48 protein-coding genes (1 of these 48 only partly in view) are annotated in these 57,671 nt (G+C 36.9%); 12 read left to right on the plus strand and 36 right to left on the minus strand.

Annotation, left to right across the window (positions count from 1 at the left end; translation table 11 throughout):
* Window positions 1-175: 175 nt before the first annotated feature.
* Both IPJ83_02035 and IPJ83_02040 read right to left on the minus strand, forming a co-directional pair.
* The gene (locus IPJ83_02035) at window positions 176-646 is read right to left on the minus strand and encodes a porin family protein (GenBank protein MBK7879326.1); all 471 of its coding nucleotides are present in this window, start codon (window positions 644-646) and stop codon (window positions 176-178) included.
* A 120-nt stretch (window positions 647-766) separates the two neighbouring features.
* Window positions 767-2,167, minus strand: coding sequence for a hypothetical protein (locus IPJ83_02040; GenBank protein MBK7879327.1), 1,401 nt, complete (start codon window positions 2,165-2,167; stop codon window positions 767-769).
* A 160-nt stretch (window positions 2,168-2,327) separates the two neighbouring features.
* On the opposite strand from IPJ83_02040, the gene IPJ83_02045 reads away from it, so the two are divergent.
* The gene (locus tag IPJ83_02045; GenBank protein MBK7879328.1) at window positions 2,328-4,505 is read left to right on the plus strand and encodes a T9SS type A sorting domain-containing protein; all 2,178 of its coding nucleotides are present in this window, start codon (window positions 2,328-2,330) and stop codon (window positions 4,503-4,505) included.
* A gap of 407 nt (window positions 4,506-4,912) precedes the next feature.
* Here the strand turns inward: IPJ83_02045 and IPJ83_02050 are convergent, their stop codons facing one another.
* From IPJ83_02050 to IPJ83_02065, 4 genes are all read right to left on the minus strand, one after another.
* Window positions 4,913-5,653, minus strand: coding sequence for a glycosyltransferase family 2 protein (locus IPJ83_02050; GenBank protein ID MBK7879329.1), 741 nt, complete (start codon window positions 5,651-5,653; stop codon window positions 4,913-4,915).
* 6 nt (window positions 5,654-5,659) lie between these two features.
* On the minus strand, window positions 5,660-6,058 hold the full coding sequence (locus tag IPJ83_02055; GenBank protein ID MBK7879330.1) for a hypothetical protein: 399 nt from the start codon (window positions 6,056-6,058) through the stop codon (window positions 5,660-5,662).
* A 12-nt stretch (window positions 6,059-6,070) separates the two neighbouring features.
* The gene (locus IPJ83_02060) at window positions 6,071-8,062 is read right to left on the minus strand and encodes a dehydrogenase E1 component subunit alpha/beta (GenBank protein ID MBK7879331.1); all 1,992 of its coding nucleotides are present in this window, start codon (window positions 8,060-8,062) and stop codon (window positions 6,071-6,073) included.
* 741 nt (window positions 8,063-8,803) lie between these two features.
* Entirely contained in the window at window positions 8,804-9,385 is a 582-nt protein-coding gene (locus IPJ83_02065; GenBank protein ID MBK7879332.1) for a sigma-70 family RNA polymerase sigma factor, read from the minus strand.
* A 503-nt stretch (window positions 9,386-9,888) separates the two neighbouring features.
* Between IPJ83_02065 and uvrA the strand changes: the two genes are divergently transcribed.
* A complete protein-coding gene (uvrA, locus tag IPJ83_02070; GenBank protein MBK7879333.1) occupies window positions 9,889-12,711 on the plus strand; it encodes an excinuclease ABC subunit UvrA in 2,823 nt (940 codons plus the stop codon).
* Window positions 12,712-12,935: 224 nt separating this feature from the next.
* Here uvrA and IPJ83_02075 read toward each other — a convergent pair whose 3' ends face one another.
* The 10 genes from IPJ83_02075 to IPJ83_02120 all read right to left on the minus strand — a co-directional run bounded on the left by IPJ83_02075 (window position 12,936) and on the right by IPJ83_02120 (window position 21,710).
* On the minus strand, window positions 12,936-15,233 hold the full coding sequence (locus IPJ83_02075) for a TonB-dependent receptor (GenBank protein ID MBK7879334.1): 2,298 nt from the start codon (window positions 15,231-15,233) through the stop codon (window positions 12,936-12,938).
* Window positions 15,234-15,238: 5 nt separating this feature from the next.
* Window positions 15,239-15,808 carry a type 1 periplasmic binding fold superfamily protein gene (locus IPJ83_02080; protein MBK7879335.1) on the minus strand — a complete coding sequence of 190 codons (570 nt, stop codon included), beginning with the start codon at window positions 15,806-15,808 and terminating at the stop codon, window positions 15,239-15,241.
* A 101-nt stretch (window positions 15,809-15,909) separates the two neighbouring features.
* Entirely contained in the window at window positions 15,910-16,314 is a 405-nt protein-coding gene (locus tag IPJ83_02085) for a hypothetical protein (GenBank protein ID MBK7879336.1), read from the minus strand.
* 51 nt (window positions 16,315-16,365) lie between these two features.
* Window positions 16,366-16,902: a dCTP deaminase gene (locus IPJ83_02090; protein ID MBK7879337.1), complete on the minus strand. Its 537-nt coding sequence runs from the start codon at window positions 16,900-16,902 to the stop codon at window positions 16,366-16,368.
* Window positions 16,899-17,804, minus strand: coding sequence for a hypothetical protein (locus IPJ83_02095; protein ID MBK7879338.1), 906 nt, complete (start codon window positions 17,802-17,804; stop codon window positions 16,899-16,901). Before IPJ83_02095 ends, IPJ83_02090 begins: the two co-directional genes overlap by 4 nt.
* An 8-nt stretch (window positions 17,805-17,812) precedes the next feature.
* A complete protein-coding gene (locus IPJ83_02100; GenBank protein MBK7879339.1) occupies window positions 17,813-18,478 on the minus strand; it encodes a nitroreductase family protein in 666 nt (221 codons plus the stop codon).
* The gene (locus IPJ83_02105) at window positions 18,478-19,179 is read right to left on the minus strand and encodes an SDR family oxidoreductase (protein MBK7879340.1); all 702 of its coding nucleotides are present in this window, start codon (window positions 19,177-19,179) and stop codon (window positions 18,478-18,480) included. Before IPJ83_02105 ends, IPJ83_02100 begins: the two co-directional genes overlap by 1 nt.
* A 50-nt stretch (window positions 19,180-19,229) precedes the next feature.
* Complete coding sequence (locus tag IPJ83_02110; GenBank protein ID MBK7879341.1) at window positions 19,230-19,529, minus strand: YceI family protein; 300 nt, start codon at window positions 19,527-19,529, stop codon at window positions 19,230-19,232.
* Window positions 19,530-19,617: 88 nt separating this feature from the next.
* Window positions 19,618-19,896, minus strand: coding sequence for a hypothetical protein (locus IPJ83_02115; GenBank protein ID MBK7879342.1), 279 nt, complete (start codon window positions 19,894-19,896; stop codon window positions 19,618-19,620).
* A 29-nt stretch (window positions 19,897-19,925) separates the two neighbouring features.
* The gene (locus IPJ83_02120; protein ID MBK7879343.1) at window positions 19,926-21,710 is read right to left on the minus strand and encodes an aminopeptidase P family protein; all 1,785 of its coding nucleotides are present in this window, start codon (window positions 21,708-21,710) and stop codon (window positions 19,926-19,928) included.
* 130 nt (window positions 21,711-21,840) lie between these two features.
* Between IPJ83_02120 and rpoN the strand changes: the two genes are divergently transcribed.
* Window positions 21,841-23,397 carry an RNA polymerase factor sigma-54 gene (gene rpoN / locus IPJ83_02125; protein ID MBK7879344.1) on the plus strand — a complete coding sequence of 519 codons (1,557 nt, stop codon included), beginning with the start codon at window positions 21,841-21,843 and terminating at the stop codon, window positions 23,395-23,397.
* A gap of 5 nt (window positions 23,398-23,402) precedes the next feature.
* Here the strand turns inward: rpoN and IPJ83_02130 are convergent, their stop codons facing one another.
* The 10 genes from IPJ83_02130 to rsfS form a co-directional block, all read right to left on the minus strand.
* Window positions 23,403-23,732, minus strand: a complete 330-nt coding sequence (locus IPJ83_02130) for a hypothetical protein (protein ID MBK7879345.1) — start codon at window positions 23,730-23,732, stop codon at window positions 23,403-23,405.
* Entirely contained in the window at window positions 23,716-24,102 is a 387-nt protein-coding gene (locus IPJ83_02135; GenBank protein ID MBK7879346.1) for a hypothetical protein, read from the minus strand. The genes IPJ83_02130 and IPJ83_02135 overlap by 17 nt, the downstream gene beginning before the upstream one ends.
* Before the next feature lie 34 nt (window positions 24,103-24,136).
* Entirely contained in the window at window positions 24,137-25,549 is a 1,413-nt protein-coding gene (rlmD, locus tag IPJ83_02140) for a 23S rRNA (uracil(1939)-C(5))-methyltransferase RlmD (GenBank protein ID MBK7879347.1), read from the minus strand.
* Window positions 25,549-27,480 carry a PD40 domain-containing protein gene (locus IPJ83_02145; GenBank protein MBK7879348.1) on the minus strand — a complete coding sequence of 644 codons (1,932 nt, stop codon included), beginning with the start codon at window positions 27,478-27,480 and terminating at the stop codon, window positions 25,549-25,551. Before IPJ83_02145 ends, rlmD begins: the two co-directional genes overlap by 1 nt.
* Window positions 27,481-27,517: 37 nt before the next feature.
* Window positions 27,518-27,766: a hypothetical protein gene (locus IPJ83_02150; GenBank protein MBK7879349.1), complete on the minus strand. Its 249-nt coding sequence runs from the start codon at window positions 27,764-27,766 to the stop codon at window positions 27,518-27,520.
* A gap of 76 nt (window positions 27,767-27,842) precedes the next feature.
* On the minus strand, window positions 27,843-28,448 hold the full coding sequence (locus tag IPJ83_02155) for a hypothetical protein (protein MBK7879350.1): 606 nt from the start codon (window positions 28,446-28,448) through the stop codon (window positions 27,843-27,845).
* A gap of 353 nt (window positions 28,449-28,801) precedes the next feature.
* Window positions 28,802-29,521: a hypothetical protein gene (locus IPJ83_02160; protein ID MBK7879351.1), complete on the minus strand. Its 720-nt coding sequence runs from the start codon at window positions 29,519-29,521 to the stop codon at window positions 28,802-28,804.
* Window positions 29,522-29,697: 176 nt separating this feature from the next.
* Window positions 29,698-30,438, minus strand: coding sequence for an isoprenyl transferase (locus tag IPJ83_02165; GenBank protein MBK7879352.1), 741 nt, complete (start codon window positions 30,436-30,438; stop codon window positions 29,698-29,700).
* Window positions 30,439-30,488: 50 nt separating this feature from the next.
* Complete coding sequence (ftsH, locus tag IPJ83_02170) at window positions 30,489-32,483, minus strand: ATP-dependent zinc metalloprotease FtsH (GenBank protein ID MBK7879353.1); 1,995 nt, start codon at window positions 32,481-32,483, stop codon at window positions 30,489-30,491.
* 62 nt (window positions 32,484-32,545) lie between these two features.
* Window positions 32,546-32,932, minus strand: a complete 387-nt coding sequence (rsfS, locus tag IPJ83_02175; protein MBK7879354.1) for a ribosome silencing factor — start codon at window positions 32,930-32,932, stop codon at window positions 32,546-32,548.
* A gap of 55 nt (window positions 32,933-32,987) precedes the next feature.
* Here rsfS and IPJ83_02180 point away from each other — a divergent pair, with 55 nt between their 5' ends.
* From IPJ83_02180 to IPJ83_02205, 6 genes are all read left to right on the plus strand, one after another.
* A complete protein-coding gene (locus tag IPJ83_02180; protein MBK7879355.1) occupies window positions 32,988-33,752 on the plus strand; it encodes a biotin--[acetyl-CoA-carboxylase] ligase in 765 nt (254 codons plus the stop codon).
* A gap of 17 nt (window positions 33,753-33,769) precedes the next feature.
* The gene (locus tag IPJ83_02185) at window positions 33,770-33,952 is read left to right on the plus strand and encodes a hypothetical protein (GenBank protein ID MBK7879356.1); all 183 of its coding nucleotides are present in this window, start codon (window positions 33,770-33,772) and stop codon (window positions 33,950-33,952) included.
* Between the two features lie 19 nt (window positions 33,953-33,971).
* Window positions 33,972-34,163, plus strand: a complete 192-nt coding sequence (locus IPJ83_02190; GenBank protein MBK7879357.1) for a hypothetical protein — start codon at window positions 33,972-33,974, stop codon at window positions 34,161-34,163.
* 393 nt (window positions 34,164-34,556) lie between these two features.
* Window positions 34,557-36,299, plus strand: a complete 1,743-nt coding sequence (gene aspS, locus IPJ83_02195) for an aspartate--tRNA ligase (protein ID MBK7879358.1) — start codon at window positions 34,557-34,559, stop codon at window positions 36,297-36,299.
* A gap of 213 nt (window positions 36,300-36,512) precedes the next feature.
* Window positions 36,513-39,140, plus strand: coding sequence for a hypothetical protein (locus IPJ83_02200; GenBank protein MBK7879359.1), 2,628 nt, complete (start codon window positions 36,513-36,515; stop codon window positions 39,138-39,140).
* The gene (locus IPJ83_02205) at window positions 39,095-39,724 is read left to right on the plus strand and encodes a gliding motility-associated C-terminal domain-containing protein (protein ID MBK7879360.1); all 630 of its coding nucleotides are present in this window, start codon (window positions 39,095-39,097) and stop codon (window positions 39,722-39,724) included. Before IPJ83_02200 ends, IPJ83_02205 begins: the two co-directional genes overlap by 46 nt.
* A gap of 49 nt (window positions 39,725-39,773) precedes the next feature.
* Here IPJ83_02205 and IPJ83_02210 read toward each other — a convergent pair whose 3' ends face one another.
* Both IPJ83_02210 and IPJ83_02215 read right to left on the minus strand, forming a co-directional pair.
* On the minus strand, window positions 39,774-41,825 hold the full coding sequence (locus IPJ83_02210) for a M13 family metallopeptidase (GenBank protein MBK7879361.1): 2,052 nt from the start codon (window positions 41,823-41,825) through the stop codon (window positions 39,774-39,776).
* A gap of 479 nt (window positions 41,826-42,304) precedes the next feature.
* Window positions 42,305-43,087 (minus strand): alpha/beta fold hydrolase, encoded by a 783-nt coding sequence (locus tag IPJ83_02215; GenBank protein MBK7879362.1) that lies wholly within the window; start codon window positions 43,085-43,087, stop codon window positions 42,305-42,307.
* Window positions 43,088-43,114: 27 nt separating this feature from the next.
* Between IPJ83_02215 and uvrB the strand changes: the two genes are divergently transcribed.
* Complete coding sequence (uvrB, locus tag IPJ83_02220) at window positions 43,115-45,142, plus strand: excinuclease ABC subunit UvrB (GenBank protein ID MBK7879363.1); 2,028 nt, start codon at window positions 43,115-43,117, stop codon at window positions 45,140-45,142.
* On the opposite strand, the gene IPJ83_02225 is transcribed toward uvrB, so the two are convergent.
* From IPJ83_02225 to IPJ83_02260, 8 genes are all read right to left on the minus strand, one after another.
* The gene (locus IPJ83_02225) at window positions 45,139-46,281 is read right to left on the minus strand and encodes a glycosyltransferase (GenBank protein MBK7879364.1); all 1,143 of its coding nucleotides are present in this window, start codon (window positions 46,279-46,281) and stop codon (window positions 45,139-45,141) included. The two genes, uvrB and IPJ83_02225, sit on opposite strands and share 4 nt — an antisense overlap.
* A gap of 9 nt (window positions 46,282-46,290) precedes the next feature.
* The gene (locus tag IPJ83_02230) at window positions 46,291-46,770 is read right to left on the minus strand and encodes a hypothetical protein (protein ID MBK7879365.1); all 480 of its coding nucleotides are present in this window, start codon (window positions 46,768-46,770) and stop codon (window positions 46,291-46,293) included.
* 71 nt (window positions 46,771-46,841) lie between these two features.
* Complete coding sequence (locus IPJ83_02235; protein ID MBK7879366.1) at window positions 46,842-48,596, minus strand: ABC transporter ATP-binding protein; 1,755 nt, start codon at window positions 48,594-48,596, stop codon at window positions 46,842-46,844.
* Between the two features lie 25 nt (window positions 48,597-48,621).
* Entirely contained in the window at window positions 48,622-49,317 is a 696-nt protein-coding gene (gene radC, locus IPJ83_02240) for a DNA repair protein RadC (GenBank protein MBK7879367.1), read from the minus strand.
* A gap of 11 nt (window positions 49,318-49,328) precedes the next feature.
* Window positions 49,329-50,885, minus strand: coding sequence for a T9SS type A sorting domain-containing protein (locus IPJ83_02245; GenBank protein ID MBK7879368.1), 1,557 nt, complete (start codon window positions 50,883-50,885; stop codon window positions 49,329-49,331).
* 25 nt (window positions 50,886-50,910) lie between these two features.
* A complete protein-coding gene (locus IPJ83_02250) occupies window positions 50,911-52,050 on the minus strand; it encodes a cystathionine gamma-synthase (protein ID MBK7879369.1) in 1,140 nt (379 codons plus the stop codon).
* Window positions 52,051-52,094: 44 nt separating this feature from the next.
* Window positions 52,095-53,051 (minus strand): transketolase family protein, encoded by a 957-nt coding sequence (locus IPJ83_02255; protein MBK7879370.1) that lies wholly within the window; start codon window positions 53,049-53,051, stop codon window positions 52,095-52,097.
* A 2-nt stretch (window positions 53,052-53,053) separates the two neighbouring features.
* Window positions 53,054-53,896 (minus strand): transketolase, encoded by an 843-nt coding sequence (locus IPJ83_02260; GenBank protein ID MBK7879371.1) that lies wholly within the window; start codon window positions 53,894-53,896, stop codon window positions 53,054-53,056.
* Between the two features lie 119 nt (window positions 53,897-54,015).
* Between IPJ83_02260 and IPJ83_02265 the strand changes: the two genes are divergently transcribed.
* A complete protein-coding gene (locus tag IPJ83_02265; protein ID MBK7879372.1) occupies window positions 54,016-57,030 on the plus strand; it encodes an amidohydrolase family protein in 3,015 nt (1,004 codons plus the stop codon).
* Window positions 57,023-57,671 carry the 5' end (the start) of an amidohydrolase family protein gene (locus IPJ83_02270; GenBank protein MBK7879373.1) on the plus strand. The gene runs 662 nt beyond the window's last position, so the window shows 649 of its 1,311 coding nt (coding positions 1-649); its start codon is at window positions 57,023-57,025; the stop codon falls past the right edge of the window. The genes IPJ83_02265 and IPJ83_02270 overlap by 8 nt, the downstream gene beginning before the upstream one ends.

Genomic DNA, 57,671 nt, shown 5'->3' on the forward strand with positions numbered 1-57,671 from the left:
GGTTAGAGTACCAACAAAAAATGTTTTTAACAAAAAAGCCTGATGAAGTTATTTTCACCAGGCTTTTTTAATGAAATAGAATTTCTTTATTAAAAATGATACTGAAGTCCAAAATTTAAGGAACTCATTCCTAAATTAATACCAAATTCAGTTGTTTTTACAGCGTCATTACTTCCTACTTTTCACTGTCAGATGTGAATCCAAGGAAACCAAAATGTCCGATGGCAGACCAACGATCGGCAAACTTGTACATTACTCCCGGGCTGATTCCAATACCGAAAACAGAGTTTTTAGTCTCAACGGTACCAATTGTTTCTTTCCCAGTAGAAAAACCAACTCCTAAATCTCCAAAAAGGGTAGCTTTATCTCCAACACTCTTTCCATATCTGAGGAAAGGAGTAGCTCCAAAAATGGTATGATCCTTATGAGGCTGTCTGAAGTTGACTTCAAGACCAATACCCATATTATCACTAAACATATAACCAAGTGTAGGTGCAAGACCGAAAGAAGAAGTTCCATCAGCATCACCCACTTTGTTAGAGTTAAAATTTAAGTCCAATCCGACCCAGAACTTTTCTTGGCTGAAAGCAGTAAACGACACCAGCATAAAGAAAACCAATGTCAAAGTTGAAAAAATTTTGTTCATACGTTTTTGTTTAAAAGGTTAGTAATAAGCAAGATTACACATTTTGTATTTTATAATTCACTTTAATTTAACATATATTTATCAATAATATGTAATAAGCTTATTTACAATGTAATGTTATTATCTATTGAGCCATGGAGTGGAACTTTTCAACCAACCATTTCCTTCCTGTAATTTTTTCTTCAGACTGAATGTCAAGGGCGTATTGCTTAAATTTTTCTTTTCGTTTGGATTTGTTTTTAAAAGTTTCCTCATGTACTTTAGAAAGCTTTTATAGTGATCCGAGTGATAGCCAAGATTTTTCTTTCGTCGAAGAAATAGCTCCATCGACTCTACATGATATTGCGAAAGTTCGGATTCACCCATTTCGTAAAATATTCTAATTCTTTCAAGGCGGGTGCTAAGTTCTATTAATTGATCGTTAAAACTTAGTTGCGTCAAGTAGGCTATAGCTTGATGGTATTTCTTTTGATCGCTTAGTACCCTGGCTTTTTCGAGCAGGTAAAAAGGTTCTCTGTATTGTTTTTCCAATTTTACCTGATACGTCTCTAAAAATTCATTTACCCAATCATATTCCTTCAGATTAATGCCGATTTCGGCAATGTTTCTATAAGTAAACCTGGATAATTTCCCTTGATCCAAAAGGAACTCTTTCTCGAGTCCTCGCATATAAAGATCAAATACAGTTTCATTGAACTGTTCTTTTCCTTCATTAACTTTTCGGATACAATAATTCAGGATATTGACATAAACTTCCCTGCGCTCTTCATTTTCAAAATGATGGTCATAATTTTGGTAAAGTTCTACGCACTTTTTAAAGTAAATGTCTTCTGTTGGATTTAATATTGCCAGGTAGTTATAGTAGTAAAAACCCAATACTGGTATTTCATATAGTTTTTGCTCTTTTACATAATTATTTATTTCTTTAATAAATGGAAAAGGTGATTCAAGTTTGTAAACAGAGTGCACGTGGAGTACACGGCAGCAATGTCTGAGCTTTTTTATGATGTAGCTGACTTCAATAGAATCCGATATTTCTTTCAGGTTAAATTCTCCTTGTCGTTTCTTGGTGACCAAATAGTCATATTTTTCCAGCCTTAAATTGTAGCTATGTTCATAATAACCCTCATTTTTTGGGAGTATCTTATTTTGATCCTGAACAAACTCTTCGTATGTTTGAATGAAATGTTTATCCAATGATTTTTGTCGATAATATTTCAATAATCCGGATTTTGTGCTCTGCTTGTCCCCGTTTTCAATTCTTAAGAAGTCTTCTGCAAATGAAAAAAGCCTGCTCAGTAACAGTCTCATTCTGTTGTCATTAAATGGCTGACCAGGGAAAAGTGCTCTGAAAAGGTTTTTTTTATCGGGAATTTTAGTCTTAATTGAAGGTTCATCCGTTAAAACGATAAGAACCTTTAACATAAGTTCGTCAGAGCATAATAGCGGAGATTGAAGGTACTTTTTAAACCGTGTCAATGTTCTGGCATCAAATGACCTTATTAAATCTACGATTTTCAAATTAATATTATTTTAATATGATGTACAAATATAAACGTAAATATCAGAAAAACAATTAATTATGATATTTTTATTAAATATTTACAGTACAAACATAAAAAAGTGTCTTTGAATTTGGATGAAAACTGTTAAATTTTTGCATTAGAAAAATCCGGTAAGAATGAAAAGTATTCGCTATTCTGTAATTGCCTTAGCTTTTGTGATGTGTGGCTCGTGCATACTTAGGGCTCAGGATTCAATCTATCTAAGCTTAAATGCCAGGATGGAGAACGATACTTTAATTCTAAATGTGCTTCCAGTAAAGTTCTCAAATATTATTTCCTGCAGGTTTGGTATTAGATACCCTTATGCTGATTTAGATTATATAAGGGCAACAGCAAATCCGCTTCTACAAGGAGCTGCTGTTTCAGGTAATCAACAACAGATTGGATTGGGGTGGATAAGTGGTCCACCAAATCCAACTACCATAGCCGACTTTAATTCCATAGCAGAATTCAGATTTTACATTAAAAATAAAGTTTCTTCTTATTGTTTTGATTTTGACGTTCCCGGACTAAAACCGGAAATGACTAATTCTCAAGCTTCCGGAATGCCGGTACGCGGGATAGCACTTTGTCAGAATTTTATTAATGGTACAGTTGTAGGAATTGTGAGACAAGACCAAAATAATAATTGCTTAGCTGAATTGACTGAACCAGGTTTACCTTCCATCAACCTGATTTTCAGTGACGGAAACAATGAGTACTACACTTTAACCAAAGATGATGGAAGCTTTGAGATAGATCTACCTATGGGGGCTTTCAACCTTAAGTTGAAAGACCGAAATGATTTGAGGCAGTTTTGTCAAAACAGCGGTCAAATTAATATAACGACCCCCGGTCAGTTTGTCGAACTTAAAGAAACTGCAAAAGACCTTATCCTATGCTCTGAACTATGGGTTCATTTGACTACTCCCAAAATGAGGCTGTGCAGCGATGTCGAATTCTCGATTGATTACGAGAATCTTGGCACCGTAGATGCGCAAAATGCCTACGTAGATGTGCAGCTGGATCCGCAATTGACTTTTATCAAGGCGGATCTGGCAGGCACTTTGACCACGGCCAATACTTATCGTTTTTTACTAAACACTGTTCCGGCAAATTTTAAAGGTAATTTCAAGCTTGTAGTAAAAACCAAATGTGATCCGCAATTCATTGGTCGTACGATGTGCAGTCAAGCGGTAATTTATCCACGAAATCCATGTAAGACACACACCGCTTACTCTGGCGCAGAATTACAAATTGTTCCAAGATGTGAAAATGATTCTGTTATATTCAGTATTAAAAACATCGGAACCGGTGATATGAAGGCTGATTTATCTTTTACTACAGTGGAAGATGATGTCATGCCTGGTTACAGTGGTAAAATTAATTTACTTCAAAATCAATCTCAGGAAATAAGATTGCCTGCTCTAGGGAAAACAAAACGGATTGTTTTTGATACTATACCTTATCACCCATATAAGGTTCGTCCAACAGCTGCAATGGAAGGTTGTGGTTTACTGCCCAACGGGGACTTTAGTAAGGGATTCATTAATAATTTTAGCTTAGGTGATGAAGCTCCACAGGTATCCGACTTGTGTGCAGAAATAAAATCTTCGTTTGATCCAAATGATAAAATAGCCAGTCCGGAAGGTATGAGCAGCGAGCATTTTGTGCGAAGTGACAATAGATTGAATTACATAATAAGATTTCAAAATACAGGAAATGATACTGCCTTTAGTGTAATTGTGCTAGACAAGATAGATCCAGCATTGGATTTAAATTCTATACAGATTCAGACCTCAAGTCATCCTGTGGTATGGTCTCTTCAATCCGATCGCACAATTAAATTTAAATTCCAGCCAATAAGTTTGCCAGATAGTGTGTCAGACTTATCTGGATCTCAGGGTTACATCAGTTATTCTATCTTGCCAATTAATTCCATAAAAAGGAATCAAATTATCAGAAACTATTCTGACATTTTGTTTGATTTTAATCCTCCTGTTAGAACTAATACATACATTCATACCATTGGGGAGTATACTTTTACCGCTACCAACGACAACCAAAACGATGATATTTTAGTAAAAGTCTATCCAAATCCATTTGCAGAGTCTTTGTCATTTAAAACTGAAAAAAGTACAGAATATTTTTTGGAAATATATGATTTGAAAGGAAATTTAGTTTTTAAAGGATTTAGTAGTGAAGGTAGCATACTGGTAAAGACCGGTGAGTTGAATATAGTTGGCGAATACTTATACAGGATTACAGTTAAAGAAAATCTATTGCAACATGGTAAGATTGTCAAAAATTATTAATCATTTTCATTTCTCCTATTTTGAGATTGAATAAGTGATTGAATAGAGATTAAATGATCCATTTAGATATCAAGATGAATTTTTTTTTGTATAAAATATTAACACAGTATAAATTTCAGTTCATCTGTAGCCATTCAAATAAAGACGAAAAAAAATTATTGCTTTTATAAATCAAAATTATATTAGAATGACCACAACATATTTTCATGCAAAATGGATAAAGACTAAACTCTTTAATATCATCCTTATTGAAATTTGATCATATTTTTTTGTTTGAATAATGTGGTTTATCCGAGAATTCTTAAGAATTCTAATCCCCGACAAAGGTTGGGGATTTTTTTTATTTTGCAAATTGAAATCAGGTAATTCTCATCCTTAGAACGTTGAGAGAAGTAAAAAATAACTTTTTATTCGTAAATTTTAAATTTGAATAAACCAGTCTTTTGTAGAAAGTGTTGACAGGATACACTTAGTACGCCTAAACCATATTTGACGGATCTTTTAAAGTTTATAGAAGAAGCCTCTTCAAAATATTTCGTTGGACAACTTACTTCCGCAATGTCAAAACCTTTGTAAATTATTTGGGAAAGCATTTGATTATCAAATACAAAATCATCAGAATTATTCTTAAATGCAATGGAGTTTAATACATGCCTGTTAAATGCACGATATCCAGTGTGGTATTCTGATAATTTGTATCCTATCAATAAATTTTGACACATGGTCAGTATTCTATTGAAAAAGTATTTGTAAAGAGGCATTCCTCCTTTTAAAGCACCAGTACCCAAAATTCTGGACCCCAATACAACCGGATAGAGATCCTGTGCAATTAGGTTTACCATACTCGGTATTAGTTTCGGAGTGTATTGATAATCTGGATGTAGCATGATGATAATATCAGCGTTGATTGCCAGAGCTTTTGCATACAGTGTTTTTTGATTACCACCGTACCCTTTATTGACTTCATGTCTGATGATATGGTGTATATTTAATTTTTGAGCCAGTTCAAAAGTAAGGTCTTTACTGGCATCGTCACATAGAATCACTTCATCTACAATATCGAAAGGGATCTCTCGGATTGTTTTCTCTAATGTTCTTTCTGCATTATATGCAGGAAGTACGACTACAATTTTTTTATTTTGAAACATCTAATGCTATTCTATTGTATGGCTTATTAGTTGTAGATCGGAAAGTTGGTGAAACCATTTAAGGCATTTCTTCATATCCTTCAAATGAACTCTATAGCGATCATAATCAGGTAATACCTTTTCAAAATACTCTTTAATAATGGAATCTTCGGCACTGACCTGTGGGATTGGGGTATCCACGGCATGTGTGTAAAAAGTTTCATAAACCTCCTTTAGTGGTTTTGTGTCCTCAAGAGTATAGATTCCAATCGATTCAAGGGGAGAAAATTGATAGATTCTGGCAGAATAAAAATTCTGTTTACCATTAGACATGTCTTCAAGTATAAGCCCATTTGGTCTACTGGCAATCATTTTAAATAAACTTGCCTGGCCACTGACAGCAACGAATTTTTCTAAATTGATCATATATTTTTATAATTAATAATTTAATAGTTGGATTAATGAATTTTTTAATCTCGATTTTGCAAGATAATTTTCCTCCAGTCTTTTGGCAAATGGAATTGGCGTGTCCAATGATCCGCATCTAATTACAGGAGCATCTAAATGATTAAATAGCTTTTCCCCTATATGTGCACTTATCTCCCCACCTAATCCGCCAAAAATGTTATCCTCATGCAACACACAGACCCTATTAGTTTTGATCACAGTTTTTTCAATTGCCTCATAATCCAAGGGTACCAAAGTTCTTAGATCAACAATGTCTGCGTTCAAGGACATTTCTTTACAAATTTCCAAAGCCCAATGCACGCCAAGGCCGTAAGTAATGATACTGAGCTGAGTTCCTTCCTGTACCAATACTGCTTTACCAAACGGGATTTTATAATAGGATTCGGGGACAGGTCCCTCAATTGAGCGGTAAAGATATTTATGCTCAAAATACAATACAGGGTTTGGGTCGTCAAAAGATGTTAATAACAAACCTTTGGCATCATAAGGGTTAGATGGATAAACAACTTTGAGTCCTGGAACATGTGCAAACCAAGATTCATTTGTTTGAGAATGAAAGGGTCCGGCTTGTGTTCCGGCACCTGCTGGAAGTCGTACAACAACATCAGCAGGTTCTCCCCATCGGTAATGCAACTTTGCGAGATTATTTACAATCTGATTGAATCCACAGCTCACAAAATCAGCAAACTGCATTTCAATCATAGATTTAAAACCTTTAAGACTAAGACCCAAACCAGCTCCAATTAATGCTGACTCACATATAGGCGTATTGCGAACTCTTTGTTTGCCATATTTTTCCAGCATACCTTCAGTGATTTTAAAAACTCCGCCGTATTCTGCAATATCTTGTCCTATTAGTATAAGGTTATCATGGTGGCCCATGGCCAAATCAATACCATCTTTGATGGCGTCAATAAACCTTACTATTTTTTTGGATTCTGAGGGTTGGGATTCGGTAAAATGATATTCGGCAAATACATCTCTAAGCTCTTCTTCAATACTACAGTCCCCATCAGGCCAATCAAATACCTTTTCAACATCTTCCTGAATTTCTGACTTCAGAGAATTTCTTAAATTTTCTATCTCCCCATCGACTAAAATTTTTTCATTCAGCAACCAATTTTCATAATTCGTGAGGGGATCTTTTTTACTCCATTCTTCAAGTAAATTTTTGGGGACATATTTCACTCCTGATGCTTCTTCATGGCCACGCATTCGAAAAGTGATACATTCCAGCAATATTGGTTCAGGATTTAGTCTAATTTCGGAAGCAATTTTTTTTATGGTTTGGTAAACTTCAAGAATATTGTTTCCATCAATAGTGTAAGATTTCATACCATAGCCCAAACCCCTATCTGCAAGATTGCGGCAAGCATATTGCTCAGTAGTAGGTGTAGATAATCCATAGCCATTATTTTCTATGATAAAGATTACCGGTAGTTTCCATACCGAAGCAAGATTTAAAGCTTCGTGAAAATCTCCTTCACTGGTTCCTCCTTCACCGGTGAAGGCAACTGAAACTTTTCCTTCATGGTTAAGTAGAGAACCAAGTGCAGTTCCATTTGCCAAAGTAAGTTGAGGGCCTAAATGGGATATCATGCCGACTATATGAAAATCTTTCTGACCAAAGTGAAATGACCGATCACGGCCTTTTGAGTAACCTGATTTTTTACCTTGCCATTGAGCAAATAAACGATCAAGTGGCATTTCTCTAGTTGTAAACACACCAAGATTTCGATGAAGAGGAAAGATAAACTCGTCTCTTTCCAAAGCAGCGGTCACTCCCACAGAAATTGCCTCCTGACCTATGCCAGAGAACCATTTTGAAATTCTTCCCTGTCGAAGTAGGTTGAGCATTTTTTCCTCTACCAGTCTTGGATAGAGCATTTTGTGATAAAGGTCAAACAGCACTTTATTACTTATGTCGCCTTTTTGAAATTCAATAAATTGCTTTTTTGACATGGATAGATCTTTCTAAAAGTCCGCAAATATCGGAAGGATTTGTATTGAAAACTTTCTTAAACCCTGGTTTAAAGACATTGGTTTATACCAATTTGGAAAAAAGTTTTATAAAATGATAATTTACTTAATTATATATATTATGAAAAAAAAAATCCAAATAAAATATTTTTCAACCAAGCAATTAAATAAAAAAATTACGTTCTTTGCACATTAGGGTGTTCTCATAGTGTTATTAAGAGGGGACATGGTCGCTCGGCCATGGCCCCTTTTTAAATTTTTTTAATTATTCGATTCACACCCAACTCACCTTTAGTTATGGAAATCTATTTTTTTGGCAAATAATATTTATTTGGATTGTAATAAAATGATTTATCTTTGTGCTTTAGGGTGTTCTCATAGTGTTATTAAGAGGGGACATGGTCGCTCGGCCATGGCCCCTTTTTAGTTATAATACTTTGATTGAAAGTCTTATACATATTCTACGAAAAGAATTTCTCTCTAATATAATTGAACACGAATTAAAAGACAGTTGAATTTAATTGGCTCCCACTTTTAATTAAGAATACCTGATAGTGGGATGAAAAGTTGAATTTAAAATTGGAAAAATGGGTTTTATTCTAAAAAAAATTTAATTTCACACGTTCTTTTGTCTAGGGGAGTAGTCAAAAGAAACCCATTGAAAACGAAGGGCAGCCTCCATCAGGAAAGCTGCCCTTTTTATTTTTATAAATCTAAGGATGATTATTGGAGTACAATTGACTTTTCCTCCATCATTTTTCTAATGTTGATGAGTGCGTATCTCATCCTTCCTAGAGCCGTATTTATGCTTACCCTCGTTAAAGCAGAAATCTCCTTAAAACTCATATCGGCATAATGTCTGAGAATGACCACTTCCCTTTGTTCTGCAGGAAGCATATCCACTAGTTTCCTCAAATGACTGTGGGTTTCACTCATAATTATTTGATCCTCCCTGTTTTCGTCTGGAAGCTCAAGAACATCGAAGATATCAAAATCTTCAGAAGTATTGACTTTAGTCCTTCGTTTGTTCCTCCTGAAATGGTCGACACACATGTTGTATGCAATCCTAGCGGCCCATTGGGAGAATTTACCCTCATGATTATAACTCCCTTTGCGAAGGGTATCAATTATTTTGATAAATACCTCCTGAAATAAGTCCTCGGCTAAGTCCCGATCTTTAACAAAAAGGTAAATTGCAGTGTAAATCTTTTTCTGATGTCGTTCCAACAATTCGCTGAAAGCATTCTCATTACCGCCTAAGTACATTTGGATCAGCTCCTGATCACTAGATTTGGAAACTTGCATACCTCGTTTATTTAATGATTCAATAAAAAAGTAGAAGTTTCAATCAATAGGCGATTTTTTTTAAAAAATTAAGATTCAATTGGTTTGTAGTAGCAAAGATACTTTTAATTCTGATTTCGAAACATCTTCACTATTCCTTTAACATAAATTTAACCCGACGATTACTCTACAAAATTATTCAAAAACAATACCAAATATGGAAATTTAGTAAAATAAGCTAAAATTATAATGAATAATTAAGAAAAGACCAAAGTAAAATAAATTTTTTTCATACTCAAGAGCCTTTATTTTAATTTAGATAAGAATAAACTAATTCTTGGGATGTTATAACAAAGACGAAGGATCATGAGGGCTATCCTAGCCAGGTGATTAGCTTGATGAAAAACAAACTGTAGTTAAATCTTGTTTCAGTGAAATATCTTTACATCCACTTTCGCTACATTCAACTTCTTTTTATCAAAAAAAAGCCGTCACTTTGCGGGTTATTTTATTAAACTCAATACATGGCCAAAGCCAAAGTCCTGAATCAAATTGAAATTAAAGGAGCTCATTCCAATAACCTTCAGCATATTGATGTCATCATTCCAAAAAATCAATTAGTTGTGGTTACAGGTGTTTCCGGATCAGGAAAATCCTCTTTAATTATCGATACCCTTTATGCAGAGGGACAGAGACGATACGTGGAAAGCTTGTCTTCCTATGCAAGACAATTCCTGCACCGAATGAAAAAGCCTGAAGTGGACTATATTAAAGGACTTTGTCCGGCAATAGCAATAGAGCAAAAAGTTATTTCTAGCAATGCTCGTTCTACTGTTGGTTCAATGACAGAGATATATGATTTTCTTCGTTTGCTTTTCGCTAAAATTGGAAAGACATATTCACCTGTCAGTGGGCAGGAGGTGCGTAAGAATGAAGTGAAGGATATTGTCGACTTCATCTTATCGCTTAAAAATGAAGATGTGGTATACCTTGTATTCCCTTTACAAAAACAATACGCAGAGCGCAGCCTTGCGCAGGAATTCGATTTCCTTACACAAAAAGGCTTCACCAGAATTTGGAAAGAGGGAGAATTGCTGGAAATTCAAGAATATACTTCTACTGAAAAGACACTGGATAAATACAAACTTAACAGTCCGGAAGCAGATAAATACAGGGTTGTGGTTGACCGTTTTAAGGTACAATCCAAAGATGTAGAGTTTTCAAAGCGGGTTGCTGATTCGATCCAGACTGTTCTGGCTGAAGGACACGGCTCATGCCATGTCATAATCAATCAAAATGAAGAGAAGGTTTTCAGTACCAGTCTAGAACTGGATGGCATTCGGTTTCTCGAGCCTAGTCCAGCACTTTTCAATTACAATAATTCTTACGGCGCCTGTCCAAAGTGTGAAGGATATGGCAGAATAATAGGCTTGGATGAAAATAAAGTAATCCCAAATCCCTCCAAATCTATTTATAGTGGAGCTATTGCTTGTTGGACCGGAGAAAAATCAGAAGATTGGCTTAAGCCTTTACTAAAAGTAGCTCATCAAATAGATTTTCCAATCCACAAACCTTATCATGATTTATCGAATGCCCAAAAGGATTTGTTATGGGAGGGAAAAGATTCCTTCGCTGGAATAAATGCTTTCTTTAAAGACCTTGAAGAAAAGTCCTATAAGATCCAGAACCGAATTATGTTGGCTCGTTATCGAGGTCGTACAGCATGTACAGTTTGCAAGGGTGGACGACTAAGACCGGAAGCAGGTTTAGTGAAAGTCGACGGAAGAAACTTCAAGGATATGATGTTTGTTCCTGTTGAAGAACTTCTTGATTTTTTTCAAAATATTAAAATCACGGAGAGCGAGCGAGAAATTGCAAAGCGCATACTGGTAGAAATCATCAACAGGCTTTCCGTCTTAAATAATATTGGACTTTCATATCTTACTCTGGATCGATTGGCAAACAGTTTGAGTGGAGGTGAATCACAGCGTATTCATCTTACCAGAACTCTGGGATCCAATCTATGTTCCTCGCTATATATACTTGACGAACCAAGTATTGGACTCCACCCAAAAGACACTGCTAGACTGGTAGAAGTATTATTGAAGTTAAGGGATTTGGGTAATACAGTGATCGTCATAGAACATGAGGAGGAGATCATAAGACAGGCAGATTCGATTGTAGATATTGGGCCAAGGGCAGGTATTCATGGAGGAAATCTGGAATTCAGTGGTAGTTATCAGGATTTTATTACAAAGTCAATGGAAAATCTTACTGCATCTTACCTTACCGGATTCAGACAAATTGAGTTACCCGCAATAAGAAGAAAACAAATAGATTTTCTCAATCTTAGTAATGCTCAAGTTCATAATTTAAAACAAATTGAAGTTAAATTTCCTCTTAACAACATGATTTGTGTTACTGGCGTTTCCGGCTCAGGCAAAACTACTCTGGTTAAACATTTGCTATATCCATTGTTGCAAGGGAAGTTGGAAGATACTATGGCAGAAGAAAATTTAATGGGCGCTGAATTAAACGGCCCTGTTAAGTTGTTGCAACAAGTTGAAATGGTGAGCCAACAGGGAATAGGGCGGTCAACTCGATCTAATCCAGCAACCTATGTAAAAGCTTATGATGACATAAGAGATATTTATAAGAATCAGCAGCTATCCAAGATTAGAGGATATATGCCCAAACACTTCTCCTTCAATGTTGAAGGAGGACGTTGCGAGGCTTGTAAAGGGGATGGAGAAATTGTGGTTGAGATGCAATTTCTGGCTGATGTGACCCTACTGTGTGAAGATTGTAACGGAAAACGATTCAAAAATGAAATTCTTGAAGTCACCTATAAGGAAAAAAATATCAATGAAATACTGAATCTGAGTATTGAGGAAGCCCTTGACTTTTTCCGGGATAAAAAAGACATTGTCAAAAAGCTCAAACCACTTGATGATGTGGGTCTGGGATATCTCAAGTTAGGCCAATCTTCTTCAACCCTTTCTGGAGGAGAAGCGCAAAGATTAAAGCTAGCCTTTTATCTTGGTCTTGAAGATAGCAGCCAGCATATCTTTTTCATTTTTGATGAACCAACTACAGGGCTTCATTTTGACGATATCAGGAAGTTGCTTTTTGCTCTTCATGGGCTAGTAGAAAAAGGACACACCGTTTTAGTAATTGAGCACAATATTGAAGTAATTAAAACAGCTGACTGGCTTATTGATCTGGGGCCGGGGGGTGGAAAACACGGTGGCCAACTTCTCTATCAGGGACCACCTGAGGGCTTAATTAAAGTGAAGAATTCTTATACCGCGCAATACCTCAAGGAAAAAATAGAAAATAAATCTTAATTATTCGTTCCAACATAATGCCCATAAATTTTTTATCTTAATTTTATTAGGCTACATTCTTCTAAATAGGAATGTATTATTAGAAAAATTACAGGAATAAAAATTTATTTCAAAAAATTATTAACAACAAATTACTTCATAATGTAAATGAGCAATGCATTACACACCAAAGTAAAGCTAAACCAACAAAGGAAAAGCTGGATGGAATTAAAGATTTAGTTAGATTATAATTCAAACTTCAGGCTGATGCTCACATTTCTGCCTTGTTCAGTGGCAAAATATCTAAGACGGTTTAGATAGTCTCTATACGTTGTATTAAGTAAATTTTCACACCTTAAAGCACACTTAAAATTGTGGTGCCTTATTGAAAAGTCAGAGGTTAGTTCTGCTCCTAACAGTAAATATCCATCCGGGGTAGGCATGAAGTCCTGATCATCCCTTATATCTGAGCGACGAAATAAATATCTGGTATTAATTTCCGCACTGAGGTAACCAAATGCTGGAATTTTTTTCTGTTGAAATTTTAATGAACTAAAAAGTTGTACTGGAGGCGTATTTACCAAACTTTGATGATTAACAACATCCCTCATTTTAATGTATGAAATTTGTCCTAACCATTGCCAATGTGTATAGAATTCAAATCTGCCGAGTGCATCTACACCATAGATGGTAGCATCGGTTTGATTGTATTTGTATACAGGAAATGCACCTCTGATGGTAAGTCTGTATTCATTCTGCGGTTCTAAATAAATATAGTCATTAATCCTTTGTGAATATATGCTGGTTTCAAAAATTAAATCTTCTCTCAAGTTGAATGTATTGGTAATAATACCTTTGATGCTGAATTCTTTATTAAGATTTGGATTTCCTTCCTCAATTCCTGCAACCGCCTGGTGCAAGCCTGAACTATAAAGTTCATTTACTTCTGGAGACCTGGCAGTATAACCAGCATTCAATCTTGCAGTCCAACCTGTAAATAATTTTTGTTTAATTCCTGTAGCAAAACTTGAATTATGAAATACATGATTTTTTGCCTTTTCGATCAAAGGTACACGAGAGACAAAACTCTTTACACTGAATAGATTAAAATCATATCGGGAACCAAATTCAAAAAGTGTATTTGATAGTTGATAGCTCCACTGAAAAAATGTTCCGGAATTGTTAAGCCAATAATCAGGAATCAAGGGAAATATTCCGGTGCCGGGCTGGTTAAAATTATAGTTAAATTTTTGCTGGATACCAAAAAACAAATTTTGTTTTCCTATTTCTCTTTTTTGCTTGAGTTCAATAAAGTAAGATTGCATCAGTAAATTAAGGGCTGGGGTTTCTGATAGACTTCCTCTTCGTACATCATATTCTCTGCGGTGATTTAGTTGAGCAGAGTATGTCCATTCTGTATATTTTTTACCCGATTGCCACTGATGTGTTCCTTTATAAAAGTAATGACTTACCTTTTGATATGGAGAGGAAATGGTATAAGAAAAATTATCTTTTGTAAAAAAAGGAGTATCTCTACCAATAGCTGCTTTTAGGTCGGTTAAATTGCCAATATGTGCTCCTCTCAGTATCCCAAGTTCTGTATGATATATACTAAAAAATTGTTTAAAATTTTTTGTAGAACTAAGGTCTTTAATAATGAGTATCGAACCGGTGTATTCTCTAGAACCCGTGTTGGTTAAGAAGTATGATGGAGTTTTATGATCACCACTAATTTTATAGCCTCCGGTTATTCGCCAGTCAAATTTCTTTTTAGATTGTTCTATTCGGGTAGATAAAGCAATTTGGTTACCATTGGTTTGGTAAGAGAATAGATTATGACTGTGAAGGTGTGGGTCTTTTCCAATTTTTCCATGTTCAAGTAAAACCAATCCGCCGAGATTGTTTCCGCCGTAGGCCAATGCGTCAACACCTTTAATTACAGTAATGTTGTCTGATGCAAATGGGTCTATTTCGGGTGCATGGTCAGTTCCCCACTGTTGACCAGCAAGGACTATTCCATTATTAAGTATCCCAATTCTATTCCCACTCATTCCATGAATCACTGGTTTAGAGATTGTCGAACCGTTTTTCGTGGAAGAGACGCCAGCAATTTGTTGGACAATTTGAGAGAGCGAACTTCCGGCAAGTCTGGAAATTTCATTGGCGTTAATAGTATTTTGGGTTTGAGAGGCGGAATTTCCTCGATGGCTTTGTACAGTTACAGTTTGTAAAAAATGTTCGTGGTGTTCTAATTCAAAATTTCCTACACTGTCTTTGTTAAGATAAAAAAATACTTTTTTTGCCTCACAACCAAGATGATTGATAATGAGGTGATAAGCACCCGGGCATAAATTTTCAAATAAATAAAAACCGGTCGAATCGGTTTGTGCGTATCGACCGGTTTCTTCAATATAAAGATTTGCAAATTCAAGTCCTGAATTTTCATGAGGATCAGATACTTTTCCAGAAAATTTCAGGATGCAAGTCTGACTTTGCAAATGGTTGTAGACTAGAAATAATAGGATGAATTGAATAAATTTCACTTTAATTATTTTATGTCCACATCAAAACTAACTTCAATATCTGTTTCTCCACCTGCATTAGTGATGTCCCCATTGCTTACCCCTGGAGCACTCTTATTTGGTTCATGTCGTAAAGTAATGACAATTTTTCCTGAGCTTGGACCACCTACAACTATTGCAGAACTGATTCCAACAGGTTTACCAACAGAGTCAGTATCCGTATAACTTGTGTTGATATTCAGAGATCCTGTTTTACTGAAGAAGAACTGGTGGGCTTCATCATCTGCACGAATTTCTTCTGTTATGTCATCAGCGGGAGTTACCGATTCATTGAGAAGCCTTAATGTTGCCTGATAGGCTGAATTGGCCTTAAGAGGACCACTTACACTTATAGTTGGTGGATTTCCTCCATCCCCATCCAAATCCCTAAAGGTCATGATAACCGAATCAGTACTTGGACCAATTTGATTTAAAGAATAAATTAAGGTTGTTATTAGCTCTTGCTCATTATCCGCTCCGCCATTTTTATCGCAGGCATTAATAAAAATAAATAAACCCGTGAGGATAAAATATTTAATCGAAAATAGATTTTTCATGTTCTTAACAAATTTTAGAAAAAGACAACAATATTTAGAATTAAACATAACTCTAAGAATACTGTCAAAAAAAATTTAATAAAATAAAATGATGTACAATTTTACACTACAGGTGGCCCTTTATTCATCAAATCAGGAATAGAAGGAATTCCTGATTTCAACAGAAAAGCATAAGTATCTAATTGATACAGAAAATTAAGGCGAAAATTAGATAAGTTAAGATTGCTTTTATCAAATTGAAGTATTCCATCGCAGAGAGAACACTTTTTAAATAATTTGGTTAAATGGCTTGGGTGATTGCAACCATGACCTAAGTCTCCATGATAAATGGTCCTGTGACATGCATCTTTTTCTATTTCTGCATCATGGCTTACTTCACGAGCGGAATCATGAATATGAAGGTAAGTACCTTCGGACTGTAAAATTGCCAAGAGGTAAGTTAGAATCATCATTAAGACAGCTAAGTCTTTCAACTGATTTCTTCTATTTCTATGACAATGACTCATTTACAATATTACAAACGGTATTCTTACTTTAAAAGTTTTTATTAGCTAGTTTTAAAACTTATTCTTCCACATCATGCTTTCAACAGGTCTGGTTGATCTTTCATTATACTTTGCTCCCGGTTTTCTGTGGTAGAGATTATTGATGTCCCCATCTACCATAAAATAGATAAGTTGGCCTATAGGCATACCATGGTAAACCCGGACCGGAAGGACACAACTGATCTCCAACGTCCAATGGTTACAAAATCCAACATCACCCTTTCCGGCAGTAGCATGAATATCAATACCCAAGCGACCTACACTGGATTTTCCTTCCAGGAAAGGCACTGTATGGTGGGTTTCGGTATATTCTTCTGTTACGCCCAGGTAAAGCACTCCAGGTAGAAGTAAAAATCCATCCTCAGGAATGTCAAAGATAAAAATGGGATTGTGTTTTTTAGCATCAAGCTGAGGGTCTATGTAAGTTGCAAGGGTCTTTCCGAGGTGTACATCATATGAGTTAGTACCCAAGCATTCAGGTCTAAAAGGCTCGATCACAATATCTTTATTTATTATGGCCTCTAGAATTTTTTTATCACTTAATATCATAATTCACTTATTCTCCAGGCTTTTACCAGCCTGTCATCTGAGGCCGAAAGTAAGATATTTTCCTTGCTTAACCAGCATAAATCATTTACTGAATGTAGGTGGGCATTAGGTTTTTCCCTAGATATATCTTTAACCAGTTCTAGCGTATTCCTATCCCATATTCTTATGGATCTGTCGCGACTGGCAGTGGCTATCAAATTTAGTGGTTCAAGACTGCAAATCTTGTTTACAGTAAACCAATGTGCCTGGATCGGCATAATAATTTCTTTTCCAGTTGCCAAGTCAAATCTTCTGATCAAGGCATCCATACCTGTTATTAGTAGTTGATTTTCAGGGAATAATTCAAGAATGGAGAAGATCATTTTTTCGGAAGAGATTTTATGAATAAGTTTAAGCCGACTTTCCTGTACGAAGTAATGGAAAATTTGGCCCTGCTCGTCTGAAAGAAAAAGTTCCCGATCATTTATAGAAGGACAAATGGCCCTGATTTTATTTTTACTTACTCTAATGGCATGAATTAACTTCAGACTTTTTGGATCAAAACATGAAAGTATTCCATCTGCTGAGGCACAGAATATTAATCCCGCTACTTTACAAATTTGATAGATGGAAAATTTGTGAAAAACTATTTTACGAGGGGGAGCTATTTGGTTTAAGTCAAAGCGATAAAAATACCCCTTTTGTGTACCACAAAACAGGCTGTCATTATCCGGATCAAAATATAAACAAAAGATCACATCATCGACCATTGCGAAGGCAACGCCATCGTCTTCTGAATTTGAAGACCACTGCACAATTTTTCTGTCACTGCCCCCGCTTAAAAACTGAAAAGGTTTGTTAAAAGAGGATAGACAATAAACAGATCCTAAATGGCCCTGGTAATCGCGAATCCATTCAGACACGCACATAATCATCTATAGTATACCAGAAATTCCTCTGGTTTTTTTCTCGAAATATCCGGAACCTTGATTTCATCGGCAGGGTATCCGACAGGTATTAAAAGAAATGGTTTTTCATTATCGGGACGTTGTAAAATTTCCTGTAAAAAATTCATGGGACTAGGCGTATGGGTAAGCGACACCAGACCAGCATTATGAATGGCTGCCAATAAAAGTCCACAAGCCAGCCCAACAGACTCCTGAACATAATAATTTTTCTTTTTTACACTTCCTACAAGGTCATAGGATTTTTTAAAAACTACAATAAGACAAGGTGCAATTTCCAGAAAGGCTATATGCCAGTCAGTTCCAAGAGGAGCAAGATCTGACAACCAATCAGCACTCATTCTTCTATTGTAATTTTCGAATTCTTCTTTTTCAGCAGCCTCCCTTATTTTTTTCTTTATTTCGGCATCTGTTACTATACAAAATGTCCAGGGTTGTTTGTTGGCTCCTGAAGGAGCGGTATTTGCTGTTAATAGTATATTTCGAAGGATGGATTCAGAAATGGGTTTTGAGGAAAAATCCCGCACCGTTCTTCTTTGATTCATGAATTGATAAAACTCTAAACTTCTTTTCAACATTTCCTGATCTGAGAAGGAGACAGGATCGTAATGGATAGTTTTGAAAGGTTTCATTATAAATCACCCAATTGAGGTCTCAAAATTATTTCTTCCATTACCGCGGAAGGGCTCATTTTTAGAGAAGATATTATTACCTGAGCTACATCATTTGCCTGCATTAGTCTTTCCATTGGCAAATTCACGCCTTTCCAGGAATCGGACCAAGTGGCTCCAGGGTAGATAGTGGATACTTTTATTCCTGTGGATTTTAATTCTTCTCTAAGGCATCTGCTAAAACCCTGTAAAGCAAATTTGGAAATACAATATAGACTTCCTCCAGGATATGGATCCAGACCAGCTATAGAACACATGTTAAAAATGTATCCTGATTTTTGGCGAATTAGTTTAGGTAAAAGTCCACGTGTCAATCTAAAAATACTGTAAAAATTTGTGTTCATCATCTGCTCCAGAAATCCATCTGGTCCATCAATAATCATTCCTGGTTGATAAATTCCTGCGTTGTTTACAAGAATATCTAGATATAGATTCTTTTGAATGATAAAATCAATAAGATCATCAACCTCATTTGCAACAGAAAGATCAGCTCTGAAAATATCAATATGAAGGTTTGGGTGGAGAGTTAATATTTCAGTTTTGAGTAATTCAAGATCATGAATGCTTCTGCTGTTGATCACAAGGTCAATTCCTTCATTGGCTAATGCTTTTGCAATTGCATTTCCTATTCCTTTACTGGCACCTGTGACTAAAGCAAGCATAATATTATATGTTTAAAAATTTGTTCTTTAAATTAATGCAAGAGCAAAAACTATTTTCTAATAGCAAGAATTTTCATATTTATTTTTATCTCATCATTGATTAAGTTGTCTATTAGGCTACTGAATATTTTCTTTGAATTATAATTAATACCCCATTCTGTTCTATCAATGACAAATTCCGGAACCGTAATGAGCATTGTATTTTCAGCAATATTGACGTGGGCTTTAATTTGAAGAGGTTTGGCAATTGATTTTATGGTTAACTCACCATAAACTAAAGAGTTAGTTAGGGAATCCTGAGAATCTCGGACAGAGTCAATTCTGAACTCAGCTAAAGGAAATGAATCCACCTGAAAAAAATTACCTCCTTTTAAATTTTCTTCAAAATCTTTTTTTCTTCCGGATCCGAAATATCTAAATCAACAAGAGAGTTCATGTCTATGTTAAACACCCCCCTGCAAGTTTTCCTGCTTGATCAATAAAAAATTTACTTTCTTTAAATTTCAAACTGCCATTATGTGATCCTGTTGGACTTGAACCCATCCAATAAATAATACTTTGAGGTGTCATTAACTCGAATCCTGTTCCATAATTCTGGAGTTCAGCAGCCTGTTGGACGGGATTTGTAGATAAACCGCTGTCTTTGTTTTTACAAGCCAAGGTTACCATTAAACCAATAGATAAAGTCGAGAAGATAATTTTAATTTTTTGATTCATACATTGAATTATTTATAACATAAATTAAGCTAAATGGATTGGCACTTTTTATGCAACCATATCTTTTCATCATCATTTAAATATGGGCTTACTCTTCGATAAACTTCTTCATGATACTGATTTAACCAAAGGAGTGAGACCCTGTCCATATCAGGATGGTATATCAAACTTGTATCGATTGGAAATAGCGTCATTGTTTCTAGGGCCAAGAATGGTCCATAATCCCCATTTGAATGAGGTTGGGTAAGCACCAAATTTTCAATCCTAATTCCATGCGACCCACTTTTATAGAATCCTGGTTCATTGCTTGTTAACATTCCTTCTATAAGATCTGTATTGCCTCTTTGATTCCATGCACTCACAAATCCTTGTGGAGGTTCATGCACATTCATAAAAAAACCTACCCCATGACCTGTCCCATGGCCATAATTGAGCCCCATTTGCCAAAGATATTGTCTTGCGAAAGCATCCAGCTGTATACCTTTCGTCCCCCTAGGAAATATTTGCCGACTAAGCGCTATGTTTCCCATCAGCACCGCGGTGTATTCCTTTTTAATTTCTTCGCTGGTTTCTGACAAGGCAATCGTGCGTGTGATGTCTGTAGTCCCATCCAGATATTGTCCGCCAGAATCCAGCAATAAAATACCCTCCGGTTTGATGGTTTTGGAAAGCTTAGGATCAGGCCTGTAGTGTATTATGGCACCATTGGATTGGTATCCTATGATTGCATCAAAACTTTCGTTAACATAAAGTGGCATGGAATTGCGGCAAGACTTTATTTCCATTGCCATTTCATATTCGGTGGGATAGGTTCCGCTTGCCAATTTTTTTTCAAGCCACATAAAAGCTTTAATTAAAGCAACAGCATCCTTCTCCATCACCTTGCGAATATGCTGGATTTCGACTTCATTTTTAATGGCCTTCATGGACATAATGCAGCTCGTTGCTGAAACAATTTTTCCTTCTGGAACCATCAGGGATAACTTTGCATTTAAACTGGCTGGATCCAAAAGCAATTTGCTGTTCCCAAGAGATGAGACAATATTTTTGATCTCATGATAAGGTACTATGCTTATTTCATCCGATTTCAATGAAGCACCTAAAGTTGAATCAACCTTGTCTCCATCAATAAATAGTTTTGCTCCATTCTTGTAAATCATTAAATACGCCACGAAAACGGGGTTACAATGGACATCGCTTCCTCTTAAATTCAACAGGTACGCAATTTCATCCAAAGCAGCCACCAGAAAGCAATCAGCACCACTTTTTTCAAGATATTCTTGCACTTCCGCCAACTTTTCGGCTCTGGATCTTCCACTGTATATTATTTCGTGCTCAAATAATGGCGTTTTAGGTAAGGAAGGTCTGTTCTGCCAAATATTTGTCAAAAGATCGCCACAGTCTTTCAAGTGAATACCCCTGGATCCAAGGACTTTGTTAAAGTGTGCTAATTGTCCAAAAGATAAACACCAAAAATCACATCCGACAGTTTTTCCTGGACCCAGATGGTTAGCCAGCCAATCTAAATATTCTGCCTGAGTTTGTACAAGCATTTTATGTAAGTTAATACCCGTACCTGCCAGTTGTTCTTCAGCTTGAAGGAAGTATCTAACATCAGTCCATAATCCAGCATGCTCCATACTCACTACTACGGTACCTGCAGAGCCGTTAAAACCACTAATCCATTCCCTGGTAGCCCAATATTCGGGTAGATATTCACTTTGATGAGGATCAGAAGACAGGAGGATATAAGCATCAACTCCGGCTTGGGTCATTTGGTCTCTCAGGGCATGCAGCCTGGCAGGAATATTCATAATTTACATTTTATATATTAAAAAATATCTTAATATGAAATAAAAAGTTATACATTTGTCACTGCAATACTACGAATAAGGCTCGAAGAACCAAATATTGCAATTTATTGTTTTACAGAATTAGAAAACTATGCTCAAACAACATTTAAGTCAAAGGCTCCTTCAGAAGCTATCTCCTCAGCAAATTCAACTGATGAAGCTGCTTCAGATTCCTACAGCTATTTTAGATCAACGAATTAAAGAAGAGCTTGAGCAGAACCCGGCTCTGGAAGAAGGGAATGATTATGAAGAAGAGCCTGAGAATTTTGAGACATCAAATGACACACCAGAATCTGATGGGGAATATGATCAGGAAGTAAAGGACTATGATTCTTCAGAGCCTGCCGAAGAAAATCCTACCACAGACTTTGAAGAGTATTTGAACAATTATCTGGAAGACGATACCGCCTCTTATAAATATAAAGCAGATGACTATACCGGTGAAATGGAAGAACAGAAAAGTGTCCCATTTGCTGTTGAAAGTACCTTTCATGATCATTTGGAACGACAGATTGGTTTGCTCAAACTAAAGGGGGAAGACCAGTATAAGATAGCTCTTCAAATTGTGGGGTCTATTGATGATGATGGTTATTTGCGGAGAGAACCATCTGCAATTATTGATGATTTGGTGTTTGCCCAAAATATTGATACCAATGAGAAAGAAATAATTTCCATCCTTCAAATGATTCAGGCATTCGACCCTCCCGGCGTCGGGGCTAGAAATCTACAGGAATGTTTGCTGATTCAAATCAGAGCTAAAATTAAAATTGAAAGTAAGAAAGTCAAACTAAAGATTTTGAAACTTTCAGAAACTGTTTTGCAGAATTATTTTGAAGAATTTACTAAGAAGCATTATACCAAAATGCAACGGTCATTAGGAATTTCAGAATCTCAATTGAAATCTGCTATTGACGAAATTTTAAAACTCAATCCAAAGCCGTCTTCTGGTTACGTGGACCCTATTTCATTTAACTCTGTGATAGGACATTACATCGTTCCTGATTTTACGGTTACTAATCGTGATGGAGAATTGGAACTTACCGTGAATTCAAAAAATGCTCCAGATCTCAAAATAAATGACCATTATCTGGATATGCTTCGAAACTATAACGACCATAAGAAAGTAGGATCTAATGGTAAGAAAGAAAAGGAAGCAGTAATGTTTATTAAACAAAAAATTGAAAGTGCCAAGTGGTTTATTGATGCCATTAGACAAAGACAGGATACTTTATATCGCACTATGTATTCAATCATGCAATTTCAGAAGGAATATTTTCTTACCGGAGACCAGAAGAAGATAAAACCAATGATTCTTAAAGATCTTGCAGACATCACTGGTCTTGACATTTCCACAGTATCCCGTGTCGCCAACAGCAAGTTTGTTCAAACAGAATATGGTACCAAAAGATTGAAAGAGTTTTTCTCAGAATCTTTACAAACAGAAGAGGGGGATGAGGTATCTACATTAGAGGTTAAAAAAATCCTTTCAGAGATGATTACAGGAGAAAGCAAACGCAAGCCTTTAAGTGATGAAAAGCTCAAAGAATTGTTATTGCGCAAAGGTTATAATATTGCCCGTCGCACGATAGCTAAATACAGAGAACAATTAAATATACCGGTCGCAAGATTGAGGAAAGAGTTGGTGTAACTAAATTAATTATTAGCGACAGTTAGGATGATTTGTTTTAATATTTTCTCCAATTGAATTAAATTGGATGAATCAATTAATCGGTTTTTTTGAATATCATCCAAAAGTATTTCGCAGGATTTTATACCTGCATAACAATTCACCATTGAAAAATTTGTTTTCAAAGCATGTAAATTATTGAAAATTATTTTTTGATTTTGTGATTTCACATTAATTTCCAGTTCGGCAATTCTTTTCAGTCCATCTTCCTTCCATGATTCTATCATATCCATTTCAATTTCGAGATTGCCGAAGGAAATTTGCTTAAAATATCTCAGGTCAATTGAGATGTCCATATTCCTGATTTAATATCTCTTCTCTTGGATAGAAGATGAATTGAGCTCCTAATTCTGACAGGACAAACAAACAAAAATGGTGGTCATGACTTTTATACAACCTTTGAAATTCAGGAATTTTATCAGATTGAATTAGATTTTTAACCATAAATTCTTCCATACTTGATGCATGAACAGACCATAGTCCCGTTTTTTCGCCGGCTTCTATGACAGGTATCCCCATTTCTAATTCTTGTTGATGAAGGATAAAAATGGGGTATAAACTTATATCTTCGTTTAGCATGATCTCTTGGGCTTGATTCAATGCTTTTCTGTACCGGCGCAGATCTTCCTCCAGTTGTAAATATTTTTCAATGCTGGGCTTGTTCATACTGCAAAGATAACTAGGAAATTAATATTGATAATTAGCTGTTAGATTTCCATTCCAAAAGGGCTACAGCTTCAACATGGTTGGTATGTGGAAACATGTCAACAGGACGAATTTTTTTCACCCAATAAGCTTCGTTCATGATCGCCATATCTCGGGCCTGTGTTGCAGGATTACAACTTACATAAATAATTCTTTTTGGGGCAAATTTAAGGATGGATTGTACCACCTCAGGATGTAAGCCAACACGCGGAGGGTCGACAATCAATACATCCGGCACACCATATTTTAGTACCATTTCATCGTTGAGTAAAGTACGGGCATCTCCAGTGTGAAAAACAAGGTTATCTAATTGATTTAGTTGGGCATTTTTATGTGCATCTACAATGGCTGCTGGAATTTCTTCAATGCCAATAACTTTGGATGCATGCCTGGCAAGAAATATTCCAATACTGCCCACACCACAATAAACATCATATACGATCTCCCCACCTGAAAGTTGTGCATATTCTTCAATCAATTTATACAAGTTGACTGTCTGAAGAGTATTGGTCTGAAAAAAAGACTTTGGACCAATATTGAAATTGACATGATCCAAGGACTCAGGCAAAGCATCTGTACCAAATATTTTTTTACACTCTAAATCAAACCACGAATCGTTTTTCTTTATATTGATAGCAAGATGAGCAGAAATTATTCTAGGAAATTGAGTCTGTAAATGCTCAAATAAAGGGGATAGTTTTTCGCCATCATTTTCACTAGCAGAAAGTACCAACATTACTTCCCCTTTTAAATTTGTCCGAATGATCATGTTTCTCAACAATCCACTATGTGTTCTGATATCGTAAAAACTTAAGTCTTTTTCCAAGGCATAAGATCGAACTTCATTTCGTATTTGATTTGAGATTTCATCCTGAAGGTAGCAACGGTTTATATCTACTACTTTGTCAAAAGACTCAGGACGGTGAAAACCTAGTGCATTTTTATTTAAATTGGTTTGATCGTCATCTATTTCCTCTCTGGTCAACCATCTATGTGTGGAAAAAGTAAATTCTAATTTATTTCTGTAATGTTTTACATCCGGTGCAGCAAGTATAGGTTCGAAGGAAGTTTGGTCCACCTTAGCAATACGGATTAATGCATCGCGAACCAGAATTTCTTTTTGTCGAAGTTGTTCTACATAATCCAAACTTTGCCAGCTGCAACCACCACAGATTCCAAAATGACTACAAAAAGCGGGGACTTCATGAATACTGGCTTCAAGAATTTCTTCAATACGTCCTTGCCAAACACCTTTTCTCTTTTTACTTAGAGAGACTAGAGCTTTTTGACCTGGAATTCCACCCTTGACAAAAACCACCATTCCTTCAGGAGTCCTTCCAATAGCCATTCCTTTATGACCAACTCCAGTGATGTTTAGTTGAACTGTTTTTATTGATTTTATTGCCATTATTCTGGGATGATCTTGATTTCGGTCCTTCGGTTATTTTGTCTTCCTTCTTCTGTGTTGTTGTCTGCAATAGGTTGACTTTCACCTTGACCTTCGGAAATCAGTCTAGTTGGTTCGATTCCTTTTTGAATCATGGCCTGGACAACTGCTTTGGCCCTGTTTTGGGATAATAATAGGTTATCTTCTTTTTGACCAATATTGTCTGTATGACCAGTTATGATCACTTTAGCAATTTTTTTGTTTTTTAATAACTCAAAAAGTTGGTTGAGTTCAAAATCCGATTCGGATCTCAAGACAGCAGAACCCGATTCAAAGAATATATTTTTCAAAACCATTGGAGCATTGGTATCTTTGATTTTATCCATACTTATAGTTAATCTCAAAGGTCGGTAGGCTGTTCTGATTTCTGTGCAGTTGAACTGTTCCGAATGCATCATGTAATCAGGGTGATACAAATCGATTGCATAAATTTCATTGGTTGGTAAGGAAATCAGACTTTTCCCTTCCTGATTTGTTTTTCCAGTATAAAATTTTTCCTTCTGGCCCAGTTTAAATACTTTTAATTGTGCCTGAACCGGCATATTAGTTTTGCGGTCAGTGACACTGATATAAAGATATGATGAAGGATTCGGTCTGAGTGCTTCCGGCATCGCAAACTCAAAAAGATCAAGGTTTTTCTGAAGATTTTTATTTTTTGGGTCAAGATCTTTAAAGTCTTTGTCGCTGGCAATGTAACCTGTATCCCCTCTGTAATTTAAAATGAATGAAGATTCATCTCCTTTAGAATTCAATGGGTATCCTAAATTTATAGCTGTCTTCCATTTATTTGCACCGACCTTTTCAGAATAAAATACGTCCTTTGCGCCCATGCCGGGATGGCCATCGGAACTAAAATAAAGAGTCAAACCATTTGGGTGGAGAAATGGGCACTCCTCATTGTCGATGGTGTTGATGGCTGGTCCCAAGTTGAGCGGTTTTGCCCAACTCCTGTCTTCCTGGCGATAACTAAACCAAATATCTTTTCCTCCAATTGAACCAGTGCGATTGCTACAAAAGAAGATCAGATTACCATTGTCGCCAAAACACGGTTGCGATTCATAAGCAGGGGTATTTATTTTATCACCCAGGTTAACTGCCTGGCTCCATTTTCCATTTTCTTTTTTAGAAATGAACAGATCACAACCACCATAACTTTCTTTTCTGTCACAGGAAGTAAAGACTAAAGTATTGCCATCTGGAGAAATTGCAGGTGCCCCTTCATTGAAAACCGTATTGATCTCATCCATCGATTCTGGTACAGACCAATTGCCTCCTTCGTCCCTTGTCGAGATAAATAGATCCTCATTCTCATGAAATATTTTCCTGGTAAATACCATGGTATTTCCATCAGCTGTCAAGCTGGGTAAGTACTCTGAAAAATCCGAATTCATCACCTTGAAATTCAGAGGGTGATAATTTATTGGATGAGATACAGCAGAATCTGTAAACTTATAGGTTACATATCGACGCTTTGCTTTCGCAATTAATTCCTGATTTTGGGTTTCCAATGCAAGATATTTACCCATGTTATTTTTTGCTTCTGTAAAATGTTCCAATTCATAATTACACAAAGCCAGGGTGTAAAAAACTTTTACCTGATAAGTCGAGTCTAGTTTAATTGCATCAATAAATGATTTTTCTGCAGAAGAGTATGTTTTTTTTTCAAAGAAAACAGAACCTAATAAGATATGAGCATCAATGAACTTTGGTTCACTTTTTATTATTTTTTCAAACAATTTAATGGCATCATCATATTTATTTTGTCGATATGCTGCAACAGCTTTCTTATAGGCTTTTACCTGCTTTTCCGGTGCAGTTTTAAGGGTGATATAATCCTGGCAGTACGTTAATGTACCCATTAGAACCAAAAACAGCGTGAGAGGAATTTTCATTTCCCTAATTAACGAATTCTATAAGGTAAATTATTACCTAAGATAAGTGCATTTCGGTTAAAAGTTTTGTGGCAGGTTCGTGTCCTAACTCAGATGCTTTTCTAAGGTCAAGAATAAAATCTGATTTTCCTGCAGCTTTACGGGCAAGTCCACGATGCATAAGCATCTCCCCTTTAAATAATTTGTTGTCTGAACCTTCCAGACTTACACTTTTGTCAAAAGCCTCTAAAGCCAAATCAATTTGGCCTAACGCGAAATAGGCTTTACCAAAATTAAACCAAGCCATAGCCAAATGTTTAAAATTGGGGTCTTCCTTGACAAATTGTCTGGATGTAAAAAGCTTATACTCAAATATAGCTTTGTCAAATTCTATTTTTTTTCACCATATGACATCGGCCAACTCCATACCAGGAGGAAGAATTCATAGGATCAAAACTTATGCTTTTTTTGAAATCGTAAAGAGCATCGTCATAATTTTTTAAGACAAAATTCACATAACCTCTTTTTTCATAAGCCTGCGAATGTTTCTCAAATTTTTCTATGGTTTCAGTGAGAACTTTCAAGGCTTCATGCTCTGATCCCAACTCTTCAGATTTTTTCTTACCTTCCTGATAAAGCATGACTGAAGATTTTTCACCAAGAGGTTCAATGTGAAAATGATGTAGGATTTTTCCACTGTCTGTCATCCATGCGTTAATACTGCCGGAGAAAGAAAATTGAGCACAATACTCCAGCAAGCTGATGGTGTTCTTCCATACCTTTTCGGTTATGTTACCGATATAACGGTTAAGAACCATGGTCTTTTCTTCATCAAAAAAGACTAATTCTGGTTGCTTGAAAACAATTTCCTTTTTGTACAGAACTTCTGCTCTTTGTGTGTATAACTGCAGAACTTTCTGATAAGAGCGGTCATTGCCAAAATCGAGTTTCCCCTGGATGATGACCTTATATAGATTCTGCGTAGACATAATTTGTTTGAATTTGTAGCCTGATGAAATCACCCATTTGCATTCAATCAGTCACAACCAAAATTGCAGAAATTAAAATTATCCGAGATTATGAAAGTTAAAACTGAGATTTGAACACACGTATGGTGGCACAAATTTCGTAAAAAAAAATGACAGTTTAATAACATTAAGTGCTGGAAATCAATAAATTATTAATTCTTAATGCATAGTATGTTAAAAATCACACTTTTAGACATTAATTTTTTATTAATTTAAATATAATATCTTGAAGCTTAACCAATTCTATAAAGAGTTTTCCGTTTAAGCTTAAGCCAAACCATCTAAAGCAGTTAAATTACTACAAAGGTTAATATTTATTTGGTATTTTTATTTGCCATGCATTTATCATATTCCTCTATGATGTTTGTCCAGATGTTTATTTTTTTATCTGAAGAGCCGGTAAAAAATGAATAATAGAATCCATCTTCCTTGTTTTTAATCTTTTTTGCCAGTTTGGGGCAGCTGTCAAAAAACTTACTGACTTTTCTTTCCATATCCGGGACTATATCCTCCCCATTAATGTTGTAACATTCATATTTTTCATGAAATGGAAGAGATACATAATATTTAAAATTGTCCTCATTATAACTGCCTGCTCTGGGGCCAAAACCAGAATTAACTGTACTTTGCGTATGGTATTCAAATAACTGAATTTTTGACTCTGACTTGGTGATTCTCTTTAAGAATCTGATTATTTCTCCACCAAAAATTCCGGTATCAATGCTTTTCGGCTGGTAATAATTATTCCTCACATATACTTCGTTGATATCTTCTACCATGATTTTGGTGTTCTTCTTGCGGCCTTTTTCTAAAATTTCCACATAAGATTTACTTCCCCACGAGCCATCGAGTCCAATGGTTATATTGCCTTCCAGAATTGTGTCATTCAGTAGATAAATTTTACCATTAATGTTCCGCATATTATTTACAGTCGTAAAATGCGTGGTATTGCAAGAAACCAATAAGAACAATGCCAAAGATGACGATAAGAAGATATTCAGATTGAATCTTGCTGTGTAAATTCTATTTTCCATAATATTTAAATACAAGCTAAAATTAGGAATTTATTCATTCCAGACACTTATAGAAAGGTTAAATATTACAGCCTTGTGTCATTATTTCTAGATTTAAAATGTTCAGGATAGGAAGACTTTTGTATTTGATACTATCCACAAAAATTACCATGATATTATTGAACAGATCAAATAACTTATAAGAGCTGTTCAGATATCATCCCAAATCGTCGCTCCCGGGATTGGTAATCCAGAATGGCTTTATAGAGTTGTTCTTTTCTAAAATCCGGCCATAAAACATCAGTAAAGTATAATTCTGTATAAGCTAATTGCCACAACAAGAAATTGGATATTCTTTGTTCACCACTTGTCCGTATAAGTAAATCAGGATCAGGAATATCTTTGGTACTCAGTAAGGATGAGAAATAATCTTCATTTATTTCCTTATTAAACTGAGCTGAAAGTGCATCTGATGCAATCTTTTTAGCCGCCTCGAGAATCTCCCATCTTGAGCTGTAATTCAGGGCAAGGTTGAGCTGCATTCTTTTGTTGGAGGAAGTTTCACGGATGCCCGAAAGTAGGGCATTTCTGGTTTTTTCAGGCATCCCATTAAGATCACCAATCGCATTCAGTCGAATATCATTTTTAAGTAATGTCCGGAGTTCAAGTTTGACCGTATCGACCAACAAACTCATTAATCCTGTTACTTCAAGAATTGGTCTGTTCCAATTTTCTGTAGAAAAGGCATATAATGTCAAATGCTTAACTCCAAGTTCAGCACAGGCTTCTGTTATTTCTTTAACGGAGGTTACACCAACTTTGTGGCCATACAATCGAGGCTGACCATTTTTCTTAGCCCATCTTCCATTGCCATCCATTATAATGGCAATATGTTGAGGAATCTTTTGAGGGTCCAAATGTAATTTTATGTCCGACATAAGTATGGACAAAACTACAAATTAATCAGGCTTTACAGAAATACAGCTTTTTAATTACTGTTTTCTTGCTTTTTTTCTTCCTCAATCGGCTTTTCATCTGAAACATGTTGACCTGAAAAAGGAATTGGCTCAGAGAGTTTGTCTTTGTGATAGGGACTTGGGCCAATAAGTCTTTCTACATCTGATTTAAGCAATACTTCCTTTTTTAGCAATTCAGATGCCAGTGTTTCTAATTCATGACGCTTTTCACTTAGAAGTGTTTGGGCTCTTTCGTATTGACCATTAATCAGATTACGCACCTCTTCATCCATTAGTTTAGCAGTTTCTTCACTATAAGGACGTTGGAAAGATTCATTGGCCATGCCATAAAAAGAAACATTTCCTACCTTCTCATTCATTCCAAAGACTGAGATCATACTATATCCCATTTTAGTTACCTGATCAAGGTCAGATTGGGCACCTGTTGAAATTTTGTTGAAGGTAATTTTTTCAGCAGCTCTACCTCCCATAGTCATGCAGATTCGATCAAGCATCGCTTCTGTACGAGTGATGTACTCTTCTTTAGGGAGATACTGGGCATAACCTAATGTTCCAATACCCCTTGGAACAATTGTCACTTTTACCAATGGAGAGGCAAAAGGTAAGTACCACCCACAGATTGCATGACCAGCTTCATGATAAGCTATAACTTCCTTTTCTTCCGGAGAAATCAGTTTGTTCTTTTTTTCCAATCCGCCGATTACCCTATCCAGAGCATAGTTAAAATCATCCAGTTCAATTTCCTTTTTATTTCTTCGTGCCGCAACGAGGGCCGCTTCATTACAAATATTGGCAATATCAGCACCTGCAAATCCCGGAGTCATTTCAGAAAGTATTTCCGGTGTGACCTTATCTGACAATTTTAATTTTTTTAGATGGACCTTAAAGATTTGCGCCCTTCCTTTTAAATCCGGTGGGTCAATGGAGATTTGTCTATCAAAACGACCAGGTCTCAACAATGCTGTATCCAGAATATCCGGTCTATTGGTGGCAGCCATCAGGATGACTCCTTTATCAGTACTGAAGCCATCCATTTCAACCAGGAGCTGATTTAAAGTGTTTTCTCGCTCATCATTTCCACCCTGGAATTGAGTTTTTCCTCTGGCACGACCAACAGCATCAATTTCATCAATGAAAACAATGCAAGGTGCTTTTTCCCTAGCTTGGCGAAACAAATCCCTTACTCTTGAAGCTCCGACACCAACAAACATTTCCACAAAATCAGAACCCGAGATAGTAAAGAAAGGGACACCTGCTTCTCCGGCAACCGCTTTGGCCAAAAGGGTTTTTCCTGTGCCTGGAGGGCCTACTAGGAGTACTCCTTTTGGAATCTTACCTCCTAAGGCAGTATATTTTTTTGGATTTTTTAGAAAGTCCACCACTTCCATAACTTCTTCCTTGGCTTCTTCAAGTCCTGCAACATCTTCAAAAGTGATGTTGGTGTTACTGTTTTTTTCAAAAAGCATGGCTTTGGACTTTCCAATGTTAAAGATCTGGCCACCAGGACCTCCGGATCCACCACCCATTCTTCTCATAAAAAGCATCCAGATGCCAAGAATAATAAGGAATGGCAGCACAAATGAAAGAATTGGTCCCAGCCAATTTTGTTTTTCAACATAATTAATGTCCACTTTAGCCGGAAGCCGTTCGTTTAACTTATCCATTTTAGTGGCGAAATTTTCTGCCGGTCCAATATTAAAATAATAATGGGGTTTTGAGCCCAGTGTGGTCTTTGCAGCATCCTTATAATCTTCTTTTGCAAGAGACTCTTCTTTCAAATAAACAAAGGCATTTTTATTATTGGTAACCTCCACTTTGGAGATGTCACCTTTTACAGCCATATCTTCAAATCTGGTAAAAGTGATTGGATCTTTGCTGGGATTGGCAATGTAAAAGAGATTAATTCCTATAATTGCCAAAAATATTATACCGTAGATCCAATATGAATTAAATCCTCCACCTGAAGGGGTTGGTTTTTTATCCTGGTTGTTTTCTTGAGATTCCATAATTTGTTGTAATTAATTTTAGGTGAACTTACAGTTCTATTAACGTTAAATTCCGGGTATTGTTAAATATTCTGGTATTCTTTAAACTTACCATCACTCCAAAGATCTTCAAGATCATAATAATTTCTTGTGGCCTTATCAAAAACATGAAGCACTACATCAAAGAAATCCACCAGAACCCATTTAGCACCACTTTGTCCTTCGACATGGTTGGCGCGATAGTTGGATTCTTCTTTAACCCTTCTGGCGACATTATTGGCAATAGCCTTTATCTGGGTTGAACTTTCACCCTCACAAATGATAAAGAATCGTGTAGGAGCATCTGGAAGATGTCTTAAATCGATCTGTATGATATTTTTACCTTTGATGTCTTGGATGGCGTCGATGATGAGGTCAAGGAATTCAGACTCTTCATTAAGAAGTGCTTTGGACCTGGCTTTAGATTGTATCAGAAAATTGAATTTAGAGTAATTAATAAGGAATAACGCAAAAATAAACCACAAATTGATTTCCGAATCCCTGAATTTCGAACATATTCATTTATTAACAGTAGATTCAACCAATAGGTTTGCATTTGAATTTATATCAAAAACCAATCCAATAGATGGATTTTGTGTATTTTCTGACGTTCAGACAGCAGGGAGAGGACAATATGGCAGGGAATGGCAAAGTGAATCTGGCAAGAACCTTTTGGCCAGTTTTATTTTTAGGACCCAATTCATTCAATTGGAGGATATTTTTATTTTGCACCAATTGGCTGGTTTATCAGTCTTAACAGCACTTGATTCGTTTGGAGTGACCGAGGCTGAGATAAAATGGCCAAATGATATTATCATTCATGATAAGAAGATTGCGGGCATTCTTATCCAGAATACTATTCGCGCCCACGATCTTCAATATTCAGTAATGGGCATTGGACTAAACGTAAATCAAGTTGATTTTAAAGGACTTCACTCTGCTTGCTCAATGAGAACTGAGGCTCTTCAGGAATTCGATTTAAAGGAAATTCTTTCAGTTCTTCATCAAGAGCTTATGGGCAGATTTGAAGACCTTAAACAAGGCAGGTTCAATCATTGGCTGGCTGCCTACAATGAGAGATTGTACCGTTCTGGACAATTATGCTCATTTCAAAGGCCGGATGGGGAAGTTTTCCACGCTCAAATTGTTGCTGTCAATAAAAAGGGAGAACTAATTCTGGAAAAAGAAAACACACGATTGCATTATGATTTTGGTTCGATAAAAATGGTTTGGCCCTTGAAACAACCATAACTAAACAATTAAACTTAATGCTGAAACAGAAACAAAAATTCAGGGATGCAGAGGAGATAGTTGAGTTTCTTCCTCCGGAGGAAAGAGATATTTTTGTCTGTCTTAGGGAACTTATTTTCAAATGTATTCCTGAGGTCAGGGAAAAGATTAGCAACAATGTTCCGTTCTACTGTTTGAAGAAAAGAATGTTGTTTATTTGACCTTCAAGTATTCCCTGGAGTGGGGGTAAAAAAGGGTGTGACCATTGGATTCTGTTATGGTAATTTGTTGATGGATGAAGACAATTATCTTGAAAAAGAAGATCGCAAACTGGTATACATGAAGACTTTTCAGAAGAAATCCGAAATAAACATACCGGTTTTAAAAAAATTGATCTTTGAGGCGGTGGTGGTTGATGGAGGCGGAATCTAAAATTGATTCTGAATATGACCAGAATTGACATTTTTTGAACCAATCCTATAAAATAATTCAAAATGAAATTGCTCTTGCATGTCATTTAATGATCAAATCCCTATAATTTTATAAAGTTTAAGAAGAAGCATTCCAAAATTTTTTTCTTGGTTGTCAGGTAAAAGTCAATTTATTAACTTAAACTTTTTTATATATGGCTCTTTAAATGTATTAATAAAAGGTGACCTTAATATCTTTTTCTGATTTGTGGTCTGCCAGAATCAAAGGAAATGGTTTTGACATGAAATATCATTACAAACCTTTTAACATCCTCGAAGTAAAAGTTTCTCCATATGTGAAATAATTGTGCTCTGAGTTGCAGTTCGCTTATTTTTGCAGCGCAAAAAGACAAATATGTACAGATCGCATCATTGTGGAGAATTGAGAATGGCTCATGTAGGGCAGGAAGTGATACTTGCCGGATGGGTTCAAATAGCCAGAAATCTTGGCGGGTTGACATTCATTGATCTTAGAGATCGATATGGTATAACGCAGTTGGCGTTTAATATGGAAACTGATGCAGATTTATGTACCCTGGCCCGTAAATCAGGCAGGGAATTTGTTTTGCAAGCAAAGGGTGTTGTCCGTGAACGGAGCAGTAAAAATCCTAATCGACCTACCGGAGAGGTAGAATTGGAAGTCAGGGAATTAAAGATTCTGAATACCTCATTAGTTCCACCATTCACCATTGAAGATGAAAGCGATGGAGGTGAAGAGCTGAGATTGAAATATCGTTATCTCGACATTCGAAGAAATCCCGTAAAGGAAAAATTAATTTTTAGACATAAGATCGCATTGGAGACCAGGAAGTACCTCAGCGAACTTGGATTCCTTGAAATTGAAACTCCCTATCTCATCAAGTCAACACCTGAGGGGGCCCGGGATTTTATAGTGCCGAGTCGTATGAATCCAGGACAATGGTATGCTTTACCTCAGTCTCCGCAAACCTTTAAGCAAATTCTCATGGTGGCCGGTATGGATAAATATTTTCAGATTGTCCGGTGTTTTAGAGATGAAGACCTAAGGGCCGATCGTCAACCCGAATTTACCCAGATTGATTGTGAAATGGCCTTTGTGGAACAAGAAGATATCCTGCAAACTTTTGAAGGATTGATGCGGTCGTTGTTCAAATCTGTTTTGGATTTGGAACTTCCGGTATTCCCAAGAATTAGTTATCAAGAGGCCATGGAATCATATGGCTCGGACAAACCGGATCTTAGATTTGACCTTAAATTTGTAAGTTTGGAATTACTGCGAGGAGCAGGTTTTCAGGTTATAGATGGAGCTCCATTCATCAAGGGGTTTATAGTAAAAGGACTGGAAAGCAAATTCACCAATAAAGAAATAAATGATCTCACCGAATGGGTGAAGCGACCACAAATAGGTGCAAAGGGACTCATGTATGTGAAGTACTCCCCTGAAGGGACTAAATCTTCAATCAGTAAATTTTATACGGAAGAACAATTGCAAAAATTGGCTGCTGAGATAGGCGCTGAAACCCATGATGCAGTTTTTATCCTCACAGGTGAAAAAGATAAAGTGTTAAAACAGCTTGGAGACCTGAGACTTGAAATCGCCAGGAGGATGGACCTAATTCAGCCTGGAGTATTCAGACCTTTGTGGGTATTGGATTTTCCATTGCTGGAATGGGACGATGAAGCGCAAAGATTTTTTGCCATGCACCACCCCTTTACCAGTCCCTTACCGGAGGATATGGAGTTGATGCATTCAACCAATAAAGAAGATTTAAAAGGAGTTCGTGCCGCAGCATATGACATGGTTATCAATGGAGCAGAACTGGGGGGAGGATCCATCAGAATTCACAACCGTGAATTGCAGGCCCGTAATTTTGAAATCCTTGGATTCAGCAAGGAAGAAGCAGAACATCAGTTTGGTTTCCTGATGGGCGCATTTGAACATGGGGCACCACCCCATGGAGGAATTGCATTTGGATTGGACAGGGTCTGTACTATTATGCAAGGCAGTACCTCCATCAGAGATTACATAGCATTTCCAAAAAATAATCAAGGTCGGGACATGATGATTGATGCCCCTTCAGCCATTGACCCAAAACAATTAAAGGAACTGGGGTTGTAAATAATCAAGTGCTTTAGAACTAATTAATAATACCGAAAGTTTAGTATTGGCATTTTGGGGATTATTTAATTATGTGGATAATAAATTTGGGGAAGGTGTTCTATAAATGCGGACAAAAGATATCTATCAGGTCCTGATTATCCTTAACTTTCCAAAATTATAGCATTTAAAAGTCAAGGATTGGGTATTCGTGGAATAAAATGTTTAAAAACATTGGCGGCCATAATTAGTTTGTTGGCTATTTCATGGACGTCTACACTTTATGGTCAGGGAACTTGTTGTTGTGGCACCCCAAAATTGATAGACTTTCAGGGATTGGATTTTGAATTTGATCCTTACCCTGCACCAGCAGGTTATATTCCCTACATTGCAGGAAGTTCATTTGGTCCATGGATTGTTACGCAGGGTGCTGTGGATCATGGAGACAAGGATTATTGTGGCGTTCTCGCTGCAGGAAATCCCAACGGAGCTTCTGCCTTTGTGGATTTGTTTGGTTCGCCATCCACAGGAAGCATTGCAGGAACCATGATTTACCCTTTAACAGGTTTAACACCGGGGTATATTTACACTATAGAATTTTGGTATGCAACCTTCACTTCCAACGGAAGCTTTTCTGCCAATTTAAAAGTAGCCAACGGGGCATGGTTAGATGTCAACTGGACTGCAAATAATCCAGGAAGTGCCGTTTGGCTTAAAAAATCCTATAATTTCACGGCCAACGCAACCAGTGCGACACTTGCACTCAAGGACACTGGTCCAAGTTCGTCCACTTATCAAATAGGGATGTTGATGGATGATATTAAGATTTTTGAATGTGCCGTTGATTTGGAAAAACCTGTGGTAGAAAATCCTCAAGAAGACCTGGAAGTAGCCTGTGAAAAGGATGTTCCTCTAGTTCCAAACTTACTTATCTCTGATAATTGCGACGCTAATCCTCAGGTTACATTTAAGGAATCCAAAGAAAATACGGGCCCATGCAGTAAAAAATTGACCAGAACATGGATGGTTAGAGATGCTTGTGGGAATATAAACGAAGAGATCCAAACCATTGACATTATTGACCGGAATCCACCTCAATTCACGTCCCTTCCTGTCAATTTAAGGGTTCATTGCCATCAAGATGTGCTTAAAGAATTCAATGACTGGATCCGAAACAATGGTCAATCTGCAGCTGCAGATGATTGTGGTAATGTAAGTTGGAAAACTTCATTTGAACGAACACCCCATAAATTTTGTGACAGTGTAAAAGTTGAATTTACAGCGGTAGATGATTGTGGACTGGAAAATTCAGAAACAGGATATTTTATTGTTCAGGATACAATGGCAATTGGCTTTTCAAAAAAACCGGAGAATAAAAATCTCAGCTGTGTTCCTGAAGTCAGGGATTCTCTTTCAAATTGGTTAATAAATTATGGTTTTTCCAGTGCAGCGAAGGGTTGTGATACAGCAATCTGGAGTCATAATTTTAATGGAGATTCAACGAAAAATCCTTTGCATGTTACTTTTTATGTAAGAGATCGTTGTGGGCATGTAGACAGCAGTACGGCAATATTTAGTTACAGAGGTAAGAGTGATACTATCCATCACATCAGTTATTCTTGTGCTTTCCCAAAAAATTCAATAGACACTATCAAATATTCAGTCCTTGCATGTGACAGCATTGTAATTTTAGAAAAGATAAAACTTGAAGCAGATACTGTATTCATTGAAGAAAATACTTGCGATCCTAACCAAAAATTATCTGACACCCTGTGGCTTACAAACATGCATGGATGTGATTCTTTGATTTTTTATCAGTATATTTTGCAACCCACTTCTAAGACGCTCATTAAAAATTATGATTGTTCGTTGCAAAAATATTCAACCGACACAATAAGTTGGTCCGGACAGTATTGTGATTCGCTTGTGATCATAGAAAATATACCTTTAAGGAATGACAGCATATTCATCCAGAACACGAGTTGCGATTCATCAGAAGTAGGGCAGACTATTGAATATTTTAAAAATGAATATGGTTGTGACAGCATCGTTGTTCTTAGTACAACATTCATTGTACAGCAAATTACCCAAATAACAAAAAATGAATGCGGACTTTTAGTGGATTACATAGATACAGTAAGAATTAGTACTGGTCACTGTGACAGCCTTGTAATTACAAGACATCTTGCATTATCTCTGGATAGTATTTTAATTACCAGAAACACATGCGATCCGCTTATGGTAGGTCAGTTTACCCAAAGATTTTCTAATCAATATGGGTGTGATAGTGTAGTGATTGAATTGGTTAATTTAAAGCCAACGGATTCAATTTTTCTGTATGAGAAAACCTGTACATTATCTAATGCTGGAAAGCGCATCATTAAATTTTCTAATCAATTTGGTTGCGACAGTATTGTGCTTGTTGATACCAAGTTTATTCCATCAGATACCTCACGCATCATTCAGCACACCTGTGATCTAAAGAATGCAGGAATGGATACCATTATTTATACAACCACAATATGTGACAGTGTTGTGTTTTTTGAAAGGAGATTCAAAGCTGCGGATACAACGTTTACTGATCAGTTTAGTTGTGATGCATTCAAGATTGGAATAGATACATTTCTGCTGCAGAACCAGACAGGATGTGACAGTATGATTTTTGTCCGTACTATTTACAGATCATTACAACTCAACTATTTGTTGGATTCCATTCAATGTCACAATCAAAGTGATGGAAGGCTTCTACTCACAAATGATTCAACTTTCAGTATGCCGTTCGAATTTTACCTGAATCAAAAAAATTCACAAACCTATTGGAAGTCCAACATCTTGCACCGGGAGATTATGAAGTTTTTTTGAAGGATGGAAAGGGATGCATAACCGATACAGTAAGATTTACTTTATTGAACCCTGAGGCTCTGATTACAGAACTGGGAGCAGATCTCGAAGTAGAAAAAGGAACCATTGTAAAACTTACTTTACAGTCTAATAAGAAACTTACAAACATCTACTGGCAACCCAACAAATACAGTAATTGTACAATATGCGATGAGATTGATTTTGTAGCTGATCAGGACAGCTGGATTTATACGTTAAGCATAGATGAACGAAATTGTAGCAGTTTGGATTCGGTTTTTATTCGTGTTAAAGATATTGAAGAATTTTATGTACCTAGTTTAATTTCACCCAATGGAGATCAAGTAAATGATCATTTTTATATCCTTGGTCCAGATAAAGGCAGGGTTGAAAAATTAGTAATTTATGACCGGTGGGGCACTAAGGTTTTTGAGGTTGTGGACATTCCCGTTAATCAACCTTTACTTGGGTGGAATGGAAACTACCAATTCCAGCCTTTGAATCCGGGTGTTTATGTTTTTTATGCAAGAATAAAAACTGACAATAGGATACTTGAGTTGAGCGGTGATTTTACATTGCTTAGGTGATAAAGGGCTTTCCGTATAATATTTTAGAAATTTATTTCTTCTTAAATAATCACCAGATATTCACCCGAACACTATCCGGCCTCCACATCTTCATACCTTCTTTGATTTGGAAAGCATCATAGAATTCAGGAATATTAGTAAACGGACCGATCACACGTAAGTGTGTGGGTGAATGCACATCTGTGAGTACTCTGGAGGCTATCTCCTCCGGTCTGGTATGACCAAGCCATCCAAGGGCATATCCCAGAAAATATCTTTGTATAGGAAGCAGCCCGTTTAAGGATTGGTTTGATTTATATTGAGCAGTTTTCTTAAATGCATCCAAAGCAAGTACAATTCCACCAAGGTCTGCAATATTCTCTCCCAATGTTGCCTTACCGTTGATGTGGAGACTGTCGAGGACAGTATAATCATTAAATTGATTGATCATTTTTTGTGCATGTTCATTGAAGCGTTCTTCATCTTCAGTGCTCCACCAATTGTTTAAATTTCCAAATTCATCAAATTTTCTTCCTTCATCATCAAATCCATGTGTGATCTCATGTCCAATTGTAGAAGCGCCTGCATATCCATAAACCAGTGCATCATCCAATTCTTCATCTCTATACCCCGGAACAGTAAATATCGCAGCGGGTAACACGATTTCATTATTGGAAGGGTTATAGTAGGCGTTGTAAGTCTGTGGGGTCATGTCCCATTCTGTGCGGTCTACAGGTTTATAAAGTTTTTTGATTTGTTGGGAATACCACCATTTTTTAGCATTCATTACGTTTTCACAGTATGAATTTTTTGCAATCTGCATTGTGCTAAAATCTTTCCATTGGTCAGGATAGCCTACTTTTTTATTCATGGATTGTAGTTTTGTCAAAGCTTTTGCCTTGGTTTCCTGACTCATCCATTCCAGATTTCGGATATGTTCAGCAAAAGAGGTTTTGACTTCTTCTACCATATTTTCATATCTTTTCTTTGCCTGTGGACTAAAATATTCTTTTACAAATTCTCGGCCCAATAATTCGCCAATTGAATTTTCTACTTCATTAAGCGCTCTTTTCCAGCGAGGTTTCTGAACTTCAGCCCCACTCATAAGCTTACCATAGAATAAGAAATTCTGGTCATTTATCTCTTTGGATAGAGTGTGGGCAAAAGTGTTGATCAAATTCCATCGAAGGTAAGCTCTCCAATGATCAAGAGGTAAAGTGGTCAACAATCCATTAAGTGTTTTGAAAAATTCTGGTTGCCCAACGATACAAGAATCCACTTTAATTTCTGCAGTTTCCAACCATTCAGTCCAGTTGATGCCCGGGGTAAGCATCTTAAATTTTGTAATGGAATAAGGATTGTAATTGGCATGTGGATCACGCAGATCTTCCAGTTTTCTAGAGGATTTTGCCAGTGCTGTTTCAAGGGAAAGGATTTGTTCTGCGTCACGAATAGATTGCTCTTGTGTTCTACCAAGAAGTTGGAGCATGACAGAAATATGATGAGGATATTCCTTTCTGATGGTGGAGGTTCGAGTATCTGTGTTGAAATAATAATCCCTATTTGGAAGACCAAGTCCTCCCTGATTCAAATAGAGCGCCATTTGATCACTTTTTTTAAGATCCTGGGTTGCGTATAGACTGAAAGCTGGTTCAGACCCCAACATGTGAAATTCTGCAATCATCTTCAACAATTGCGGCACCGATTGGATGGTATCGATTCTGCCCAGCAAGGGTTTTAGTGGCTTTGTTCCCAGCTCATCTGCCCGTAAAGAATCCATTGCCATGGTCCAGAAATCACCAATCATTTTAGCGTTGTGGTCACTATGAGTACCGGAGGCCGCCTCTTCGCAGATAATTCTCAATCTGGTGTAATTTTCATTAACTACGAGGTTGGCTATACCCCATCGACTTTCCTCAGGAGGGATTGGATTGTTTTTGATCCACGTCCCGTTTGCAAAGGAAAAAATGTCCTCTCCGGGTATTACACTGGTATCCATATTTGAAACGAGAATATCTGGTTTTTGGTAAGTCCTGTGGGTTTCTTGTTTACAGGAATTAAGCAGAAGAATTAAAACCAAGGCTGCTGTAAGAAATTTTAAAAAATTATTTTTATTGAGCATAAATTCAATTATTCCAGATGCAAGGTAAGGATTGAAATTAAAGAATTTAAATTTAATCCAAACATAAAGTTTAGCAGGAAGTCTTAAAACAATTTGGAATTTTATGAATGGCGGTTTAAGGTGCTTCAAATGGAAATGGTATGGAATAAATTTGTTGAGAATAGCATACAATTTTTTATAAAAATTTGCAATTCGCAGAAAAATTGTTAAGAATATTTATTGACAAAGTCGGAAGGAAAAGAATATTATGTTGGATTGCTTTCACAATTTGTAATGGAGCAATTTCAATTACCCATACTTTTTAAATGGATAGAATTGGCTAAACCAATTTCAAAAAAAAATTATAGTAATTGTAGTTTAATATGAAATAAATAAGTCCTTTAAATTTGGAAAATTGAATAGACAATTTTAGAACTAAAAAGAAGTATTCAAGCAATAATACTTGCAGGTATAAAACATTTTAACTTAAAGATGCAAACTTAGTTAAAAAAATTCTTGATCACTTCCACCATTTTAACTGGTTGGTCAGCGTGTATCCAGTGTCCTGCATTTTCAACGGTCACAAATTCTGATTCGGGAAAATATATCTTAATTTCTTTGCAATCTTCTTTGGATACATAGGATGATTTGGAACCGAGTACGAAGCAGACAGGTTTAAAAATTCTGTGATCGGGAAAAAGGGATTCATTGATGGATGCGTAATTTTTATAGATTGCATGGAGATTAAGTTTCCATTCAAATTTTTGATCTTGTTTTCTGTCCAGATTCTTAAGGATAAATTGACGGACACCAAATTCAGGAATGAATGGAAGAAGACCTGCTTCAGCTTCAGATCTTTTGGTGATGTGATCCAGGTCTAGTGAAAACATAGCTTTAAATATTTCTTCGTGCCCCCCATGATAGGCTTTTATTCCAATGTCTACCACCATTGCTTTATGGATGAGGGATTCGCCGATAGTCAGTAATTTCATCAAAACCTTACCGCCCATCGAATGCCCGATCATGTTGACAGTGTGTAATTTATGTTCTTGGATAAACCGGATAAGATCTTCGGCCATTAACTCATAATTCATTTGTGGATGATGTGGGGACTTACCATGATTCCGTAGATCAATAAGGTAGACAGTATAATATTCTACCAAAGAATTGGCCACAGTCTGCCAATTGTCCAAACTGCCGAAAAGGCCATGCAGAATCAACAAGGGAGGTCCACTGCCCAGTTTTTTATAATGTAAAGAAATTGTGTTATTCTCTTTCAGCATGGTATTTTTGCCTTTTACGATCAATTAATGTCCAAATTTATACTTAATTCAAATTATCAGCCAGCCGGAGATCAGCCTGAGGCAATCAAGCAATTGACCGAGGGAGTTCTAAATGAAGAAAAGGCTCAGGTTCTACTTGGTGTGACCGGCTCAGGTAAAACATTTACAATAGCCAATGTAATCGCCAACATTAACAAGCCCACTCTCATTCTATCTCATAACAAAACACTAACGGCACAGCTTTATGGGGAATTCAAAGAATTTTTTCCGGACAATGCAGTGGAGTACTTTGTTTCTTATTATGATTACTATCAGCCTGAAGCTTATGTTTTTGTCACCGACACTTATATAGAAAAGGATCTGGCAATAAATGAGGAGGTAGATAAATTAAGGTTGAAGGCCACTTCTTCTATTCTCTCCGGCAGGAGGGATGTAATTGTGGTTGCAACGGTTTCATGCATTTTTGGTATGGGTAACCCTGAAGATTACAAAGCGGGTATTATCCGAATTCAAAAAGGACAGGTAATTTCAAGGAATGATCTTTTGTATAGGTTGGTGGATAGTTTATACAGCCGTACTGAAGGAGACCTGAATCGAGGGAACTTTCGGGTAAAAGGGGATACAGTAGATATCAATTTGCCATATGTAGATTTTGGTATTCGCATTCATTTTTTTGGAGATCAGATAGAACAAATTGATGAAATAGAGATAACATCCGGGAAGCGGATCACCAGCTTAGATTTTGCAGCCATTTTTCCTGCGAATCTTTACGTGGCGCCAAAGGATAGATTTAAATCCATTCTAAGACACATAGAGGACGAATTGGAACAACAGAAAAAGTATTTCGAATCTGAATTGAAATACAGTGAAGCCAAGCGTATTGAAGAGAGAACTCAGTTTGATCTGGAGATGATGAGGGAACTTGGTTACTGTTCTGGTATTGAAAATTATTCCAGGTTTTTTGACGGAAGAGCCAAGGGTACCAGACCATTTTGTTTGTTGGATTATTTTCCGGATGATTATTTGTTAGTAGTGGATGAAAGTCATGTAACCATTCCACAAATCAGAGGGATGTGGGGAGGTGACCGAGCAAGAAAAATGAATTTAGTGCAGTTTGGATTTAGACTGCCGTCTGCATTGGATAACAGACCTTTAAGTTTTGAAGAATTTGAGCAGCAGATCAATCAGATCATATATGTTAGTGCTACTCCTTCTGATTATGAGTTGGGGCAAACAGAAGGAATGGTTGTAGAACAGGTAGTAAGACCTACGGGTTTGTTGGATCCACCAATTGAAATAAGGCCTTCCATTAATCAAATTGACGATTTGCTGGACGAAATACACAAGCGTAAAGCAAAGAATGAAAGAGTCCTGGTCACTACACTGACTAAAAGAATGTCTGAAGAGCTTGCTAAATACTTTCAAGGGCTCAATCTACTTTGTAAATATATTCACTCAGAGATTGACACGATGGAGCGGGTTGAAATTCTAAGAGATCTTAGGCTCGGTGATTTTGATGTGTTAGTGGGGGTTAACTTACTAAGAGAAGGTCTGGACCTTCCGGAAGTATCCTTGGTAGCCATACTGGATGCGGATAAAGAGGGATTTCTAAGGAGTGACAGATCATTGACTCAAACTGCAGGACGAGCGGCACGGAATGCCAATGGGTTGGTTATTTTTTACGCAGACAAGGTGACAGATTCAATGAGGCGAACCATTGAGGAAACAGAACGGCGACGAGCCAAGCAAATGGCTTACAATGAGGAGCACGGAATTATACCAAGGACTCTGAGTAAAACAAGGGAAGAAATCATGGCTAAGAGTTCTATTTTAGATCTTAGAGGTAAACAAGCCAATATTTATACCGGACCGGAAGAAGGAGTTATTGCTGCAGATCCGGTAGTGGATTATTTGAATCGTACACAAATTGAGAAACTCATAACTGAGACAGAAAAGAAAATGAAACAAGCTGCCAAGGATTTAGATTTTGTAACAGCTGCTCAGCATAGAGATGAAATGAATCTACTTAAAAAGAAACTTCAGGGACTTGGTTAGATCTTCCTGTCTTTCCACTCTAGCTTAATTGGTAACCAGGACAGCAGACCCAATACGAAAAAATAAATGGTATACATAACTTCAATGGGCAGAATCCATTTCAAAATATAACCTCGTTTGAAGAATGAACTGGATTGATGAATAAGGATGAAGTCAAGCAGGAAATGTATAAACAACAATCCAAGTACAGAATAAAAATAGGTGTATTCTTCCAGTACCAAAGTGATCAATGTAAATGTGAGCAATCCTATTCTGAATACCCAAATGAAGGAAGAAACCAACAACATGTTGAAGGATGAAGAATTTTTCAATTTTCCAGCCCATCTCAATCGCTGGGAGAAAAAGCTCCTAACCGATGTCGCTCCGATAGTCTGAACAGTTGCCTCTATTGCTTTTAATGGATAAATTTTACCTGAATACTTTTCCTTGACTTTTTGAATAAGAAAAAGATCATCCCCGGAGGCTATATACTGATTATTGGCATAGGGATCTGTTTCAAGAAAAACCGATTTTTCATAAGCAAGGTTCGCTCCACTACCTAGATAAAATAATCCCGAACGTATTCCTGCCAAATGTACCATGAATGAATTGATAAAATCTGCATCTTGGAACAAATTCAATAATGTTTTTTCTTTTTGAATCAGGACTGGAGCAACTATTAGTTTGGGTTTAAATTCTTGATAACAAGCGACTATTGTCTGAATCCAGTTCTCGCCATGTATACAATCAGCGTCTGTTGTTATCATTAGATCGCCGGAGGCATGGCTGATTCCATATGCAATTGCTTTTTTTTTGGAGCCTGTGATGGTAGTCCTTTTATACACACCCAACCGCATCACTCTTAATCGCTGATCCTTGATGTTTTCCAGGATCTGAGGTGTATTGTCATCAGACTGATCGTCCACGACAATTAACTCAAATAAATGTGTCGGGTAATTCTGTTTTAAAATGGATTCGGTACACTGCTGTAAAGAGTCTTCTTCATTTCTCACTGGAACGATCACACTCACTTTAGTAGTAGGAACAAATGAGGGATCTAAATTAAATTCTTTTTGATTTCGCCAATATACCAAGAAGACGAAGCAAAGGATTAGATAAATAAAAGTAAGGAAAGCAACAGAAATGAAAAATATCAGCACAAGTTAAGTTTATTCAAATAAATCGTCGTAGCCTGACAAAGCTTTTTCCTTTTCAGCTGACTTTTTATTTAAATCCATGGAACCTGAATTCTGGTCCATCACTTCTTCGTAAGCTGTGTATTTTTCTTCGAATGCATGGTCGGAAGATTCCGGTTGCATTACCCCAAAATTCTTATAGGCCCAAGCTTTAAAAATTAATCCAATAGAAACCAGAGGTAGTCCAATGAGTTGAAGTCCAATGTGCAATAAGCCACCAATAAAACTGACTTTAAAGGTCTGGAGTATAATTTTAATGTGGTTACCGACGACACGAGGATAGATAACAACAGCAGCCAACAGGAAAACTGGTGATAGGAAAAACAGTATTCTATAAACGTGATAAAACAAATATAAGAAAACAGCAACAAATGCAAGTAGCACGAGCGTGCCTACAACCCTTTGGTAAAGGTTTTTGTCTGAATTAAATGTATAAGTTTTATTCTGGATCATGTTCGTCAAGCAAATATAGCACAAAATTATGCATTAAAATAATAAATAATATGTTAATATTGAATATTAACTTATTGCGCTTGAATGGGATCAAAATGGGTTAAGTACAATCTTGAAAATAAACCATCGGAATGTGACAAAAGTTCCTGTTGGGTACCTGATTCCAAAATTTTACCTTTCTCGAGAACGAGAATGTGGTCTACATTTTTTATGGTTGAAAGCCGGTGTGCTATAATAATCGAGGTTCTACCTTTGGTAAGTTTGTCAATGGCATTTTGTATGATGGCTTCCGTTTGGTTGTCAATCGAAGAAGTTGCTTCATCTAAAATTAGAATGCTTGGCTGATATATCAGAGCTCGAACAAAGGAGATCAACTGGCGTTGGCCCATAGATAAATTGGAACCCCTTTCGGTGACGAGATAATTATACGCCCCTGGCAAAGCTTGGAAAAAGCCATCAGCGCCAATGGTCTTTGATGCTTCTATGATCTTTTCGTGGCTAATGTTTGGGTTGTTAAGACTGATGTTGTCGTATACCGTGCCATGGAACAAAAAAACATCTTGCAACACTAGTCCAATATTACCTCTTAGAGTTTCCAAATCATATTCTTTGATATCCATTCCGTCTATAGATATCTTTCCTACCTCTATTTCATAAAGTCTGTTGAGTAAGCTAACTATGGTCGATTTACCGGAACCGGTACTTCCTACGATAGCCATTGATTTTCCGGCTTCTAAAGAAAAAGAAATGTCATTGAGTACTTGGTTAGTTCCGTCATAAGAAAAACTTACCTGATCAAAAACAACTTCACCTTTTAGTTTATCCTTATGTATTTTACCTGAATTATAATCCTTTTCCTGGTTGTCCAATGATTGAAAAATTCTTCCACCAGCAATTAAACCCATTTGAAGACTATTGAACTTATCAGCCAGCATTCTTACAGGTTGAAATAAACGGGCTAAAAACATTGGAAAGGCGACCAACTGACCTACTGTGACTTCACCTCCAAGGACACCCTTAGCACCCCACCAAACCATAAATCCAAGAGAAGCAGCAGAAATGATTTCAACTACGGGGAAGAAAACAGCATAATAGAAAATACCATCTAAGTTTGCTCTTGTATAGGATTGGTTGATGTCTTTGAATTTTAATGCAGTTTTCTTTTCAGCTGTAAAAATCTGAACGATTCTCATCCCACTGATGTGTTCCTGAAGGAATGAATTCATCCGGGCAATTTCTGTACGCACTCGCTGATAAGAAATTTTTACTTTTTCTTTAAAAATATAGCTTGCGATCAGCAATAATGGAAAGCTAACCAAGGAAATCAAAGTGAGCTTTACACTAGTATAAAACATCATTCCTATAATGGTCAATAAACCAAGTATGTCTGCCGTAATGGTGATGAGACCTTCTGCAAAAACGATGTTTACGGATTCCAGATCATTAATAGTTCTGGTGGTATTCGTTCCCACCGGAGTTTTGTCAAAGTATGACAACTTCATGCCCAACAGGTGACTAAAGACTTTATTCCGAATGTCCTTAATCACATTTTGTCCCAAAGTATTTGTTAGGGTAGTGAAAAGATATCGTAAACCCGTAGTAATCAACAACACAAAAACAAAGATTAGTGCCATTCTTTGAAGACCGGGAAGATCAGCTTTCATGATGTGGTTGTCCACCATCAGATGCGTGAGATATGGCGTCAAGGCATTTAATGGCGCTAATAAAAAAGCCAACAGACTGGATGTCCAAAGAATCGACCGATATGGTTTGGTGAATCCAAACAAACGGCTAAGAATAGATAAATTGTTTTCGGATTTTGACATTGAACCAACAAAATTACAATTATTCTTACAGCATCCCCTCATCTGCAAAGCTGTAATAGCCTTGATCTGAAATAATGAGATGGTCGAATACTTTAATATCCAGAGCTAGTCCGGCACTCTTTGCTTTTTGCGTCAAATCTATGTCTTGCTGACTCGGTTTTAAGTTACCTGAAGGGTGATTGTGGGATAGAATTAAAGCGGTTGCTTGCAATTCTAGTGCTCTTTTGAAAATGATTCGAACATCTACAACCGTACCGGTTAGTCCTCCTAAACTAATTTTCTCGGCGGATAAAATAAAATTAGCCCTATTGAGAAATACTACCCAACATTCTTCAACTTGTAAGTCTTCCATCCTGGAACGAAGAATCTGATAAGCTTCCTGGCTCGATTTTAAGCCTGTCCTTACCATCGCTTCTGCATGTTGACGTCGCCGAGCCAATTCCATAGCTGCTTCAATAGTAATGGCTTTTACGGATCCGATACCTTTGAATTTTTTGAGTCTAGAGAGGCCCATTTTTCCAAGTTCAAATAAATTGTTTCCCGAGGCATCGAGAATTTTTTTGGAAAGATCAAGGGCAGATTCATTTCTGCTACCTGTTCCTAAAATAATGGAAAGCAGTTCTGCATTACTCAATGTTTCTTTTCCTTTAAGAGCAAGTTTCTCACGGGGACGGTCATCCAATGCCCAGCTTTTAATGCTGTTGCCAATAGGTGTTTTCATAGTTGTGTTATTTATTTTTTGGTGAATATCAGGTTTTTAGATTTTTGTTTGTTATATAATTTCAAAATGTAATTTCCTTGTGGAAGATGGGGAACATCGAGTTTGTAATGTTCCAGACCAGAAGACAAGTATTTAACTTTTATATGCAAGTGTCCGGAGATGTCATATACTTCAATATAATCTGGCTTCCATTCGAGATTGGAAAGAGGAATACAAAGTTCTGTACTCGCAGGAACTGGAAACGCAATTATCTCATTTAGTATTTTAAGATCGCTTGAAGAAGTTGAATTATTGTCTACCTTGTATAGTTCTGAGCCCGTGACATTCGTATATCGGGAAAGAATAATCTGGTTAGGAATAGTATTAAATATTACCGGTCTGAAGCGTCCTCCAAAATCAGTATAACTTTCTGCAATGAGTGTGTCTTGATGAAATCTCCATATCTCTTTTAACAAAGGAATGGTTTCGATGACAAAATATATTCTATTACCCAAAACCTGGATATTAGCATCTGTTGTAACCCCAAAAGCAGAATTTCCAACTTTTAGAGTTCCTTGTTTGGTACCATCTGTTACACATATATAGGTGTCACCATTTGACTCAGCTGCATAGAAATATAATTTGTTTTTATGCACTTTAAATGCACCATAAGGAGCTGCATCTGTAGTTAAAAAAACAGCCTGATTTTTATTGTAATCGTAACTTGAAATATCCTTGTCGTTGTGGATGATATAAGTAGAATTTATATAAAATACATCCAGATAATTTGAGGATTCTTTGGACAAACTTATTTCTTTGGTACCGGCAGGGGTGCCATCTGTGACGATGGTCATTTTTATCGAATTTTTTATGCCTCCAACAAAAAGGAGGGAATCAACTCCATATGCAGTCTGCACATTATCAAAACTAAATAAATTGTTTTTTGAAAGAAATGATTGCACGGTTTGTGTCCCAGTAGAGGAGCCATCTGACATCATGGGCGCCATTTTGGTAGTGTTGGTGCTGTTGTCAAAAAAGACGGCATTTCCCTTAAAGTTTGATGATTTATAAGTGTTTTTGGTTGTTGAATTAATGTCCGCAATTTTTAAGGTGCCATTTACTGTTGCATCACTTACCCAAAGTTGATTTGGATTGGGTTTCAAAGGGTCTGCCTGGACAAATAAGAGTACTTTATTGGTATCTATTTTCAAGATGGCCTCGATGGGGGTCGTTTCAAATCCTTTGACCCCTTTGGTTCCAAGGTCTTTGCCATTACTCACAAAAAGTGTCCTTACGCCCAGGAATCCATCAAAAAATAATTTGGTACCCGTATTCGTAAGATGCCCAAAATTAGTGATGTTTTCCGCTCCTAAAAGTTTACGGGTTCCTGCTTCTGTTCCATCAGATACGAATAAACTTCCGGGACTGAAGTCTGTATCTACACCGTGGTAATATAATTTGTTGTCAAACACAACATTCTGAGAAGACATAACGCCGGATTGGACACCGGGGTAGACATCTTTAATTAGGACTTGGGCATCTAGGCGGATACAAACAAACAGAATAAAAACACCAATTAACTTTTTCATTCTGCAATTCTACAAAAAAAAACTTTTAGGACAAAGCTTGCCGCAGGTCTTCGATTAAATCTTCCACATCTTCAATGCCTACACTTAGGCGCATTAACGAATCAGTAAGGCCTGATTTCAATCTTTCTTCTTTTGGTAAAGAGGCATGAGTCATAGAAGCCGGATGCCCAATAAGGGATTCAACCCCGCCCAGTGATTCGGCACAAGAAAAAAGTTTTGTTCTGGAAAGTACATTCATGGTCACCTCCAGGTCTGTATTTTTCAGATCAAATGAAACCATCGCGCCAAAATCCCGCATTTGACTTCTTGCAACTTCATGCCCTGGGTGGTTGGTGAATCCCGGATATAAAACTCTGTTCACTTTGGGATGTGAAACAAGAAATTCAGCAATTTTTCGTGCATTTTCACAAGCTCTTTGAACCCTGACATGAAGGGTTTTAATTCCTCTGAGGATCAGAAAACAATCCATTGGTCCAGGTACTGCACCACTTGCATTTTGAATGAAATACAATCTCTCCGCTAAGGTTTTATCTTTTGTAATAACCGCTCCATGTACAACATCACTATGACCACCCAAATACTTCGTAGCAGAATGGAGTACTAAATCTGCTCCAAGGTCAAGTGGATTCTGTAGGTATGGGGAAGCAAAGGTATTGTCTACGCAAACCAAAATGTTGCGCTGTTTGGCAATCTGACAAATGGCTTTTATGTCTACTATGTTCAGTAAAGGGTTGGTGGGTGTTTCAACCCAAATCAATTTTGTATTTTCTTCCAATGCAGCTTCTAAATATTTAGGATCCTGCATGGGGACAAGTTTATTGGAAATGCCAAATGGTTTGAAAATTTTTTCCAACAATCTGAAGGAGCCGCCGTACATATCGTTACTGGCAATTACGCCATCTCCGGATTTAAGCAATTTGATTATGGCATCCATCGCAGCAAGTCCACTACCGAAACATACAGCATCTGTGCCATTTTCAAGTGCTGCCAGGTTTTCCTGAAGGGCTGTTCGGGTTGGATTCTGTGTTCTGGCATATTCATACCCTTTGTGATTGCCGGGACCATCTTGTACATAAGTGGAAGTCTGGAAAATAGGGGTCATAATGGCTCCCGTTGAAGGATCCGGATGCACGCCTGCGTGGATAAGCTTAGTTGCAAATTTCATGTTGTTGCTATTTAAGAGAAATAAATTCAGTGCAGGAATAAGAATTACCTGCTCAGGACTTTTCTGATTTTTTCAATTACGTCTTTGATGCCAAGGCCATACTTTTCCATCAGCTCCATGGGTTTACCACTTTCACCAAAAGAATCATTTACTGCAACATATTCCTGAGGTGCCGGAAAGTTCATACTTAATAATTGTGCAATGCTGTCGCCCAAGCCGCCATTGCGTTGATGTTCTTCACAACTTACAACCCTACCGGTCTTTCTAACCGAATTAAGTATTGCTTCATTGTCAAGCGGCTTTATGGTGTGAATATTTAATAATTCACAGTCAATGCCTTCACCTTCAAGTTGTCGTACGGCTTCTAATGCATTCCATAGAAGATGGCCGGTAGCGATAACGGTAACATCCTTACCATCTTTAAGCTTGAGGGCTTTACCTATTTCAAACTTCTCATTTTCCAAAAAAACTGGCCAGTCAGGTCTCCCAAACCTAAGATATACCGGACCTTTATAATCTGCAATAGCTTGGGTAGCGGCTTTGGTTTGGGCATAATCGGCAGGATTGATAACAGTCATACCCGGTAGCATCTTCATCAATCCTATATCTTCCAGAATCTGATGTGTTGCTCCATCCTCTCCTAAGGTAAGTCCGGCATGTGAAGCTGCAATTTTTACATTTTTTTCCGAATAGGCTATAGACTGTCTAATCTGGTCAAATACTCTTCCAGTGGAAAAGTTAGCAAAAGTTCCGGTATAAGGAATCAAACCAGTGGTGGCCAATCCAGCAGCCATACCCATCATGTTTGCTTCTGCAATTCCAACTTGGATAAATCGCTCAGGAAATTCTTTTTCAAACAGATCCATCTTTAAAGATCCGGCAAGGTCAGCGCATAATGCAATCACTTTAGGATTCATTTTTGCAGCTTCAAGTAATCCGTCTCCAAAACCATTTCTGGTGGCTTTTTTTACAATGCTTTGATATTTATCCCAGGTGTTCATAACTAAAAATCTCCTAAAGTTTGAGGTAATTGTGCCAGTGCTTTTTCTGCTTGTTCGTCATTCGGAGCCACACCATGCCATTTATGAGTTCCCATCATAAAATCAACACCAAATCCCATAATGGTTCTCATCAATATGACGACAGGCTTACCTTGATGCAATTTTCTTTTTGCCATCTCCAAAATGTGGACTACATCCTCCATTTGATTGCCTTCCATATGTAATACTTCCCATCCGAATGAGTGCCATTTTCCTTGAAGATCTCCCAGGGAGATGACTTCATCATTTGGACCATCAATCTGCTGACCATTCCAGTCTACAGTTACAATAAGATTATCTATCTTATAATGAGCGGCGCACATAATGGCTTCCCAGTTTTGACCTTCTTGTAATTCTCCGTCACCTGTCAATACATAAACTAGAGAGGAATCCCCATTTAATCTTTTACCTAAGGCAGCACCAAGGGCAACGCTTAATCCTTGACCCAAAGACCCGGTCGCAACCCGAACACCAGGAATATGCTCATGAGTGGCTGGATGCCCCTGTAGTCTGGAATTTAATTTTCTAAATGTATTTAATTCTTCCACTTCAAAATGTCCGGTGCGCGAAAGCACGCTGTATAATAATGGAGAAATATGGCCATTGGAAAGGAAAAACAGATCCTCACCATGTCCCTCCATGCTAAATGGTAGTTTAAAATTTAAGGTATTAAAATAAAGTGCTGTTAAGAAATCCGCACAGCCAAGCGATCCTCCGGGGTGTCCGCTTTTCGCCATCCAGGTCTGCCTGATGATGTCTCGTCTGACTTGTGACGCAATCTGAGTTAGTTCGGCTATCGTCTTCATGGTTAGGTCGCAAAGGTAATGATTGTACTGCGCATGTGCTAAAACTTATAGGAATAAATCATAATATTTGGTTCTTCTGGCTTTTTTTGTGTTTCTTCGATGCCTAATTTAAAATTCTTATGAAGGTCCTCTTTAATCTATGTCTTTTTTTATTTCTGTGGTCTGCAATTCATTTCATCCAGGCACAGGTAAGTTTTCCGGTTAATGGTATCCGTGAACCTGACCAAACTTGCTTTTTACTGAGACAAGCTACTGTCCATCCGGAACCCGGTACTCAGGTGGAGATGACCGATCTGATCATAAGAAATGGCAAAATCGAAGCAATTGGTAAAGATCTCAACCCTCCAAAAGATGCAGTTATTAAAGACTATAAAAATATGCATATATATCCTTCTCTGATTGATCTATATAGTGATTATGGAATGCCTGAACCTAAAAAGGTAAATACCACTAATACTATGGTCAGCAGTAAAGAAGGTGCATTTTCCTGGAATGAAGCCATGAGACCTGAAATTAAAGCAAGTGAATTATTTACAGTGAAATCAGAACAAGCTCAGAAACTTAGAGAATTGGGATTCGGGATGGTGAACACACATTATCCGGATGGAATTTCGAGGGGTAGCTCCAGCCTTGTTTTTTTGGGGTCTGAAAATGAGCATGAGATGATACTTAAATCAGAAGTTGCACATCAGTTGACTTTGAACAAGGGTTTATCTTCTCAGGACTATCCGGGCTCTTTAATGGGATGTTTGGCATTGCTTCGCCAAACCTATCTGGATGCAGCATGCTATGATAGAATTATCAAACCTAAGGAAGTCAACCTTTCTTTGGAAGCATGGATACGGAATGGATCACTGCTACAGATTTTTGCAGCGAATGATAAATTTGATATTTTGAGAATTGACAAACTTGCAAAAGAATTTAATCAGAACTTTATCATCAAATCCAATGGCGACGAGTATCAGCGCATTGAGGAAGTGAAGAAAACAAATGCTAAACTAATCATTCCTTTAAGATTTCCACCATTGTTTGAGGTTGAAGATCCATTTGATGCAGAACAGATTGATCTGGCAGATTTAAAACATTGGGAGCTCGCTCCTTACAATGCGTCAATCCTCGAAAAAAATAATGTAGAATTTAGTTTTACTACAAATGGACTTAAAGATTATAAAGAATTTTTACCTAATTTACGTAAAGCTGTTAAACTTGGATTGAGTAAGAATAAAGCATTGGCTGCATTGACCATAATTCCTGCAAAATGGATGGGCATGGAAAAAGTAATCGGAAGTCTCGCATCAGGGAAATGGGCAAATCTTCTGATTACTAATGGCGATTTATTTGAAGAAAAAACACAGATTTATGAAAATTGGGTGAAAGGCCAATCTTATTTGGTGAAAAGATTTGAGCCAGAAAATTATAGTGGTAACTATAAGATCCAACTTGGAAGTAAAACCTATGATCTGTTGTTGGTAAAAAAGGAGGACAAATATGATTGTAACATTCTTTCAAAGGATTCAACAAAACTTAGTCTACAAGTTAGAATTGAAGGCCGATATCTGAACGGAAAATTTGTGGATGAAAACAAACAAGTTTATCTGTTTTGTGCTACTGAACAGCTAGGTATTTTCAATGGACACATCATTGGATCTGATGGAGTTGTCCAAAACTTACAAATGAAATTGAATGAAGATTTGGGAAAAGAATTCAAATTGGAATCCAAAGAAAACGCAACCTCATTAACAGATACCTTTTCAGCGGTTACTTTTCCTTTTATGGCCTATGGCTGGACAGAGAAACCGAAACAAAAAAAGTACTTGATTAAGAATGCCACTCTGTGGACTTGTGAAAAGGATGGCAATCTTAGCAATACAGATTTATTGATTGAAAATGGAAAGATCAAGAAAATTGCAAAGAACATATCAGATGCCACTGCAATCATCATAGATGGTACTGGAAAACATGTGACACCGGGGATTATTGACGAACATAGTCACATTGCAATTTCACGGGGTGTAAATGAATGTACGGAGGCATCTACAGCAGAAGTAAGAATCGGGGATGTAATTAATCCAGACGACATTAATATTTTTCGCCAACTTTCAGGTGGTGTTACCACTTCCCAATTATTGCATGGATCCTGCAATCCTATTGGTGGACAATCAGCAATCATAAAGTTGAGATGGGGTTCTTCTCCTGAAGAAATGAAATTTGAGGGTGCAGATCCATTTATCAAATTTGCTTTGGGTGAAAACGTGAAGCGATCAGGAGGTAATAACAACCAGAGATTTCCTGACTCAAGGATGGGTGTAGAACAAGTATATATCGACTACTTTACACGTGCAAAAGCATATAGTGAGGAGATTGAAAAATTGGGTGCTGACCATGTGAGAAGAAATCTTGACTTGGAAACGCTTGCAGAAATATTGAATAAAAAGAGATTTATCACTTGTCATTCATACGTTCAATCCGAAATAAATATGCTGATGCATGTAGCCGAGAAATTTAATTTCAAGGTAAATACCTTCACACATATTTTAGAGGGGTATAAAGTTGCAGATAAAATGAAAAAGCATGGAGTAGGAGCAGCTTCGTTTTCTGATTGGTGGGCGTATAAATTTGAAGTATATGAAGCAATTCCTTATAATGGTGCAATTCTGCATAGTCAAGGAGTTACTACTGCGTTTAATAGCGATGACGCAGAGATGGCCAGAAGATTGAATCAGGAATCTGCCAAAGCCATTAAATATGGTAATCTGACAGAAACTGAAGCCTTGAAGTTTGTAACTTTGAATCCTGCTAAATTGTTACATCTTGATCATAGGGTTGGCAGTTTGAAAGAAGGAAAGGATGCTGATGTTGTAGTTTGGAACGGAAGTCCAATGTCGGTCTATTCTTTGGTTGAAAAAACATTTGTCGATGGTATAAAATATTATGACAAAGAGGAACTATCCAACAAACAAGAATCCATTCAAAAAGAAAGAGCGCGCATCATTCAGAAAATGTTGCAACAGAAGTTCTCCGGTACAATTCCAACTTCATATCGGTCTCCAATCAAGAAATTATACCACTGCGATTCGGTTGAAGGAGAAGAAATTGATTTTTCCAATGGTTTAAATTCAAATCATCATGAATAATAAAACATTTATTATGGTAATTTCCAGGTTGATACTCTTTTCAAATATTTTTGTTGTATTGTTCTTGGATTTAATTCATGCCCAAGTTCCAGCCGCTCTTCCTAAGGGTGAGATGGCATTTTACAATACCCGGATTCATACAGGAAAAGGAGAAATTATTGACAAAGGGGTGATGATTATTAAAAATGGAAAAATCACCTATGTAGGCAATGACAGGGCAAAACTCAAGTTAGTTGAGCATTCAATTGATCTTCAGTCCAAAGAAATTTATCCTGGTTTCATTGCTGCAAATACCACTCTTGGCCTTGAGGAAATATCTGCGGTTAAAGCCACTCAGGACAGTCGTGAATTGGGAAGTTTAAATCCCAATTTAAGAGCATTGATTGCATATAATACAGATTCCAAAGTAATACCAACCATTAGGTCAAATGGTATTTTGTTGGCACAAATAACACCTGCAGGTGGAATGATTTCAGGACAATCTTCAATTGTGCAATTAGATGCCTGGAATTGGGAAGACGCAACTTATTCAGCGGATGAAGGAATTTGGTTGAATTGGCCGAATCATTTTTCAAGTGGAGGCTGGTGGGGAGAACCACAAAAATCTACTGCGAATGAAAATTATTTAAAAGAAGTAGAGT

The organism is Candidatus Vicinibacter proximus (assembly GCA_016713905.1).
GTDB classification, from domain to species: Bacteria; Bacteroidota; Bacteroidia; order Chitinophagales; family Saprospiraceae; genus Vicinibacter; species Vicinibacter proximus.

Coding starts and splice junctions, on each gene's coding strand:
- IPJ83_02035 (MBK7879326.1), bottom strand. CDS start 646: ATGAACAAAATTTTTTCAACTTTGACATTGGTTTTCTTTATGCTGGTG.
- IPJ83_02045 (MBK7879328.1), top strand. CDS start 2,328: ATGAAAAGTATTCGCTATTCTGTAATTGCCTTAGCTTTTGTGATGTGT.
- IPJ83_02050 (MBK7879329.1), bottom strand. CDS start 5,653: ATGTTTCAAAATAAAAAAATTGTAGTCGTACTTCCTGCATATAATGCA.
- IPJ83_02055 (MBK7879330.1), bottom strand. CDS start 6,058: ATGATCAATTTAGAAAAATTCGTTGCTGTCAGTGGCCAGGCAAGTTTA.
- IPJ83_02060 (MBK7879331.1), bottom strand. CDS start 8,062: ATGTCAAAAAAGCAATTTATTGAATTTCAAAAAGGCGACATAAGTAAT.
- IPJ83_02065 (MBK7879332.1), bottom strand. CDS start 9,385: ATGCAAGTTTCCAAATCTAGTGATCAGGAGCTGATCCAAATGTACTTA.
- uvrA (MBK7879333.1), top strand. CDS start 9,889: ATGGCCAAAGCCAAAGTCCTGAATCAAATTGAAATTAAAGGAGCTCAT.
- IPJ83_02080 (MBK7879335.1), bottom strand. CDS start 15,808: ATGAAAAATCTATTTTCGATTAAATATTTTATCCTCACGGGTTTATTT.
- IPJ83_02085 (MBK7879336.1), bottom strand. CDS start 16,314: ATGAGTCATTGTCATAGAAATAGAAGAAATCAGTTGAAAGACTTAGCT.
- IPJ83_02090 (MBK7879337.1), bottom strand. CDS start 16,902: ATGATATTAAGTGATAAAAAAATTCTAGAGGCCATAATAAATAAAGAT.
- IPJ83_02100 (MBK7879339.1), bottom strand. CDS start 18,478: ATGAAACCTTTCAAAACTATCCATTACGATCCTGTCTCCTTCTCAGAT.
- IPJ83_02105 (MBK7879340.1), bottom strand. CDS start 19,179: ATGCTTGCTTTAGTCACAGGTGCCAGTAAAGGAATAGGAAATGCAATT.
- IPJ83_02115 (MBK7879342.1), bottom strand. CDS start 19,896: ATGAATCAAAAAATTAAAATTATCTTCTCGACTTTATCTATTGGTTTA.
- IPJ83_02120 (MBK7879343.1), bottom strand. CDS start 21,710: ATGAATATTCCTGCCAGGCTGCATGCCCTGAGAGACCAAATGACCCAA.
- rpoN (MBK7879344.1), top strand. CDS start 21,841: ATGCTCAAACAACATTTAAGTCAAAGGCTCCTTCAGAAGCTATCTCCT.
- IPJ83_02130 (MBK7879345.1), bottom strand. CDS start 23,732: ATGGACATCTCAATTGACCTGAGATATTTTAAGCAAATTTCCTTCGGC.
- IPJ83_02135 (MBK7879346.1), bottom strand. CDS start 24,102: ATGAACAAGCCCAGCATTGAAAAATATTTACAACTGGAGGAAGATCTG.
- rlmD (MBK7879347.1), bottom strand. CDS start 25,549: ATGGCAATAAAATCAATAAAAACAGTTCAACTAAACATCACTGGAGTT.
- IPJ83_02145 (MBK7879348.1), bottom strand. CDS start 27,480: ATGAAAATTCCTCTCACGCTGTTTTTGGTTCTAATGGGTACATTAACG.
- IPJ83_02150 (MBK7879349.1), bottom strand. CDS start 27,766: ATGGCTTGGTTTAATTTTGGTAAAGCCTATTTCGCGTTAGGCCAAATT.
- IPJ83_02155 (MBK7879350.1), bottom strand. CDS start 28,448: ATGTCTACGCAGAATCTATATAAGGTCATCATCCAGGGGAAACTCGAT.
- IPJ83_02160 (MBK7879351.1), bottom strand. CDS start 29,521: ATGGAAAATAGAATTTACACAGCAAGATTCAATCTGAATATCTTCTTA.
- IPJ83_02165 (MBK7879352.1), bottom strand. CDS start 30,438: ATGTCGGACATAAAATTACATTTGGACCCTCAAAAGATTCCTCAACAT.
- ftsH (MBK7879353.1), bottom strand. CDS start 32,483: ATGGAATCTCAAGAAAACAACCAGGATAAAAAACCAACCCCTTCAGGT.
- IPJ83_02185 (MBK7879356.1), top strand. CDS start 33,770: ATGCTGAAACAGAAACAAAAATTCAGGGATGCAGAGGAGATAGTTGAG.
- aspS (MBK7879358.1), top strand. CDS start 34,557: ATGTACAGATCGCATCATTGTGGAGAATTGAGAATGGCTCATGTAGGG.
- IPJ83_02210 (MBK7879361.1), bottom strand. CDS start 41,825: ATGCTCAATAAAAATAATTTTTTAAAATTTCTTACAGCAGCCTTGGTT.
- IPJ83_02215 (MBK7879362.1), bottom strand. CDS start 43,087: ATGCTGAAAGAGAATAACACAATTTCTTTACATTATAAAAAACTGGGC.
- uvrB (MBK7879363.1), top strand. CDS start 43,115: ATGTCCAAATTTATACTTAATTCAAATTATCAGCCAGCCGGAGATCAG.
- IPJ83_02230 (MBK7879365.1), bottom strand. CDS start 46,770: ATGATCCAGAATAAAACTTATACATTTAATTCAGACAAAAACCTTTAC.
- IPJ83_02235 (MBK7879366.1), bottom strand. CDS start 48,596: ATGTCAAAATCCGAAAACAATTTATCTATTCTTAGCCGTTTGTTTGGA.
- radC (MBK7879367.1), bottom strand. CDS start 49,317: ATGAAAACACCTATTGGCAACAGCATTAAAAGCTGGGCATTGGATGAC.
- IPJ83_02245 (MBK7879368.1), bottom strand. CDS start 50,885: ATGAAAAAGTTAATTGGTGTTTTTATTCTGTTTGTTTGTATCCGCCTA.
- IPJ83_02250 (MBK7879369.1), bottom strand. CDS start 52,050: ATGAAATTTGCAACTAAGCTTATCCACGCAGGCGTGCATCCGGATCCT.
- IPJ83_02255 (MBK7879370.1), bottom strand. CDS start 53,051: ATGAACACCTGGGATAAATATCAAAGCATTGTAAAAAAAGCCACCAGA.
- IPJ83_02260 (MBK7879371.1), bottom strand. CDS start 53,896: ATGAAGACGATAGCCGAACTAACTCAGATTGCGTCACAAGTCAGACGA.
- IPJ83_02265 (MBK7879372.1), top strand. CDS start 54,016: ATGAAGGTCCTCTTTAATCTATGTCTTTTTTTATTTCTGTGGTCTGCA.